Origin of the sequence: Alcaligenes sp. DN25 (genome assembly GCF_023674485.1) — a bacterium.
GTDB lineage: Bacteria > Pseudomonadota > Gammaproteobacteria > Burkholderiales > Burkholderiaceae_B > Alcaligenes > Alcaligenes phenolicus.
The window spans coordinates 2,443,741-2,500,826 of sequence record NZ_CP098408.1; the positions used below are offsets into that span (position 1 = coordinate 2,443,741).

The window sequence follows — 57,086 nt, forward strand, 5'->3', positions numbered from 1 at the left end:
ACCTCGGGCAACAACGATGCTGACGGTGTTTTCTTTCTGCACTGGGTGCGACGGCATTACCCCGAGCAAGCTCCCAAAATTCTGACTATGTTGTGCCAATGGGGAGGCAATTCCTCCGGCCAAGGAATTGCGAACATCGATAACCGTGGCAATGTTCATCCCGACACCATGTGGTGGCATTACAGCCTTGGAAACGTGTTGCAACGGCCTTTCTCGGAGATTTGGTCCAACGATCAAGATCCCTTGCTGACAGGCCTGCGGCAACGACCCAGGCCTGTACAGGGGCGCTGTGCTGGCTGTGCCTACCTGGATATCTGCAATGGCAATACGCGCACTCGGGCAGAAAAAAGCACAGGCAATGTGTGGGCAGAAGATCCGGGATGCTATCTCAACGATCAGGAAATCACTGTCTGAACGCCCTCCAGGCAATTAACAAGAACCATTTTTACTCAACCACAGTTCTGGAACCTCTGCCCTGCCCCCTGACTTCTGAAGCCTCAAATAGTACCCAGCACTCCCAATAAAATCAGGTGAGCTGCTGGGAAAAAGAGTGCGGAATCAAAACACAGCCAGCTTCAAGTGCCAGCCTGGACAGGCCTAAATTGAAGGGCCAAAAAAAGTGAGGCAAGCGATCTTGCCTCACTCAAACTCAACAACAACAACAACAACAACAACAACAACAACAACAACAACAACAACAACAACAACAACAACAACAACAACAACAACACTTCACTTAGTTCTTCATCACACAGTTCACCTAAGCAAGCTGATAGCGCACCTAGGCCAGCTCACAGATCAAGCCTTGCTGCTGCAACAGCTCAACCAAAGGCTGTACATCCCACGATGACTTCCAGGCAATCACGATGCGCTCGCCTGGCACCCAGGACTGGCACAGGGGTGCCCAGAAATCACGATTCAACAAGGTGTCTTGCAAGACCACCCCCGCCTGATCCAAGGCCATCAAACGGGCATCACGACGTGCCTTCTCCAAAATCGCAGGCAAAATCAGTGGCAGGTACAAGACCCAATCTGCCTGGTTCAATTTGCGCAAGGCGCGCAGCGTCAGCAAGTCCACTGCCTCCAAGTCGGCGATAGGCAAAATGGTGACCTGAATATGCTGCTGAGGGGTTTCTGTCCTCAAGGCAGCATCAAAGGCTGCCAGCGCTTCCGTAGCCTTGCCTTGCGCCAGGAGATCGGGGATAGGACTATCCAGTACGTAATCAAAGAAATGACGACGGGTATGTACCTCGGGGAAAGCCTGTTTGATATCGGCTCGGCGGCGAGCCAGCAAACCGGCCAAGTCCCCTACTGACTCAGGCAGCTCGCTTTCTATCCACTCCCGAACACGCCGCGCCAGTACAGGAGCTGAACCTGCAGAGGAGACCGCAATCATCAAGGGCGAACGGTCGACCATGGCAGGGACTTGTACGGTAGACAGATGCCCATCGTCGACCACATTACAGGGCAGACGCAAGGCGTCGGCTGCCTGAGCCACGATGCGATTTATCTCGCGCCGTCCAGTTGCTGCAACAACCAGCCAGGCCTCGTGGATATGCTCGGCAACAAAGGAGGTAAACAAGCTGCTTAAAGCACCCGCCTGAGCACTGGCCCTCAACCAGGAAGTTTGCTCCGGTGCGACGACGGTGACTCGCGCGCCAGCACGCAGCAAGAGCCGAACTTTACGCTCCGCAACCGTCCCGCCACCTACGACGACAACCGCCTTACCGGTCAGATTGAAGAACAAGGGAAACACATTCATTGCACGACATCCTTAAGGCGCCAGCAGACACTGGCGCCCGGTTCACACTTACTTCAGGCTGGAAAAGTAGGCAGCCAGTTCATTCACCATTTCCGGGCTAAGAGGCTCGGCCATCGGGCTCATGATGGGATCGTTACGCTCTCGCGATTTGAACTGCTGTAGCTGCTTGACCAGATACTCCACCTTCTGCCCTGCCAGGTTGGGATACATACCTTCCGTGCTGACACCTTCCAGCCCATGGCAGGACGCGCACAAAGGCAGCATGGACGATGCCTGGGCCGATAGTTGCGACTGCCCATGCGAGCCTTGTAAACCCACTGCTTTGTCCGCTGCCAAAGCGACACTGGAACCCAAGAGGCCCACAAGAGCCATACCCATAAAAAGCTTTTTCATGACGTTCCTTTGCTTAGAATTTTTGGGTTTCAGGCTGACCAATGGTGAGCCAACGGGTACGGGCACGCGAGAAAATGCCCGATGGGCTTTCCATCTTGTGTTCAGCTACCAGCTCCAGACTGCGGCTGTCGTAAATCTTCAAGCGATCCCCCCAGTAACCCGAACTGACGTAGAGGTAATCGCCCGTGCGGTTGTAGTTGGGGAAGAAGGCATGACCACCCACGTCCAAAGTCTTCACCACGGACAAGGTGTTTTTATCGATCAGCTGAATCCAGGAAGCGCGCTTGTCCTTGTCGATAATGTCCACCGCCACATACGGGGCATTAGGATGGGCGGCGGGGGATTCGGTGGCTCCGGCAACAGGAATCTGCTTCACCACAGAGAAGTCTTTGACATCCCAGGCAGTAACCACGGAGCCTAACTTGCAGGTGCCCATATTGGTGCCGAAGGCCAGCATGCGGCCGTTCACTTCCGTGACAGCACCCGAGCCTGCGTGGGGCTGACAGCCAGCCGGAATGTCACGTACCACCTTGTCGTCCTTCAGGTCGATAGCCACGTACTTGTTGTCGTCGTAAGAGGCCACCATGGAATAGCGACCATCCGGCGTCAGGAAGGTGTCGTGCAACATGCGGCCGACCTTGGCCAGTTTGGTGACCGGCATATCCGGCTTGTCTGGATCAATAATCCAGATCTGTCCGGCTTGGCGCAGTGTCAATGCAAACTTGTTATTGATACGACTACCAATAATCGGACCACCGGCGGATTTGATGAAATTGCCGTCCGGGTCCTCGCCCTCCAGAGCGATATATTTCACTGGTTCCAGGGTGTCGGCCTTCAGGATAACCATGCTGTTGGGTACGAAGGAACTCAGTGCCAGCCACTTGCCATCTTTGGATAAGGCAATACCCGTACCAGTCAGCCCCACCTTGGCCTGACGAACAATCTGCAAGGTGTACAAGTCGATTTTGTAGACGTGGCCATCATCACTTTTCAGGTATCCCCAGCGCTCGTGGCTGGGGCTGAATTCCATGATGTGTGGCGCGCCAACCGTGGCAATTTCACCCACCTTCTGGTTGTTCTTGCCATTGATGAAAACAGCACGAGCCTGATTGGAACCATCGCCCCGCCCATAACGCCCGCGGGCCATGATGACCATCAAGTCGTAGACGGAATCGATCTCGTAATTGGGTTTGCCGGGCAAGGTGGATTCGTCTACCAGCACTTTCACGCTGGCACGTATCTGATCCATATCCCAAGTGCGTTCCACCACGGGCTCGTTCTTGATCATCTTGGCCAATGCGCGAATGTCCTCGTCGGGCAAGCGTCCGACAAAAGGTGGCATCAAGGTATCCGGAATCCCGGCCATGATGGTGCCGCGCAAGGCAATCTCACTTTGAACCAGGCGATCACTGTGCAGGCCCGGAGCGATATACCCTCCCCGGTCGGCTGCGTGACACACCGCACAGTTTTGCTGAAACAAGTTGTCTACCCGAACTTGCTCTTCCGTCGGGGCCGCCAAAGCCGCGCTGACGGTGGTAGACAGGAAGGCCAGGGTCATCATTTTTCTATACATTCCATTACCTCCAACAATTGCCTTGCTAAAGGGCAAGACCAAACAAACTATAACGATTGTTATTTTTTGCTGAGAAGGTATGGATACGGATTAAATAATGGGGATGGTTTTTTTTATATCGTAATTACGAGATATTAAATACTCTTACCTAGATAAAAACATCCATGACAAGGAGCCAGTTGGCAGATCAAGAAGCCGGATAAATTTATCACGAACGAATATTCATTTTGACCTAACTCAAGTTAAAACTAGAGGCTGCTGCCTATAGTGGCCCGGCCTGGCTCGCCCTTGATGGTTTTGATTATTTTTCCGGTCCCGCCATGTTTTCTTTACCGATTACGCTTTCCCATACTCATAGCCCACCGTATAAACGACAAATTGCACGTCAAATCGAAACCCTGATCTGTTCGGGACGTTTGCAAGAAGGCAATCGCCTGCCTTCAATCAACCGAATGGCGTCTCTGCTGCAGGTTTCCAAAAATACGATCATGGGTGCCTATGATTTGCTGATCGACTCCAATCTGATTCATAGCGAACCTAGCCGGGGATTCTTTGTGGCTACACCTACCCGCAATGGTCGCAGTCGCCTGGCACCGGATTTTGTGCTGGAGACGGCCCACTGTTCACGCAGCCCACGTACCAGCACGGCACAGGCCAGCGGTGTGCATGTGCCTGCTGCCAGCGTGCCCGTTCGTTTTGATTTCAAGATTGGACGCCCCTCGGTCCATGCTTTTCCGCTGCGGCAGTTCATTTATTTGTCCAACCAGTTGCTGCGTTACGCAGGCTCTGCCATGGCAGACTATCCACCGCCTGAAGGTCTATGGGGCTTGCGGCTGCAAATTGCGGATTATCTGGCGGCCAGCAAGGGCATATTGGCTGACCCGGAGCACATCATCATCACTGCAGGAACACAGGAGTCCTTAAGTCTGATCGCAGCTCATTTCCTGGACGAAAAAAGCTGTGCGGTGCATGAGTCGCCCGGCTACAACGGCTTCAGACATTTGCTGGCGCGGCACCGCGCACAAAGTATTCCCGTGCCTGTGGACCAGCACGGCTTGCGCACAGACAAACTGCCCGACAAGGCTGTTCAGTTGGCTTTCGTCACGCCCTCCCATCAGTACCCTTTGGGGCACACCTTGACGGTAAGTCGCAGACAGGAGCTACTGGCTTGGGCCAGTACCAGTGGCGCTTTGATTATTGAGGACGATTATGACGGGGACTTCTGTTATGGCCCGGCCTTGCCCGCGCCACTCAAGGCCATGAGCCCCGGGCAGGTGATTTATCTGGGGTCGTTTTCCAAAACCTTGGGCCCTGGTTTGCGCTTGGGCTATATGGTCTGTCCTCCCCACCTGAGCCAGGATTTTATTGCTCGCAAGGCCTTGCTCAACAACGGGTCACCTTGGCTAACACAAGCCGTGTTGGCACGTTTTTTTGATGAGTATGACTATCCACGGCACCTGCAATACCTGCGCCGCCGTTATCTGGAGCAACGCAATACGCTGTTGCAGGGACTGAAAAAAGTGTGGGGAAATACGGGCGTGGTCAGCGGACACAATGCTGGCATGCATCTGGCTTTTCGCCTGCCACAACAAAGCCCAAATGCCCACCACGTTGCCGCTGCGGCACTGCGCCATGGCATACGGCTCTACCCTTTAGCACAGGCCGCCAGCCAGGAAACAGACAGCACGAATCCACGCCATCTGCTGTTTGGCTATGCGAATCTGGAATGCAGGGAATTGCAGCAAGCAATGCAGCATCTAGCCCTGATACAGCCCAGGCTGAACCATGGCTAGATGTGCGAAGAGCTTAGGACTGGGCCAGCGCCTGATCAAAGTCCGAGGTCAGATCGATAATCTCTTCAATACCTACGGAGATACGCAACTGATTGTCGGCAATGCCCATCAGAGCGCGCTGCTCAGCGCCCATCTCGTAGTAGATGGTGTGGGCCACGGGCAGCACCAGACTGCGGTTGTCACCCAAGTGCGTAGCCAGTACAAAGACTTTCAGGCGATTCAGGAAGTCAAAGATTTCAATGCCCTCTTCCAGCACTACGCTCATCAGGCCACCGAAGCGATTGCCGAACAATTGAGCCGTACGCTCGTGCTGCGGGTGATCTTCCAGGCCGGGATACTGCACGTGCTTGACCTTGGGATGCGCCTTCAAATGGCGCGCCAAGGCCAGGGCGTTGGAACAGATACGCTCCATACGCAAAGGCAAGGTTTCCGAACCGACGGCCAGCCGGTGAGCCACGTCAGACGACAAGGTGCCGCCCATATCGCGCAAGCCCTTTTTCCGAATCTGTACCAAACCCCAGTTCTGCGTATTGCCCGTGCGGTAGACCTCGGCAATATTGGGGTAGGTCGTCCAGTCAAACAGGCCGGTATCCGTCACCATGCCACCCAGGGCATTACCGTGACCACCAATGTGTTTGGACAGGGAGTTGACCACCAGAGAAGCCTGGAATTCACGGCCGGGCGACAGATACGGCGAAGACAAGGTGGCATCGACCACATACAGCAAACCCTCGTCCTGACACCACTGCCCCACCCCTTTCAGATCTGCTACCTGTGTACCGGGATTGGCAATGGTCTCAACAAAGACCATGCGGGTATTGGGCTGCCGTGCGGCTTGCACCTGGGCCAGATCAGTTGCATCCACCAGCGTGGTTTGTACACCCAGGTCGCGCAAAGTCCCCAGCAAGCTATTGGTATTACCGAACAGGAATTTGCTGGCAATCAGGTGATCGCCCTGGCGCAGCAAGGTAAACAAGGTTGCTGTCAGCGCCGCCATACCTGTGGCAAAACTGACGCTGCCTATGCCTTTTTCCATGCGTGTAATCTTGGCTTCCAACGCCGCCGTGGTGGGCGTGCCTTGACGAGAATAGGTAAAGCCGGACTTGCCCTGAAAGACCGCAGCCAGCTCACGCGCATCCTGAAAACCGAACTCGGTCGATGGGTGCAATGGCTGATGGATAGCGCCATGCTGCGTGCCCAAGCGACGGTCAGAGTGCAAGGTAGAGGTAATAAAGCCGTTTTCTTCCATGATCGTTTCCAAGCCCATAATGCGTGTACACACCGTCAGCGCCGATCGGGTTTTGCCCGGCTGACGGCCAATTACCTATTATCTGGTGAAGCGGCGGATGAAACCCGCCGTTTTTTATACAAATAAGTAATTAAGCAAGTAACAAGACTTAAAAGAAATTAAGACTGGCTACGTTGGCGCAAGGTTTCATACAAGCAAACCGCACTGGCGACGCTAACGTTCAGGCTTTCAACTGCGCCCATCATGGGGATGGAAACCAGCTCGTCGCAGGTTTCACGGGTCAGACGACGCATGCCCTCGCCCTCGGCCCCCATTACCCAGGCCATGGGACGGCGGGCATCGACCTGGTGGAAGGTATGCGTGGCCTGGTCGCTGGTGCCGACCAGCCAGACATCGCGCTCGCGCAGCATACGCATGGTACGGGCCAGGTTCGTCACCGTAATGTAAGGCGTAGACTCTGCACCGCCGCAAGCCACGCGTGATACGGTGGCATTCAGACCCACAGCGCGGTCACGAGGCGCAATTACGGCGTGGGCACCTGCCGCATTGGCGCTACGCAAGCAGGCTCCCAGATTGTGGGGGTCTGTCACTCCATCCAGAATCAACAGAAAAGGTACCTGACCGGCCTCTTCCAGATCGTCCAGCAATTCATTGACATCGACGGCCAGTTCTTGCTCCAGAGCCAATGCCACCACGCCCTGATGGCGCGTGCCTTTGGCCAGACCATCCAGACGCTCCACCGGCACAGCCATGACTTTCAAACCAGCCAGTTCTACCTGTTCGATAAAGGCCAGCATCCGCTTATCGCGCCGGGTCTGATCCACATAGACCTCGCGCACCGAAGCGGCGCTAAAACGAACTCGGGCAATAACGGCATGGAAACCGGCCAAAACCTGCTGAGGCATAACAATCCTTGGGGGAAATAAGAGCAAATAAAGAAAGCCGGGCAAAAAGCCCGGCCTGGCATTGTACGCCTATCGGCGCCGTCCTCTAGGGCTACGCGTGGATTTCGCAGACTTGGCTGCCTTCTCCGCACTGCGCTTTTCATCCCGCTCGGCCTGCTTTTGCGATGCACGCCGTTGGGATGCCGTGGTGCCCTTCAAGGCCAGCGGTTTGGTTGGGGCCGCTTTCTTGATGGGACGCTCGGATGGATCGACCCCTTCAGCTGCCGCCTTCACCGCCTTGTAGCCCACACCCTTGACCAGACGGAACTCGATACGGCGCGCTTCCAGATCAACACGAGCGACCTGGACTTGCACCGCGTCGGTCAGGCGATAACGCAGACCGGTGCGCTCACCACGCAGCTCGTTCGAGGTTTCGTTGTACTGGAAGTAATCCGCACCCAGCTCGGAGACATGGACCAGACCTTCCACATACAAGGTATCCAGCGTCACAAACAGACCGAAGCTGGTCACGCCGCTGATCTTGCCGGAGTATTCCTCCCCCACGTGCTCTTTAACAAACCAGCACTTGAGCCAGGCTTCCACATCTTTGGAAGCCTCATCAGCACGACGCTCGCGCGCCGACAACAAGGCACCCAATTTTTCCCAACGTGCAAAGTCGCGCTTGCTGGCTGGCAAGGCGGCATCGCCCGGATCTTCATCGATAGCCGGAATGTAGCGCTCGCCCTTCAAAATACCCTTGATGACACGGTGCACCAGCAAGTCCGGGTAACGCCTGATCGGCGAGGTGAAGTGCGCGTATTGCGAATAGGCCAGACCGAAGTGACCCGTTTTTTCCGGACTGTAAATAGCCTGCTGCATGGACCGCAAACACATGGTCTGAATGACGGCAAAGTCAGAACGGCCACGAGCCGCAGCCACGACTTTGGCGTAATCCGCAGAAGTAGGCTCATCGCCTCCTTCCAGCGTCAAACCTAAACTGCGCAGATACTCACGCAAGGCTTCCAGCTTGGGCGGCGTTGGGCCTTCGTGTACACGGTACAAACCGTTGCGACGGCTGCGGGCAATAAAGTCTGCAGCACAGGTATTGGCTGCCAACATGCACTCTTCAATCAGCTTGTGCGCATCGTTACGGACCAAGGGTTCGATACGTTCAATACGACCCAAGGGGTTGCACACAATCTTGGTTTCAACCGTATCGAAGTCAATCGCACCACGTGCAGTACGGCGCTCGGCCAGCAGGCGGTACAAGGAGTACAGGTTCTGCACAGGCTCCAGCACGTGCTGAATCTGGGTGGCCGCCGGGCCAGTGGGCTGCTGCAAGGCGCTCCAGATATCGGAATACGTGGTGCGTGCATGTGAATGAATGACCGCTTCATAAAACTGGTAGGCCGACACGGTGCCGGATTTGGCACCATCGGCCAACACGACCATATCGCATACCATGACCAGACGGTCTACCGACGGATTCAGAGAACAAATCCCGTTGGACAGGCTTTCTGGCAGCATGGGGATCACGCGGCGCGGGAAATACACACTGGTGCCACGCTCCAGAGCGTCTTCATCCAGGGCATCGCCAGAGCGCACGTAATGGCTGACGTCGGCAATCGCAACCAGCAAACGCCATGCCCAGCGCGAGCGCTTGCCCGTGCCGATATCAACGCGTTCGCAGTACACCGCGTCATCAAAGTCTCGTGCGTCTTCACCGTCAATAGTGATGAAAGGCACATCGCGCAAATCTACGCGGCCTTTGTATTCCGATGGCTTGACCTTGGCGGGAATGCGCGCAGCCTGCTTGAGCGCCTTCTCGGAAAAATCGACCGGCACTTCAAACTTGCGCACGGCAATTTCAATTTCCATGCCGGGATCGTCAATTTCCCCCAGCACTTCAATCACACGCCCCAAAGGCTGACGATGGCGCTCGGGCTGCTGAGTAATCTCTACCGTCACAACCTGACCAGGCTCGGCCTCGCCCTGGTCCCCGTTGGGAATCAGGATGTCGTGCTTGATGCGTTGATCTTCGGGCACCACGATAAACGTGCCACGCTCACGCAGGAAACGGCCCACCAGCTTGCTGGTGTGGCGCGCAGTAACTTCGACAATCGAGGCATCTGGCTTGCCGCGATATTCACCGACGATACGCACCATAACGTGGTCGCCGTGCAACACTTTGGCCATTTCTCGTGGCGACAAGAACAGATCGGGCTGCCCATCGTCGCGCTGCAAGAAACCAAAGCCGTCGCGATGGCCCAACACTTTGCCGGCGATAAAACCAGTTTGGTTATTTTTGCGAATTTTGCCTTCGGGGGAAATCAGCAACTGACCATCGCGCTCCATTGCGCGCACACGCCGCTCGAAACCCACCGTAATTTCTTTGCCCAGGCCCAGCTTTTTCGCCAGAGCCTGCATGGTCAGGCCGTCTGCATCTTCGCGCAGCCCCGCCAGGATCACTTCCCGAGTCGGGGTATCCGGGTCGAAGTCAGGCGGCAACTCATAACGGCCCGTTGATTGAATACGGTCCTCAGTACTGTCTTGATGTTTTTTATTCAAAAGGACACTTCCATTATTAATAAAGTATGCCTATAATCCTTTTTCTTTGCTGCTCACGCAGTAAAGTCGTTCAAGGCTTTTGGCACAGCCATAAGCATACAACGATATGCCCAGGTGGCGGAATTGGTAGACGCGCATGGTTCAGGTCCATGTGCCTTCGGGTGTGGAGGTTCGAGTCCTCTTCTGGGCACCAAATTCCAAAAAAGCCGATCATCGCAAGATGGTCGGCTTTTTGCTTTCCAGCCCAGAAAGTCAGGTGCTTGAGCACCTGACGTGGGGGCGAGAAAGGTCGGGCATGCAAGCCCGACCGGGGTCGCGCCCGTGTGACCGAGTCCTCTTCTGGGCACCAAAATTCCGAAAGGCCGCTCATTTCTCAATGGTCGGCCTTTCTTATTTGGTTGCTCCATGAATTTATTATCCTTCAGCATCAATCCGATTACGTCTGACTGTGGCAGAAAACAAGCAGCAATACGACCCCCTTCTTTTGTACACACAGCCATTTCCACACAAAGAATCACCACCGCATGATCGGCTGCTTTCTTTACAGGCCTGTGAATACCCCTTGAAGCAAGCACCTGGGGAGCCAAGGCAACACACTCAAAGCAAAACACCGCCTGCCCTGCTTTGTACAACCATAAAAAACCGACTGTGTTTCTACAGTCGGTTTTCAGTCTCAGGATGCAGTAGGTTTAACCGCCGCAGCCACCGCAACATGCACCATCTTCACCATGCGCAGGTTTGGCGATTTGATAGCCGGCCCGCTCGACCGCAGCATGCAGATCTTCCAGCGAGACCTGGGTTTCATCAAAACGAACCGACGCCTTTGCGTTTTCGAACGAGGCATCTGCCGCTTGTACGCCTTCAATAGCCGCCAAGGCAATAGCCACTTTATCGGCGCATTCAGGGTGTCGCAAACCCGCCAGTTTCAGCATTCCAACTTGCATTTTTTATCCCTTTAACATGAGGTGAGGCAGTTGATGAAATCGCCACCGCCCATAAAGATATATATTAAATACATCTTATAGATACGGCAAGGTGCCAGGACAAGAACGATGCGCCAGCCTGGAGGCAGACACAAAAAAACCGGCTTGCCCGCTGACCACAGGCAAACCGGTCTGAAAACGGTTTTCTGAACACGCTCCTTTGCTTGTTAGCAGTGCCCGCCCTCCCTTGAACGACCCTGACTTACCTCATACCCAGCTTGCGACTGGCTGCCAGCAAGGCCACGATACTCAACGCCGCGGCTAGAATCAGGTAGTAACTGGGCGCCACCGGAGAGCCGGTCAGTGAAATCAGACCCGTGGCAATCACAGGTGCAAAACCACCAAAGACAGTGACGCCGATGTTGTAGCTCAAGGACATGCCTGTAACACGGGTACGCACCGGAAAAACATCAGCCATCAATCCGGCCAAGGGGGCGAAGTACACGGCTTTGAGCAAAGCCATCAAACCTACAACCAGAATCAGCGCCGTTTGGGTCGCCTCGCGGTTCAACCACATGAAGGACGGGAAGATCGCAATCGCATACAGCACGGCAGCGGTGAGCATGATCTTGATCCGACCAACTTTACCCGCGACATAACCTACCAACGGCGTAGCAATAGTCAGAATCAAGCCTGCTGTTAAGGTTGCCAAGAATCCGGCGGATTGTGGAACATGCAATGTGGTCGCCGCATAGGACGGCATATAAGTAATCAGGTAGTTGGAGGCGGTAGACAAGATCAAGGTGCCTAAAGCAATCAACAGCAAAGCCTTTTGTGAACTCAGTACTTCTCGCACTGGCTGACCGCCCGGCTCACTTTCTTTGAAATCCGGAGACTCATCCACCGTTTTGCGGATCCAGTATCCTACCGGCCCCAGCAACAAGCCGAAGAAAAAAGGAACACGCCACCCCCAATCCAGCATCTGCTGTTCGCTTAAGGTAGAAGTCAACACATAACCGAACAAAGAAGCCAGCACGACACCAAAGCCCTGACTGGCAAACTGCAGACTGGCCACAAATGCGCGAGAGCGTTCTGGAGCATGCTCCATCATAAATGCGGTAGAACTGCCAAATTCGCCCCCCGCCGAAAAACCCTGAATAAAACGCGCAATCAAAATACCGATAGGCGCAATGAGCCCGAGCGTTTCATAACCAGGCATGACCGCAATCATGAACGTGCCCAATAACATCAAGAGGATGGACAGGGACAAGGCTTTCTTGCGTCCGTGTCTGTCCGCATAGGAGCCAATAACCGCGGCTCCAATGGGCCGAATCAGAAATGAAATCCCGAATGTGGCAAAAGCCAGAACCAAAGAGACAGTAGGGTCTGAGCTCGGAAAAAAAACACGACCAATGGTCAGTGCAAAGTAGGCATATACAGCAAGATCAAACCACTCCAAGGTATTCCCCACCACGGACGCGGCGACCGGCTTCCAGAACGAACGCGGTAAAGGCCCCACCGCTTTTTTGGTCTGCTCCATCTTTTATCTCCTCCTGCCCCCGGTGTTTCCGAAGGCAATGCGCCGTTACTTCTGAACGGCGTCTGTTTTTTTAAGTGTTCTTGTTCAATTCGCCCAGTTCCCAGAAAACGCTGGTCATGATGTCCAGTCCCTCTTGGATAATGGGAGTCAGCATGTGCTCATTGGGAGCGTGCTGAGAGCAGCCGGGGTAGGAGTGTGGCACCCAGATCGTGGGCAGACCCAGTACATCGGCAAAAATATCGTTGGGTACAGTTCCTGCCAAATTCGGGATCACGGCAATTTTCTGATCCGTCACTTTGCTGATCGCATCCTTGATCAAGGCGATCCACTTATTGCCCAGATCCAGCCTGGTGGCAGGCATGATCTGGCCCATATGAATACGCACCTGCTCGAAGCCACGCGCATCAAGGTGCTGGCGCAAGGTGCTTTCCAAGTCCTCTGTCTGCGTTCCCAGCACAAAACGCAAATTGCAAAAAGCCTGAGCACGAGGCGGGATAGCATTGATTGGTTTTTGCGGATTCCCGGCATCCAGTGCCAGCACTTCCAAGGTGTTCCAGCCGAACAGACGTTCGCCGTAGCTAAGGCCCGGTTCGCCCCAATGCGCATTTAAGGCCAGCCCCAAGGTATGCTGACCAATCTCCAAATCTGCAATGGCAGCCAGCACGTCCCCCGGTATGGGGCCTGGCGTCAGTTCGCGACACAACAGCTGTCCTTGAGGCCCCACCAGGCAGGCCAGAGCATTGGCCAGCACCACCGCGGGGTTTTCCATCACCCCGCCCCAATTGCCCGAGTGCAGCCCCCCTTCACGCGAAATCACCTCCAGCGAGAACAACGCAGTGCCACGCGAGCCCAAGAACAAGGTCGGCTGATTGGCGTTCAAGCGCGGGCCGTCCGAGGCCAGAAACAGATCAGCCGACAAGCTCTGTGCATGTTGTTCGCAAAACTCGCGCAAACCGATCGAGCCTCGCTCTTCACCCGTCTCAAAGATGGCTTTGAGGTTGAAACCCAAACGCCCATCGCGAGCTTGAATGACCTGTTCCAGCGCGGCCAGATTGATGCTGTGTTGGCCTTTATTGTCCGCCGTCCCCCGGCCGTACCAACGCTCCCCTTCGATCTTCAATTCCCAAGGCGCCAAGCCTTCACGCCATTGATGGTCATGTCCGGGCACCACGTCGCCATGCCCATAGGTCAGAATCGTGGGTAGCTCATCGGATTCATGTCGGTGAGCCAGAAGGATGGGGCCTGCCCCTTTGGGATTGGCCAGGATACGGACCTCAAACCCCAGTTTCACCAAGGAAGGGCCCAGCTCCTGATCCAGGTAGAGCTGCAATTGATCCACTTTCTCCGCAGTCTGGCTGTCACTTTGAATCGCCACTCGACGGCGCAAGTCCTGCTCGAAACCGCCCTCCTCAAAATAGGCGCGCACCCTGGACAAGGCTTTACTTTTTCCCATTTTTGTCTCGTTGTCTTATTGATAGGAAAGAGGACTATAGAATTCGTTTTGCCTTCTGTATATTTCTATCTTTAGAATAGAATGAACTAATTTTTAGAATTCTTAAGTTAAGTCCTAAACTATCGGTACAGACGGGATTAGCTGAGCAAAATCATGGACTACAAGTACTTTCTGGCGGTGATGGAAACAGGATCACTGGCAGCAGCCAGTGCACGACTGCACATTGCCTCCAGCGCAATCAGCCGGCAAATCACCCTGTTGGAGGAATCCATAGGCGTTACGCTGTTCGAACGCAGACGGCGGGGAATGGTACTGACGGCAGCAGGTCAGGCCCTAGCCGAACATGCCCTGCGTGTGCGATTGGAGGAAGAAGCAATCTTGCAAAGCCTGCGGCAGAACGACTATGCCCAGGCACACTTGATACGAGTGGCGGCCACAGAGGGCCTGTCCCGCTATTTTCTACCCATGGTCATGGCTGAGTTTTCCAACCGAACCCCTTTGGCGCGGTTCGTCTTGAAGGTCAGCTCGCCCGATGACTGTGTGGAAATGGTCAGAAGCGGAGAGGTCGATCTCGGGGTCATTTTCAGCACGGCCCCGGTACCCGACATTGAAGTGAACTACTCCTGCCTTTCACCTATTTTTGCCATCATGCAACCTGAGCACCCCCTGAATGCGGCACGCAGTTTATCCTTGACCCAACTGCAGCCATACCCCATTGTGATGCCCGGAGAGGAGCTAACTCAAAAGCAGTTGTTTAATCATGTCTGCCAGATGGAGAAGCTGGTCTTCAACGAGGTATTTACCTGCAATTATTCGGGAGTACTGCACGAGTTCGTCCGTCGTACCAACGCGATTGCCTTGGGGGCGTCGATCAGCCATCGCAGCAGCATGGACCACGGTCTGAAAATCGTTCCCATACTGGACCCCCGCCTGGACAGGGATCTACAGGTTTTAAGTATGGCAAAGCGGGCACTACCTCAAAGCGTCAACACTTTTCTGCAAGCCTTGATCCGGGAACTGAAGGAAGTTTGAATAACACGATGACTGAGCTTTCCTTTAGGTTGGCTGTAACAATGCTCTGCAGCTAGTTGCTCACGCCTCTTTTTGTGAACACACAAAACAAAAAGCCGACCATCTTGCGATGATCGGCTTTTTGAGGAATTTTGGTGCCCAGGAGAGGACTCGAACCTCCACACCCGAAGGCACATGGACCTGAACCATGCGCGTCTACCAATTCCGCCACCTGGGCTCTGACTGCTGGATTTGTTTTTCAACTCGTCTCTGCAAGACAGAAAAGAACTATAACATGGTTTTGAAAGAATGCAAACTATTTCTGCTTTTTTTCATGTCTGACAGAAATAAGCGCAGCCCTTGCACTTCATAAGAATCGCTTTTATGCTTATTGCTATATCAAGAGTTGGGACAACCCATGCCAACCTGTGTACCCGCACAAGGTGGATTCAAGATATGGCCATCTGGCAATCAATGGGATCATCAAGACACGAACCCGCTGCCAGCGGGTTTTTTTATGCTTGGTTGTTTCCAGGCAAAGGGTCCTTTAATCCAACTTGCTCACCCGGAAGCCCCTTCCAAGAGCTAAACAGGAGTGTTTCATGTCTGCACCGTTTTGCTACCACCTGACTTTAGAGCAGCACCACTACCGCATTGTCCTGCACCCCGGTTGTTCACGGCTGGCTGTAGTGTGCGAAGTACATGCTGACAAGGTCGGAGATTACGAGCCGCGCTGGCTGGGTTCCAGTTGTCGCGGTGGCTATTGGGCCCGCTTCCAGCACGATATTGACAGCACCTTGTTGCTGAACATGGATGCCATTGCCCGCCTGATTGACGAACACCGTCTGGCTCATCCCAATACGGTGCTGGATACAGATTTACAACCCGTGTTGAACGTGGGCGGACGCTTGCGCGCCCAGCCCTACCCTCAGCAAAAAGCCGCTTAGTCCAAGCGTGGGGCGTCGTCGCCCTGATCGCCTTGACGCCAGTAGCTGCTGGCCCGAATCGCGCCTTTATCCAGGCCGCGATCTTGCACCCAGTACTCACGCAAGCTTTGAGCGATGGAATATTCTGCTGCGACCCACACATAGCCGGTGCCGCTCAACTCGGGTGCGGCACGCAATGCGTCCAGAATGCCATTCAAACCGGCCAGCGAAGGAATCCAGTTCACCGTGACATGGTCCGGTGCCTCCATCGCACCGACTGTCAGCAGATTACGTGCCAATACGTAAACCTGCACCTTCACATTGGAAGACAGTTCTTTCACTCGTCGCGCCATGGCAGGCACAGCGGTTTCGTCGCCAATCAGGATTTGCCAATCCAGGTCCTTGCTGACCAGGAAGGAGCCACGCGGGCCGGCCACACCGAGCTTGTCGCCCTCTTTAGCTTGCATGGCCCATTGGCATGCAGGGCCTTCACCGTGGACCACAAAATCAATATCCATCTCCTTTTCCTGCTCGCGGAACTCGCGAGGAGTGTAGTCGCGGATAGGTGGCTTTTCCTGACCGGCGGCAAAGACCATGCCACGCTCGCCCATTTGAGGCAGTCGCAATTCTTTAGTGACAGGGTCCGGGAAAATCAGTTTGACATGGTCATCAAAGCCAGGGGTATAAAAACCTTCCAGATCCGAGCCTTCCAGGGTGATGCGCACCATATCAGGCCCCAGTTCGCGCCGCTTTTTTACGGTCAGCAAACGCAACTTCAAGGTATGAGCAACTTTCTGCGTTAATTGTTCAGACTGCATTCTTAAGACTCCTTGGGCAAGTTCCGTATGTCAGCGATGGCTTTTTCCAAAATGGCCACCACCTCTGCCTGTCGTTCCAGACTGGCTGTCGATTGTTCAAACATGGCCTGCTTCAGGCTGTGGCGTACCTGGACGAACTCCGGCAACCAACCTGTTTGTTCCTGCGCGGCCTTCAAATCCTCGTCGCTATTGTGTTCGGCCAGCATCTGCCGTATCCACACCAGCTTGCGCCCGCGATAGGTCAGGGACTGCATCAGGTAATCGCACTTTTCTTTTTGCTCTTCCAGATACGTGTGCCCTTCCTTGGTCAGGCTGTACATCTTGCGACGGCCTTCTTCTTCAATCAGCACCCAGCCTTGCGTGGCGCAATACGCCAGGGCGGGATAGACCGCACCAGCGCTGGGTACATAGCTGTTCTGGCTAAGCTGCGCGAAACGGCGTATCAACTGATACCCGTGAGTACTGCCCTCTTTGAGCAGGGCCATCAGCATGAGCTGCATGGCCCGAGCAGAGTATTTTCGGCCTTGGCCCATATCCAGCAGCATCCGCTCGACATCCATTGTGTTGAATTTCATGTCTATACTCTTATGCTATATCACATGACACACTATAATGATAATGAGAATGCCAATCAACTAGAAATTGAAATTAAATTTATTGAGTGAAAAATGCTTGCTTTCCCAAGGAAACTCACTCTATAATTGAATGCTTGAGACGGGCAGCAGCCTTGATCAAAAGCCCAGGTGGCGGAATTGGTAGACGCGCATGGTTCAGGTCCATGTGCCTTCGGGTGTGGAGGTTCGAGTCCTCTCCTGGGCACCACAAATTCCTCAAAAAGCCGATCATCGCAAGATGGTCGGCTTTTTGTTTTTTCCGTCTCTGAAAGCAAGCAGCTTGAACCCCTGTTTGAAGACGAGGAAGTCAGATACGTAGATCCAATCAGTGTTGATATGACCGGGGCTCTCTTCCAGCGGTACGACCTTCCGAAAAATCAAACTCCTTTTGGACTGAAGGCAGACGTATTCAAAACACCTCCCTGACTTACCGAAGAACAATCAGCCATAAAAAAAGCCGAAACAGCATGAGCACTGTCTCGGCTTTTTTGATTCTGGCGGTCTTACAGCAAGCTATTTCGTTGTCCCGCCCTCTTTACCATCACTCCAAGGCGCGATGACGACGCTGCCAGAAAGGCTGCGCCGCGTAGCGTTGCTCCATGCCATACAAAGCATGCTGCGAATTCAGGTGGCGCACCAAACCTAACAAATAGTCCTTTTCGTAAGCACGCGCCGGCTCGGGATTGCATTTTGTCAGAGCTACAGCAGCCTGTGCCGATTGTGATCCGCTCCACAAGGCCGTTGCCAGGCCATTGGCGGCCAGGGGGTCCATGGCCGCGCCTGCATCACCGGCACGCAAGATGCGGCCTTCCACGAAGTAAGACACGGTGCAGCTAGCGGCAGCGCTGACTTTAGGAGTGTGAGCAGCCATCTGACTATCCAAGCCCAGGCTTTCCATACGCACTCGTGCCGCATCGGCACAGCCCAGCAAACCGGCCCAGACCGAACCATCTCGACTCAAACCATCGGGCAAAAGATCCGAGTCCGAAAACAAGGCCACCATCAGGCGATGACCCGGCATGGGGGACAAGTACCACCACCCCAACTCGACGGCTTCTACCAGGGAAGCAGCCAAGGGTTCTGCCCCTTCAGGCAGGTCAAAGACGTGCCAGGCAGCGACCAGTCTATCCAGACGATGACGCTGGGCGGCCGCTCCGGCGGACAAGGCTGCACGACCAGTACAGTCGATCAAGGCAGCAGCTTCCAGGCTGGTACCGTCTGCCAGCCTGGCAACCACACCTTCAGGCTGGTGCTCCAGGCCCAGAACTCGTGTCTGGCGAATACTGACCTTCGCTTCTTTTTGCACGCGCTCAAACAACGCCTGCTCCAGACGGGCCTTGTCCAGCAGGTAGCCCTGCCCGTCTTCATCCTGCACGGTGCGCAGTCCTGCGCTAGCCCATACCGAAAAACGCCCTTGTGAACGCAAGGCTACCGTCTCATCCAGACAGCCTGCCCAGCCCAGGCTGGTCAAGACCACGGCCCCGCGTTCGGACAAGGTCTCACCAAACGAGGGCTGGGGCTCCTGAGGAGCCACCAGCGTTACTTCCTGACCTTGCATACTCAGGCGACGCGCCGCCGCTAAGCCCGCCACACCGGCGCCAACAACAATAATCATGCCTTCATCCTCAGGTTCCCGTCTGCTTTGTCAGCGGGACAATGTCCATGGAACCGCGTTGTACTTCCACATACAGCTCGGGCGGAACTCCCGCCAGCCCGACTGGCCCCGGACGTTTTACCACGACTCCCATACAGGTCCAAACTTTTGCTGTGGTAGCGCGGACAAGGCCTGCACAGCCTGTTTAATTGTGAAAAAAACGAATCATGTTTTACAAAATGCGCGGCAGGGAAAACAGCATGACCCAGCCTCCCAGGACCAGATACGGACCAAAATGAATGGCCTGCCCGGCTTGCAAACGCCCACCAAGGCGCAAGACCAGAGCCGCCAGCAAGCCCAATACGGATGCCGCCAGAAGAATTCCCGGCAAGGCGGTGGCTCCCAGCCACGCTCCCAACGCGGCCAGTAATTTGAAGTCGCCATAGCCCATGCCTGCACGCCCGGTCAGCAACAAGAACACATGGTTTAACAGCCACAACACGCTGTAGCCCAATGCCGCGCCAATCACCGCCAAGGGCAAGCTGCTAAAGGTGTGATCCAGATTGACCAGCAAGCCCAGCCACAGCAAGGGCAAGGTGAGACGATCAGGTAGATAGCCGGTTTCCGCGTCAATCCAGGCCAAGAGAGCAGTACCGGCGATAAACACACAGGCCGCCACTGCTGCAGGCGTCAACTGCCAGCGCCAACCGGCCCACAACATCAGGACCAGGGCCAGACCCTGGCATACCCATCCCCATTGACGATGAGCACGCGGCGAACGCCCGTCCAACTCAGGCTCCAGCTCTACAGGCAGGCTCCAGGACAGGTGTCGGGCTGGCCAGAAAAAACAGACCGCCAAGATCAGAGCAACTCCCATCCCCGCCCAGGCATTGCCCCACGACGTCCACATCATATTGATCCTTCACCAGATTGATAAACGCGCGCTGGCACAAGCTACGCTGCCCAAATCCTAGCAGAGCCTTGCGCGCTTTTGATGACGTAAGTATTTTTTGCTCCAGGTAGAGAAAGCCGGACGGTGGCATTTTTTTGTTACCCGAATGACAGACAGAGCCCCACAAGGCTAGGCATAATGCGCTTCAACCCTTTGTTTCGCTTACGGATGAATAAGGAAGCGCTATGAACCACTTTGTGCCCCACGCTGCGCGTACGCCTCGCCTGCGCTTTTTGACCGGCGCCTTGCTCCTGGTCTGGATGGGCTCGGCAGCCAGCACCGCCTGGGCCCAGCAGATCGAGTCCATTACCTTATCCAGTGCCGGTATGGCCGAGATCGAGCGACAAATCCCCGTCTCTGACACCGGTACCGCTCAGTTGCGTGTGCCCCTGACCCAGGTCGATGACATTCTGAAAACCCTGATGGCCGTCGATGGCAAGAACCGCATCGACTCCCTGACCTTGTCGGGTCTGGCCCCACTGAAAGAAAGCTTTGACAGCCTGCCCTTCTCGGCCAAAGACCTGCGCTCGCCCGCCACCCTGGCACAAGCGCTGCGCGGCCAGCAAGTCAGCGCCAGCTCGCAAGGCCGCCTGGTACGGGGTGCCGTCCTGGGGGTGCAAGCTACTGCGGCCACCAAGGAACATCCCGCCCAGGCCATTTTGAGCGTGCTGACAGAACAGGGCCAGATCCAGACCCTGGAATTGGGCCCGGACACCAGCCTGGAAGTACTGGACAAGACCTTGCAACAGCAATTGCAGCAGGCCACCGAAGTGCTGGCCGGTCAAAGCAATCAGCAGTCGCGTGATATTCAACTGGTCTTGAACAAGACCGACGCCAAGACAGCCCGCCTGTCCTACCTGATTCCTGCACCGGTATGGAAAAGCTCCTATCGCCTGATGATGCAGGACGGCAAAGCCCGCCTGCAGGCCTGGGCCATTTTTGAGAACACCAGCGGTGAGGACTGGAAAGATGTGAAGGTCACGCTAAGCTCGGGCTCGCCTGTGATGCTGCGCCAGCGTCTGCTGGAGCGTTACTGGAACGAGCGCCCTGAACTGCCGGTGGCGGTAGGCAGCTCCATCGCGCCACAAGCTGACACCCAGGCTACTGTCAGCGCAAATCACGCCCGCAAAGCAGCAGGTGAGGCCATGCGTGCTCGCATGGCTCCAGCCGCACCCGCTCCCATCATGATGGAAAGCGCCGCCTATGCGGCCGATGGCAACATGGCCAAACAGTGGGCTTCGGGCGGCGCTGGCGCCAGCACCCAGGCACAGGAAGGTCAGACTCAAGTGCGCTTTAGCCTGCCACAAACGCTAAGCGTACCCACCGGCCAGACGGTTTCGGTGCCCTTTATCGACACATCGCTGCAGGCCGAGTCCCTCTCGGTTTACCGCAGCGGCCAAGCTGGCGACTATCCCACAGCCGCCATTTGGGTGAAGAACGAACAGGCCAATAGCCTGCCGCCCGGCATTATTACCGTCTTTAATGAACAGGACGGTCACGTGGGTGATGCAGAGCTGGCCGGTCTGCCTGCTGGCGAGCAGCGTTTGATCTACTTTGCCCAAGACAGCAAAGTTCAAATCCGCGAAGAGCAAACGGATGAATACCGCCTGAGCAAAACCCGTGTGACTGATGGCGTTGCCCGTTCGGAATGGACGCGCTTGCAGAACTTCCGCTACGAGATCAAGGCTCCGGCCGATGAAGATCGCACGGTGCTGATCCAGTTGCCTCGTCAGGATGGCTGGTCCTTCAAGTCCGACGCCCATGATAGCGATACCGCCCAGGAGCACCGCCTGAAAGTGAAAGTTGCCAAGGGCAAGACGGTCACCGTCACGGCCCAGCTGAGCCTGCAAGACCATATGGAATTGCGCCTGGAAGAAATCGACGAGAACATGCTGCTGCAGTGGCGTGGAAACGGCCAGGACAGCGCGCAACAAGCCAGGATGGACAAGCTGATCGAGCTGCGTCGTCAGCTGAGTCAGGCCCAGCAAGCGCAGAATCAGGCCGTTGAGGCCCTGAACGAAACCGTGGCTGAACAGGAACGCATCCGCGCCAACCTGGCTGCCGTCAGTGCACAAAGCACCTTGGGTCAGCGTTTCAGCGAGCAACTGGCCCAGCAGGAAGACCAGATTGCCAGCCAGCGCAAAGCCGTTAAGGAACAGCGCGACGCTGTACAGAAGGCCCGTCAGGCTTTTGAGAAAGGTCTGGCCGAACTGGCTTGATCCTGGCCTTATGCAGGTGCAGGCAGCTCGGCCTGCACCTGCTCCAGAAACGCGCGTATGGCATGGCCCTGCGCGCGTTCTTTCAAGCAATACACAAACTCGCTCAAATGAGCCGAGACATCACTGAGTGGCACACTGATAATGTCCGGATGCGCAGGCACTTCACGCAAGGGCAGCAAACTGGCCCCCATGCCGCACACCACTCCCCACCCTATCGCCTCCCGGCTCCCTATCTCCAGCAACTGCGTCGGCTCCTGCCCCGCCTGCCGGAACACTTGATAGCATAGCTCCCGTGTCATGGACCCGGGCTCACGCATCAGAATGGGATGGCGGCACAGGTCCACAATACGCACACGCTGCCGGTTAGCCAAAGGATGATCCACTCGCAGCACGGCCACCAAGGGATCAGAAGCCAGCAGCAGACGCACCAGACGCGGATCATCAACCAGCGCCGAGGACGCGATCACATCAAGTTGATAGTCATGCAAGGCACTCAAGACCCGTTGCGAATTATCAATGCTCAAACGCATCTTCACGCCGGGATAAGCCTGATGGAAATTCCGTAATACAGCCATGATGTAATACGGCCCGGTCGCGCCCACTCGCAACATGCCACTTTTCAGATCGCGCAGATCGCGCAAACTGAAATCGATCTGGGCAGCTTGCTGCATCAGTTGCTCGACTTGGGGCAAGAGGCGTTCCCCCTGCTGGCTTAAGTACACCCCCTTGCCTTGCCTATAGAACAGCTCCACGCCATAGCGGGTTTCCAGCTGTCGCAGATGCGAGGTCACGGTGGGCTGGCTGATCCCCAATTGCTGGGCAGCCTTGGTAATGGAGCCACAATGGGCCGTGGCGTGAAAGGACTTCAGTTCCAGAGCCAGCATGCTGCCGCTCTCCTCGGGGAAGAATCAAAGCCCAAATTATCCGATGCTCGTATTACAGAAATTAGTTGTACTGTCATAGTGCCGCCATATCCGACTCCCATACTGACGTTCATGACATTCATGACAAGTCGGAACCCAGGATGAGCGCCAAGCCCGCATTTTTAACCATACAAGGACTGCACAAGCAGTTCGGCTCCTTTACTGCCCTGGACCAGGTCAGCCTGGATATACAAGCCGGTGAACTGGTGTGTTTGCTGGGCCCCTCGGGCTGTGGCAAAACCACTTTGCTGCGATGCATTGCCGGGCTGCAACAAGCCGATCAAGGCATCATCGTGATGGCGGGCCGTGACATTACTCACTTGCCCCCTCAACAGCGTGATTACGGCATCCTGTTTCAGTCCTACGCCCTGTTTCCCAACCTGACCGTAGCCCAGAATATTGCCTACGGCCTGTCGCCCCGCAAGAACCTGGCCACCCAAGTGCGTCAACGCGTCTCCGAGATGCTGGATCTGGTCGGCCTGTCCGGTTCGGAAAACAAGTACCCGGCACAACTGTCGGGCGGTCAGCAGCAGCGTGTAGCCCTAGCTCGTGCACTGGCCCCCTCACCCTCCTTGCTCTTGCTGGACGAACCCATGTCGGCGCTGGATGCCCAGGTGCGCGAGCGTCTGCGTATCGAGCTGCGTGCGCTGCAAAAGCAACTGTCCATCACCACCTTGATGGTGACGCACGATCAGGAAGAAGCCATGGTCATGGCCGACCGTATCGCCGTGATGGAAAAGGGCCGACTGGTGCAATTTGATCGTCCCCAGGCTTTGTACCGAGCCCCCTCTGATCCCTTTGTGGCGGGCTTTATCGGTGAAGCCAACTGGCTGCCCTTTACGCCCTTGCACGATTGCTCGGTGCTGGTCGAGCGCGTTCGTCTGGACTTGGGCCAGGAAGCGCCTACTGCAGCAGGACGTCTTTTCATCCGCCCTGAAAACATTCGGGTACTGGATAACAACAGCCCGGCCACCACGACCAATACCTTTTTGGCCGACATCGTGGACGGCGTGTTTTTAGGCCGTCACTACAAGCTGATTCTGCGCCCCGAAGGCATGGACGGGCTGACTGTCCAGGCCATCGTCAACCCCGAACAAGGGGATCGCTTGCTTGACCCCTTGGCCGCACGTCGCTGCCGCATTCAGCTTCCCAGCGAGGCGCTGCATGCCCACCATTGATTCCACACCACAGCCTGGCGCGGCGTCCCTGCGCTCCACCAGCCTGTATGGCCTGCCCGTTGCTGAAACTAGCGTGAAGAACCATCCCCTGACCCGTCCCGTTTTGCCTGTCTGGATAGGCTCGGCGGCACGACGCGCCTTATTGATTGCCCTGTTTGCCCTGCTGGTCCTGTTCCTGGCCCTGCCCATGCTGTTCATCTTGCTGCGCGCCATTCAGGACGGCGACGGGCAACTGGTGGGTTTGGGTCAGTTCTGGTCGGTGATCAGCGCCCCGGGCTTCATGCCCATGGTGGGCCGCAGCATTCTGGTGGGCGTGACCACCTTGCTGATCGTGATCCCCGTTGCCTACGCGTTCGCCTTTGCCCTGCAACGCTGCTGCATACGCGGTGCCGGACTATTTCGTGCGCTGGGCCTTTTGCCCTTGCTGGCCCCATCGCTGATGCCGGGCCTGTCCCTGATCTACCTGTTTGGCAATCAAGGTTTGCTGCGTCACTGGTTGGGCGGTGAAACGATTTATGGTTTCTGGGGCATTGTGCTGGGCGAAGCCTTCTACACCTTCCCCCACGCCCTGATGATTCTCAGTACCGGTCTGGCCCTGGCCGATGCTCGTCTGTATGACGCTGCCCGCGCCATGGGTGCCAACTCCTGGCGTCGCTTCCTGACGGTAACCCTGCCCGCCAGCCGCTATGCCGTTTTTTCCGCCGCATGCCTGGTCTTTACGCTGACCGTCACCGACTTTGGTGTGCCCAAAGTGGTGGGCGGTTCCTACAACGTGCTGGCCATGGAAGCCTATAAAGCCGTGGTCGGTCAGTTGCAGTTTTCCAAAGGCGCGGCCATTGGCGTGCTGTTGCTGATTCCCGCTGTGCTGACCTTCTTTCTGGACCGTCATCTGCGTGCTCGTGCCAGCGGTCAGGCTCAAGGCTCGCTCAGCGCCTACTCGCCTCTGCCACACCGTCAGCGCGACCGTTACTTCACTCTCGTTCTGGTACTGGTATCCCTGGCCATTCTGAGCATTGTGGGCATGGCGGTCTGGGCGTCCCTGATCAAGTTCTGGCCTTACAACCTGAGCCTGTCCCTGAAGTCCTACGATTTCAACAATATGGACGGTGGCGGCTGGCTGGCCTGGCGCAACAGCCTGACCATGGCCTTGTTTACCGCCATTCTGGGTTCGGCCCTGATCTTTCTGGGCGCCTGGGTGCTGGAGAAACTGCCTGCCCGTGGCCAGTCCGAAAAAGGCTTGTACGGCGTGCTGCAAATGCTGGCGCTGGCCCCCATGGCCATTCCCGGTCTGGTGCTGGGCCTGGGCTACATCTTCTTTTTCAACCACCCCAACAATCCCTTGTCCGGTCTGTACGGCTCCATGAGCTTGCTGGTCCTATGTACGGTGATTCACCTGTACACCAGTGCCCATCTGAACTTTGTGACGGCCCTGAAAGCCATTCCTGGCGAGCTGGAAGCCGCTGCCGCCTCCCTGAAGGCTCCGCGTCTGTCCACCTTGATGGGTGTCACCGTGCCGCTGTGCCTGCCTGCCTTGCTGTCGGTGGCGCGCTACCTGTTCGTCTCGGCCATGACCACCGTGTCTGCCGTCGTGTTTCTGTACAGCCCGCAAACCGTGCTGGCCTCGGTAGCGGTCATGAATATGGACGACGCCGGCTTTATCGGCCCGGCCGCCGCCATGTGCACGGTCATCATGCTCAGCTCCGGCTTTGTCTGCGTCCTGGTTCATGTTCTGAGCCGCGCTTCCTTGCGCCGCAGCCAGGCCTGGCGCTCTCCTACTTCTCTTTCCTCAACCTGATAGGACCGCAATGTCATCCCCAACTTGCGCGAATACATCGCTTGATATGCCAAGTCACCAGACTCCACGCCTTGAAGCCCTGATTTTTGACTGGGCCGGCACACTGGTGGATTTTGGATCCTTTGCTCCCACCCAGATTCTGGTTGAAGCCTTCAAGTGCTTTGATCTGAATTTGAACCTGGACCAGGCCCGCAGCGCGATGGGCATCGGTAAATGGGATCACATCAAGGCCATGCTGGAGTTGCCTGAAGTGCGCGCCCAGTTTGTGGCCCTGCATGAGCGCGAACCCGATGACAGCGATGTAGACCGTATCTACAACACCTTCCTGCCCATGCAGAACGAACGCGTGGGCGAGTTCTCCGCCGCCATTCCCGGTGCCCGCGAAACCTTGTCCTGGGCACGCCGCCAAGGTCTGAAAATCGGCTCCTGCTCCGGCTACCCGCGTCTGGTTCTGGACAACCTGCTGCAACACGCCCACCGCCAACAAGTACTGGTGGACTACCACGTCGCCTTTGACGAAGTCCCGCAAGCACGCCCCTGGCCTGCCATGGCCCTGGAAAACGTCATTCGTCTGGAAATCAAGAATGTCGGTGCCTGCGTGAAGATTGACGACACCCCAGTCGGCATTGAAGAAGGCCGCAATGCCGGTATGTGGACGGTAGGTTTGCTGCTGTCAGGCAATGCCGCCGGACTGACCGAACTGGAATTTCTGGCTCTGGACGAAGAAAGCCGCCAAACCCTGCGTGATCGCGCCGCGGCCACCTTCGCCAACGCCCAACCGCATTACCTGATCGACACCGTTGCCCAACTGCCTGCCGTGGTTGAACAAATCACCGAGCGGATGGCCCAGGGCGAATGCCCTGGCGACTCTCTCTAACCCCACCCCCCTTTTGCTGTCACAAGGACACTTCTCCATGAAAACCATTGTTCTGAGCTCCTTGGCTGCCGCTTTGATGGGCGCCGCTTCCCTGGCTCAAGCCGCTACGACCCTGACCGTCTACACCGCGCTGGAAGCCGATCAGCTCAAGGCTTACCAGGCTGCTTTCGAGAAAAAGAACCCCGATATCAAGATCCAGTGGGTGCGTGACTCCACTGGCATCATTACCGCCAAACTGCTGGCTGAAAAGAACAACCCCAAGGCTGACGCTGTCTGGGGTCTGGCCGGCTCCTCGCTGGGCTTGATGGCCAGCCAGAACATGCTGCAGCCTTACGCCCCGCAGGGTCTGGACAAGATCGACGCCAAAATGCGCGATCAAAACAACCCACCCAGCTGGGTTGGCATGGACGGTTTTGCCGCCGCCCTGTGCGTGAACACCGTTGAGCTGGAAAAGAACAAGCTGCCCATGCCCACGTCCTGGGAGGATCTGACCAAGCCCGAGTACGCTGGCAAGATCGTCATGCCAAATCCCGCTTCTTCGGGCACCGGCTTTCTGGACGTAAGCGCCTGGCTGCAACTGTTTGGTGAAGAAAAAGGCTGGACCTTCATGGACGGTCTGCACAAGAACATCGGTGCCTACACCCACTCCGGCTCCAAGCCTTGCAATATGGCTGCCGCTGGCGAATACACGATTGGCGTGTCCTTTGACTACCGTGGCGCTCGTCTGAAAGAAGAAGGCGCTCCGCTGGAACTGGTGTTCCCCAAAGAAGGCCTGGGCTGGGAAATTGAAGCCGCTGCCATCATGAAAGGCACCAAGAACCTGGAAGCCGCGCAGAAACTGGCTGACTTCTCCGCCAGCGAAGAAGCCAACCACTTGTACAAGACCAACTTTGCCGTGCTGGCCATCCCTTCTATCGCCACGGCCAACCCGCACCTGCCAGCAGACCTGAACCAGCGTCTGATTGACAACAACTTCGTCTGGGCCGCTGAAAACCGCGAGCGCATCATCGAAGAGTGGACCAAACGTTACGACGGTAAATCGGAAGCCAAGAAGTAATGAGCACACAACACTACGATGTCATCGTGGTGGGGGGCGGCATCCTGGGCATGGCACATGCCTGGGCGGCTGCCCGCCGCAAGCTTAGCGTGGCTGTGCTCGAGCGCAGCCACCAGGCCCAAGGCGCCACCATACGTAATTTTGGTCAGGTACTGGTGACCGGTCAGGCGCCGGGCATCATGATGGAACTGGCACGCCAAAGCCGAGGTCTGTGGCTGGATCTGGCGGCACAAGCGGGCTTTCATGTGCGCAGCAATGGCTCGCTGGTCCTGGCACGCAATCACCTGGAACTGGAACTGCTGGAAGACTTTGCCCAAGGCCGTGCCAAGGACGAAGGCGTGGCCTGCCAGATGCTCAGCGGCAAGGAACTGGCGACACTCTTTGAAGGCCGTCTGGGGCATCACCACGGCGCGCTGCAAGGTCTGGATGATTTGCAGATCTACTCGCGCGACGCCCTGCCCGCCATTACCAGCAGCCTGCAAGCCATGGGCGTGGATGTGTATACCCAAGCGCATGTGCACTATGCCCAAGAGGGGCAGGTACACAGCAGCGTGGGCAACTTCACCGCCAACAGCATTTTTGTGTGCCCCGGTCACGACTACAGCAGTCTGCATCGCGAACTGCTCGATACCGTCAAACCGTCGGTGACACGTCTGCAAATGCTGAAAGTGCGTGCACAGGACGCAGGCTGGGCATTGGACCGACCTTTGCTGACAGGTTTGTCCTGCCTGCACTATGGTGCCTTTAGCGATCTGCCTTTGGCAGACACACTGCGCGAGCAAGTACAGCAACGTCATGGCGTCCTGCTGGATCAAGGCATTCATTTGCTGATTAGCCCCACCCCGGACGGGGATCTGATTATTGGTGACTCGCACGACTACGGCCAGCAAGCCAGCCCCTTCAACCAGGAAGAAACAGACCAGTACTTGCTGGCTCTGGCAGAAACCGTGCTGGGTTGCCCGGTGCAGGTGCTGCAACGCTGGCAAGGGGTATACGGTGCAAAGGGCCCGGCTCCATTTTCTGTCTTGCAGGCCGATGGCAGTACGCAAGTGACGGTCATGCACACGGGCTTGGGGATGACCACGGGTCTGGCCATTGGTGAACGCAATATCGCCGCTCGCTACGATTGATTGCTGGACATGGGTGCGTAGGCAAGCAGATCAGCCTTGACCTAGGCAGCAAGAGTGCAAAAAACGCGCAGCCCAGGCTGCGCGTTTTTCTTTTCCTGAGGCGTAGGTCTGGATGCCAGAATCCAGGGCTTCAAACCAGGGGAAATCACGGCATTTTCTTAATGGGAATTTCCCATGAGAAACCCAATAGAGTGGAATAAAATACGCCACACGATAGGCCAGAGCGAGCGCTCTTGAGCTGTAGCCATCCATACACCCGGACCGCCAAGTACCTCGTCGCGATTGGCGACGAAGCCCTGGTCTTCCCCCTGACAGGAAAGGATCAATGAAAGACAGCGAAAGCGGCTTGCGTTTTATAGACTGCAATGAAGAGCAGCATGCAGCCGCTATTTTGGCGATCCTGAACGACGCCATCGTGAACTCCACCGCGCTATACGACTATGTGCCACGCCCGCCCGAAGCCATGGTGAGCTGGTTTGCCACCAAACGCGCCAACGGCTTTCCCGTGGTCGGCGTCATTGACGATGCAGGAACCTTGATGGGCTTTGCCAGTTGGGGCACCTTCCGCGCCTTTCCCGCCTACAAATACACCATGGAACACAGTGTCTATGTGCACCCGGAGCACCGCGGCAAAGGGCTGGGCAAGATTCTGATGCAAGAGCTGATCACGCGTGCCCGTCTGGCCAATGTGCATACCCTGGTAGGCTGTATTGATGCCAGCAATGCGGGCAGTATCCATCTGCATCAAAGCCTGGGCTTCACCCATGCGGGCACCTTCAAGGAAGTGGGGTTCAAATTTGGCCGCTGGCTGGATGTCGCCTTTTACTTGCTGACGCTGGATACGCCTGCCGAGCCAGTCGACGGCTGAAGCCCCCCTCCACGCTACGCCTTGGGGCGGCCCGGCGACAAAAAAAACCATCGCAGGCAGCACGCCGCGATGGTTTTTCATCAAACCGTTCGCCCCTGACTCAGGCGCTGGCTTTCGGCTTTTCGTAGCACACGGCAAAGGCGATCAGGCCCAGCACGATGCTGAAAATGCCCACACCGACTGCCACCCCAGCCACCAGACCCAAACCTACGGCAACAAACACGCCGGGAAAGGCGTAGTTTCGCAACCAGGAAGGTTTCTTGGGAACAAGAAATAGCCCTAAAAACAAGAACCAGGGCATCACAATCGTCCAGAACAGACTGTCCATTAGCACGTCACGCATCATTATTCCATTGAAGTAGGAGGGGCTTGGGCGAGAGCCAGACACCCCCGCCGTTCTGGGTGGATTGTAAACGTCCTGAGGCTGGCCTCCCAGTACGGGCGACTGTTATAAGAGAGAATTATTGTTTTACAGCTAAAGGACACGCCATGAGTACGCTTAGCTTGACCAGCGCAGACCAGCACCGTTTCGAAGCCTATGTCGCAGGCGATGAACAGGCCGAACGCGGCTTGATCGTGTTGCAGGAAATTTTTGGTGTCAATCAACACATACGCAACACCTGCGAACGCTTTGCCGAGCAAGGCTACCGTGTCCTGTCTCCCGCCCTGTTCGACCGGCAAGAGAAAAATGTAGAGCTGGGCTATACCGCCGAGGACGTGCAAGCAGGTCTGGCACTGCGCAACGGCATTGCGCTTGATAAGACCCTGCTGGATATTCAGGCCTGCGTGGACGCCTTGGGTTCGCGCAAGATTGGTATTGTCGGCTATTGCTGGGGTGGCTCCTTGAGCTGGCTGGCCGCCTGCCGCTTGCAAGGCCTGAAAGCCGCCAGTTGCTGGTATGGTTCGCAAATTGCCCAGAACGCCCAGGAACAGCCCAGGATTCCAGTTCAAATGCATTTTGGTGCCCAGGATCACTCCATCCCTGCCAGCGCCATTCAGACCATTAAAGACGCGCAAAAGGATGTGGCCATTTACGTGTACGAACCTGCCGGGCATGGTTTTGGCTGCGATCATCGCCCCGATTTTCACGAAGCGTCCTACAAACTGGCTCAGGAACGTACACTAGCTTTCTTTGCCGACCATCTGCGTTAAGCCCCCATGCTTGAATCCAGCGACGACCTGCTTGCCCTGTTAAATACCACCATGCCTTACGGCAAATACAAAGGTCGCTTGCTGGCCGACCTGCCGGGACATTATCTGAACTGGTTTGCCCGTGAAGGCTTTCCTTCCGGGCGGCTAGGGCAGCTACTGGCCCTGATGCACGAGCTGGATCACAATGGCCTGAAATCCTTGCTGGACCCCTTGCGCCCGCGCAGCCGCTAAGAGGAACAAATACCTTACTGGGGAGCGGGCTGCGACGGTACGTCACCGTACAGCTTGCTACTATCAAGAATTCCTCTACACCCCATTGTGAAGGACGTCATGACAATCGATCTCTCCGCATTCCCCATCACCGGCAAATGGCCGGCCCAGCACCCCGAACGCCTGCAACTGTATTCCTTGCCCACTCCAAATGGGGTCAAGGTATCCATCATGCTGGAAGAAATTGGCCTGCCTTACGAGCCACATCTGGTCAGCTTTGAGCGCAACGATCAGCTCAGCCCGGAATTTATTTCGCTCAGCAGCAACAACAAGATCCCGGCAATTCTGGACCCCAATGGCCCCGGCAATAAACCGCTGGCCTTGTTCGAGTCCGGTGCCATCCTGATCTACCTGGCAGAAAAAACCGGCCAGTTGCTCTCTGCAGACCCGGCCCAACGCTATGAAACCCTGCAATGGCTGATGTTCCAGATGGGTGGCGTAGGCCCCATGTTTGGTCAGCTGGGCTTCTTCCACAAATTTGCTGGCAAGGACTTTGAAGACAAGCGCCCCCGCGACCGCTATGTCAACGAATCCAAGCGCCTGCTGGGCGTGATCGACAAGCATCTGGATGGCAAGGACTGGATGGTGGGCAACAGCTACTCCATCGCCGATATTGCCCTGTTCCCCTGGATTGCCAACCTGATCGGTTTTTACGGCGCAGGCGAGCTTGTGGAGTACGAGCAGTTCAAGAATGTGGCCCGTGTTCTGGCCCAGTTTCAGGCCCGCCCGGCAGTACAACGCGGCTTGAACATTCCTGCCCGTGATTGATGGATAAGCAGCGCCAATCAATGCTTATAAGCCAATTTGAAATAGCCCTGCTATCAAACTGGTCTTTTTTGTTTCGCTTGACGCCAGTCCGTACAATTGGCCTCCTAAACATTCTGCGCAAGCGGTACTATTCCGTTTGCCCGGCTTGCTCATCAATCAAAAAACCAGTCTGCTCATAGAGCGGATACAGGCAAATCCACCAGCCTGATGAGCAAGCCTTCAAAGCCCTGGATTCTTTCCAGGGCTTTTTTTTGTATGTACGATTGCCCCCCGCTGCTACTCTTGTGGCTCCTTGCCACTTTGCCTGAGCAGAGCTATGAAAACGCACCACTATGAACTGTTGATCAGTTGGACCGGCAACACCGGAAGCGGCACCCGCACCCTTCGCTCCTACTCACGTAACCACGACGTGATGGCAGTTGGCCTGGAGACCATTGCTGCCTCCTCAGACCCTGCCTTTCGAGGCGACCCAGCCCGCTGGAACCCAGAGCAGCTTTTCCTGGCATCGATTGCTCAGTGTCATATGCTTTGGTACCTGGGAATAGCGGCAGAAGCCGGCATTGTGGTCACGGCCTATGAAGACCACCCTACCGGCATCATGATTGAAGAGGCCAACGGGGCTGGGCAATTCGAGAGTGTTACCTTGCGCCCCTTCGTCACGATCACACCGGACAGTGACCTTGCCTTGTCCAAATCGCTTCACGATCGCGTAAGTGAATACTGCTTTATTGCCCGCTCCATCAACACTCCGATTCACCATGAGGTCACGGTCCACGTGCAAGGTCAAACACCTCCACCATCGACGTAAAGAGCATTACACCGCAGGTAAAGGGATGAACTGCTCATCGTCCAGTGGTGGCAGACTGATGCGACCATTGAGCCAATCATCCTTGGCCTGCTCGATACGGTCCTTGCGCGAGGACACAAAGTTCCACCAGATATGGCGTGGTCCCAAAGGCTCGCCGCCCAGCAGCATCAAATGGCTGTTTTGCTCGGCAAGGATGCGAGGGCTGTCGCCTTTGGCAAAGACCAGCATCTGACCGGCGCGATAGCGTTGAGCGTCTACCTCCAGCGCGCCCGTACAGATATAAATGGCGCGCTCTTCATGGCCGGTTGGCAAGGGGACAGACTGGCCCGCTTGTACGCGTAGTTCCATATAGAACAAGGGTGAGGCCACACTGGCAGGGCTGCACAGGCCCAACGCCGATCCGGCTATCAGGCGACCTTCCAGGCCCGTGTCCTGAATCAAAGGCAGTTGTTCGGCCTCGTAATGCACAAAATCCGGGTTTTGCTCTTCTTTATGTTCCGGCAAAGCCACCCAGGCCTGAATGCCATCCATACGGCCACCTTGGGTACGCATGGGCTCAAAGCGCTCGGAATGGCTGATGCCTGAACCAGCGGTCATCCAGTTCAAGGCGCCGGGCGTAATCTCTTGTTCCACGCCCAGGCTGTCACGGTGTGTCATGGCACCTTCAAATAAATAGGTGACGGTAGACAGGCCAATATGCGGGTGTGGCAGCACATCGTTTTCTGTCCCTACAGGTGCCGTCAGCTCTTGTGGCCCCATACGATCAAAGAAGATAAAAGGCCCCACCATACGCCGTTGGCGAAAGGGCAGAACGCGCCCCACTTCAAATGCACCAATGCTGTGTTGACGTTGTGGAATCAGCAGCTCGACCATAGACACCTCTACTGGGAAGTCGCAAAAATACAATCCCGATTACTATACTCTGGTCACTGCTTTATTCGCCCTATCGCGCATGTCCACGCTCTCCCTGTTTGATCCCGTTCCCGGCAACGTCCTGACTCTGGATACCGGCCTGATCGCCCTTCCGGGGCTGGCCCTGCCCTATGCCGCCAGCTTGGCACAGGCGGTTCAAGAACTGGTGCACAGCGCTCCTTGGCGGCATATGCAGGTTCCCTCAGGGCATCGTATGTCGGCCGCACAAAGCAGTTGTGGCGACCTGGGATGGATATCGGACGAACACGGCTACCGTTACAGCCCCACGGACCCGCAAAGCGGTTTGGCCTGGCCCGCCATGCCTGCCATATTCAAGGAACTATTAACGCACATTGCCCAGGAGTCGGGCCAGGGCCCTTTTCAACCCGATACCTGTCTGATCAATTACTACGACGAGCAGGCGCATATGTCCTTGCATCAGGATAGAAACGAGCGCGACTTGCAGCACCCGATTGTCTCGGTCTCCCTGGGACGTGAGGCCTTGTTTTTATGGGGCGGCGCAAAACGCAGCGACCCGGTGCGTACCCTGCGACTGCGCGATGGTGATGTGCTGGTCTGGTGGGGGCCATCCAGATTGAATTTCCATGGGGTACGCAGACTGGAGGGCCCGGCCCATCCGGTATGGGGCACAGGCCGGGTCAATCTGACATTCAGAAAAGCAGGCTGAACCCCACTAGTTCAGCCCAGTTCGGGCGGAGCAAAGCGACGGTTTTCCAGTACGGGCAAAATGCGACGGGCATAAGCCAAACGCTCCCGATCCAGATCAACCAAAAGCAATGTGGGAGTTTCTGCCGCCTGGGCCACGATCACACCCAAGGGATCCACCACCAGACTTTGGCCAATATTGCGTTCACCACACTCACCGACGGCCACCATATAGGCCGTATTTTCCAAAGCGCGAGCCGTCGTCAGCACACGCCAGTGGTGTTCCTTCAAGGGACCTTTCAGCCAGGCCGACGGCGCCAGCAAGACTTGCGCCCCGTCCACGCACAAGCGTCGGGCCAGCTCAGGAAAGCGCAGGTCGTAGCAAGTCATCAAACCTACTTTGAAACCGGCCACATCAATCAAGGCGGGGATTTCTGTACCTGGCTGTACATAGCGTGATTCTTGTACCGAGAAGGCATCGTACAAATGAAGCTTGTTGTAATGCGCCAGAACCTGGCCATCGCGCAGCACCACCAAGGTGTTCCAAACCTTGCCTTCTCCGGCCGGGGTATGAATGCAGAACACCACAGTTAAATCAGTATCACGGGTGGCAGCGCTCAGTCGGCTGACAAACTCCCCATCCAGGGCTTGTGCGGATTTCAGGACCACTTCAGGGTCGGCCACATTTCTGGCCAGCACACCTTCAGGCAAAACCAGTAACTGCGCGCCGGAGCGCAAGGCTTGTTCGATCAAACCCAGGCAAGCGCTCAGGTTTTCCTGCGAATCTTTGGATACGGCCATCTGGCCCAATGCAACTTTCATGACCACCTCCTTTACGGTGCTGCCTAAGTGATTCTAACGCAGCCGCCCGCCCAAACCAGCCAGCGAACAAGGGAGAAAAACTGAACACCAGATGGTCAAATGTCAAACCATCCCCGTCGTTCAGCCCCAACAGATCAGCGTCATATTTTTCCACTTCCCATCATGTAAAAATTCGGACACAAACTGCAATTAAAAATAAATTTTTATCAGGTCAATACCCTGAATGCGTTTAACCACACTAAACATTCGGGTCATATCAAAGAATATTTCTACTCAGCTAGCAGGTCAATTAAGCGATCAGGCCCTGAAACAAAGTGTCGTGCGCATAGTGACAAACCCAAACATCAACACGATCAATTTGAACGCTCTATTTCGTCCGTACAGTTCAATTCCATTTATCTTCATAAGCGTGAAACTCAATTGAGCTCAGTTCTCAAGATCGGCTTTAATCAGCAGATATATGATAATGAGATATAAATAACTCTTATATTTGCAATACCATAAACATTATGTAAATCGGCAAAATTGATTCTTTTATTAAGCCGGACAAAATCTCATAGACGGCACAAAAAGACGTTCTTAACTCTGGCAAGCATCTCTGCACCCATCCAGAATTTTCGAGGGCAAATCTCCAATCCAAATATGACCGGACATAATTAGAATCGATAAAACGCGATTAAATAAAAATGAATCAAATCTGGATAAAATCGAGCTAAAAATAATGGGCCAAGTGCAAACCAGCACTGGCCCATTCATGAATTATCCTTGCGACGCCACTTCGTCCGACATGCCCGCCTGTCAAGCTGACAAGCCGCTTTGGCATTGGACTTTCAATGCACTAATGATTGAAATCCAAAATAATCAGAATAAAAAAAACCCCCGATTTCTTGCAAAATCAGGGGAAAGCTACCACAGGAAAATGATTGGATACAAAACACCCAATACCGTGATTCTATATAAAAAACTAAAAAAAATCTGCATACGTTGTTTAGGGCTGACGCTATAGCTTGATAAATTAATTTGTGCTAGGACGTAATAAGAATTAAAAACTTAAAAAGATCTTCAATTCCCTACAGTTACATGACCCTATTCCGTCCTTAGAAATCTTGAGCCTTGCCCCATGACTGCGCGACAATAAGGCCTCTTACGGGTTGGACACACTGCCCTTCTTGATTCTCAGGCGTTTATCTTGTCTTCTTCGCACTCTTCCTTATCCCCCCGCCAGGTTTTACTGGCCATTCTGGCCTTGGCTGTGGGCGGTTTTTCCATCGGCACCGGCGAATTTGTCATCATGGGTTTGCTACCCGATGTGGCCCAGGATCTGGGTATCGATATTCCCACCGCAGGCCACTTGATCAGCGCTTACGCTTTAGGCGTGGTGATCGGCGCTCCGGTACTGGCCGTACTGGGCGCACGCTGGCCCTGGCGTCGTCTGTTAATAGCCTTGATGGGCGCTTATGCCGTAGGCAATTTCCTGACCGTGATTGCCCCCAGCTATGAAACCGTATTGATCACCCGCTTTCTGGCCGGCTTTCCGCATGGCACCTACTTTGGTGTTGCCGCCTTGGTAGCCGCTCGTCTGGTGCCCCCGCATCGCCGTGCACAGGCCGTGGCCTACGTCATGCTGGGTCTGACAGTCGCTACCTTACTGGGCGTACCCATTGCTACCACCTTGGGACAATGGCTGAGCTGGCAGGCGGCCTTTACTTTCGTCAGCCTGATCGCCTTGCTGACCATGGGACTGGTACTGCGCTTTGTGCCCTTCATCCCCGCCAATACGCTGGCCAGCCCCTTGCGCGAACTGGGGGCCCTGAAGCGCAAGCAAGTCTGGTTGACGCTGGGCATAGGCGCAATTGGTTTTGGTGGCATGTTCTCGGTGTTCAGCTACGTAAAATCCACCTTGATGGAACTGGCGGGCCTGTCGGTCAGCGCCATCCCTGTCGTGCTGGCCTTGTTTGGCGTTGGCATGGTGCTGGGCAATTTACTGGGCGCCCGTTATGCGGACCGCTACCTGGATCGCAGCATTCGCCTGGTTCTGATCTGGGCTACCGGCGTGCTCTTGCTGTTCATGATCACGGCCCACCATCCAATCCTTGGCCCCTTGAACATCATGCTGATTGGCACCCTGGTGGCCTTGGGCCCCGCTTTGCAGATTCGCCTGATGGACGTGGCAGGTGATGCCCAAACACTGGCGGCTGCGCTGAATCACTCGGCTTTCAATATGGCCAATGCGCTAGGTGCATGGTTGGGTGGTTTGACGATTGCCGCTGGCTGGGGCTGGACTTCGACCGCCTGGGTAGGTGCCTTGCTGGCCTTGGGTGGCCTGGCCTTGCACACCATTTCGCTGCGCATTAAAGAATAGTCAGACCTCAGAACGGGTGACTCGGAGCAGGCAATTTTGTCGTAGGCGACAGAAACTGAACACAGGAATAGCCTTTGCAAAACTGAACTCTAGTAACCCAAAAAACAAAACGGCCTGTAATTGGATGCCCCTAAGGGTATTTCAATTACAGGCCGCTTTCGTTTGGCCCTCTCTCGAAGGTCCGACTACCTGGCTTTCAGCAATTCAGCTCAGGCTTTGCTTGCTGCTGCGGGGCGAGCCGCCAACCAACCGGCGTAGCCCATTCCAAAGCTGACCAGAATGCACAAGCCCAAGGCCCAGCCCCAGCTATTGAACAGGTCATGCAAACCGCCCATGGCGGGAGGCCCAAACGCGGCCAGCAAATAGCCCATGCACTGCGCCATACCCGACAGGGACGCCGCCTGCGAAGTAGACGTAGAACGTACCCCAATCAAGGCCAAGGCAATCAGGAAAACACTGCCACTACCAAAGCCAAACAGCACCGCCCACAGCAAGGACCAGGACGGCAAGACCAGAAAGCCCACAAAGGTCAGGGTCTGCAACAAGGCACCCGCCAAGGCCACCCCACGCTGGTCGTGCACACGGCTCAACACGGGCATCAGCAGCAAGGCCGGTACGGCGGTAGCCAACTGCATCAAACCATGAATCTGGCCCGCATGATCCGGCTCAAAGCCATAGTTCACCAGCATCACAGGCAACCAGCTGGCAATCATGTAGTAAGCCACCGAGTTCAAACCCATGTACAGGGTGATATGCCAGGCCAGGGGTAAACGCCACACCGAAGAACTGGTTGCCGCGCCAGTGGGCGTATTTTGTGCCGCACGTCGATCCGCTCCCAACTGGGTAGCCCATACAACTACGCTAGCCAATGCCATCACACCGACCACCATCAGGGACGACCAGCGCCAGCTTTGGCCTGTCCACTCCGCCATCGGGACCGCCATCGCGGAGTTGAACGCCGCGACCAGACCCATGAACAAAACGTACAGCGACGTCACAAAACTGATACGCATGGGGAAATGGCGTTTCACCAGAGAAGGCAACAGTACATTACCCAAGGCAATCCCGATAGCCAGCAAACCGATACCGGCAAACAGCTCTATCGTGCCGCCCAGGATACGTACCACCACACCTACCGCAATCAGTACGGAAGCAATAAACAAGGAACGGGACAAACCCACCACCCGCGCCATGGAGGCGGCCAGCAGGGAGATCACCGCAAAAATGAACAAGGGCATGGCGGTCAGCAAGCCAGCCTGCGTGGACGACAGAGACAGATCTGCCTGGATCAGCTCCAGCAAGGGGGCGATACCCGTGATCGGGGCTCGCAGATTGCCGGCAATCAGCAAGACGCCAATCAACACCAGTAAGGGGTGGGAGAGCCAGGAGAGTCGAGAGAGGGACATGAAGTGTAGCCAGTAGGTGAAAACCCTACTCTATCCTGTTTCGATGCCGACGCAAACAGGATATTATGACAACTTATACCTCAAACCAGACAAAGCATGAGTTTTAGCTCCAATCCGCAGGGCGGGCCTATTTTCAGCATCAAGATGGCGATGGGCAGCAATACTGAAAATCCATTGCATACCCATCCCAATGGACAGCTGATCATGACGCAATATGGCTCCGTCACCCTGCAAACCGACCAGGGCTACTGGATGGTGCCGCCGCTGTGCGCCGTCTGGGTGCCGGTGGGTATCCGTCACCGTGCCCGCGCCGACGATCAGGCCCTGATTCATTTCCTGTACATACAGCCCGGCCTGGATGAACTGCCCGATCACTGCAGCACCCTGGACCTGAGCCCCATGGTGCGCGAGATGATCATTCATTTAAGTGATCTGAATCCCCATTACGAGCCGGGCAGCCAGACGCACCGTCTGGCACTGGTGCTGCTGGAAACCTTGAATCAAATGCCCACCCGGCAGCTGCATGTACCGGTGCCCGAGGACAAAGTTTTGCAGACGATTGCGCAACATATGCTGCAACAGCCCGACTCGCGCCCTACGATGGCCGACTGGGCAAAAGAACTGGCCATGAGTGAGCGCACCCTGGCCCGACATATGCTAAAACACACAGGGATGAGCTTCGGGCGCTGGCGGCAACAATTCATGATTATGCTGGCCCTGCAAAAACTGGGTTCGGGAATGTCCGTAAAGAGCACGGCCAGGGAATTGGGTTACACCTCGATCAGTGCCTTTATTACCGTTTTCAAATCTATTTTGGGCGAAACCCCCAGCCGTTACTTGAGCCAAACGCATTCTTCTTAAGTCCCTACTACCCTCACCACACGCATCCATGTCTTCCACACACCTGTCCCGCCCCGGATATCTGCAGCGCTTGTTGAGTTGGTTCCAGATTTCTCACATGTCGGCGGGGCTGATTGCCGTGCTGGTGGGCTACACAAGTTCTGCTGCCATTGTTTTTCAGGCCGCTCAAGCGGCCGGTGCCAACACCGCCGAGCTGGGCTCCTGGATGTGGTCTTTGGGTATTGGTCTGGGCCTGCTGTCGGCAGGTCTGTCGCTGCGCTACAAGATTCCAATTCTGACTGCCTGGTCCACACCTGGCGCAGCGCTGCTGGCCACGGGTCTGGTGGGCCTGCCCATGTCCCAGGCCGTGGGCATTTTCCTGTTTTCGTCCCTGCTGACCACCATTTGCGGTCTTAGCGGCAGCTTTCAGAAGTTGATGCAGTACATGCCGCGCAGCATTGCCGGTGCCATGCTGGGCGGCATCTTGCTGCGCTTTGGCCTGGACCTGTTTGGTGCCATGCAAACCCAATGGCTGCTGTGCCTGAGCATGTTCATTGTGTTTCTGGTGGTGCGCCAATGGTCGCCTCGCTACGCCGTGCCGCTGGCACTGGTGGCCGGTGTCACGATTGCTGCCCTGCAAGGTTTGCTGAAAATGGAAATTCTGAGCTGGACTCCCGCCACGCCGGTGCTGGTCTGGCCCGAGTTTTCCTGGACGGCACTCATTGGTGTGGGCATTCCCTTTTTCATCGTCACCATGAGCTCGCAGAACATTCCGGGCGTGGCTGTATTGAAGGCGCATAACTACGATGCGCCCAACTCCACCGTCATTAGCTGGACCGGGATTGTGGGCCTGATCTTTGGCCCCTTCGGTGGCTACGCCTACAATCTGGCCGCCATTAGCGCCGCCCTGTGCATGACTCCCGAAGTGGATGCGGACCCGCGTCAGCGTTATCGCGCCAGTGTCTGGGCCGGGATTTTCTATTTTGCCGCCGGTATCTTTGGTGCCACCGTGGTCAGCCTGTTTGCCGCCTTCCCAACCGAACTGATTGCGGCCATTGCCGGTCTGGCCTTGCTGGGTACCATAGGCAATAGCATCCACATGGCGCTGGAAGCCCCAGACACCCGTGACGCCGCCCTGGTCACCTTTCTGACCACTGCGTCAGGCATGAGTCTGCTCAATATCGGCAGCGCCTTCTGGGGTCTGGTTTTTGGTATGGCTATGTATCTGATTCAGAAACGAAAAGTATCCTGATCCGGTCATCCCCCCGGCGTCTGTTCAAGACGGCAAACAAGCCTCACATTTGCTTGCTTTGCCGTCTTTTTCATTTGGCACACTAAAGGCGTGACCACTTTTCTTTAACGGAGGAGCTTCATGCCTGCTTTATCTCAAGCCCAACAAAAAGCTGCCGGTGCAGCCTTGTCCGCCAAACGCGGAGAAACTCCGGTAGCCAGTCTGAAAGGGGCATCGCTGGAAATGTACAACACCATGAGTACCAAGGAGCTGGAAGAACTGGCCAGCACCGATACCGCGCGCCGCAACCTGCCTGAACACAAGGAGTAATCAGACAGCCTGAACGCGCACGCCGCTTTGCTCGAAGGCTTGATGCAAACGCTGCGCAAATTCGGCCGCCCCCGCCTGATCCCCATGCAGGCACAAGGTATCAGCAGACAAAGGCACCGTTTTACCCGACAGACTGGTAACGGTGCCTTGCTCTATCATCTGCATCACTTGCTGTACGGACTGATCGGCATTGGTAATCATGGCGCCAGCTTGCTGACGAGGGGTCAGGCTGCCATCGTCCTGATAGCTGCGATCGGCAAACACCTCTTGAGCCACCGTCAAACCCGCATCACGACCGGCCTGCACTTGCACACTGCCTGCCAGCGCATACAGAATCAGGCTGCGATCAATATCGGCCACAGCTTGGGCAATGGCTTTTGCCAAGGCCCCATCACGGGCGGCCATATTGTAAAGAGCACCATGTGCCTTGACGTGATGCAAAGCAGCACCTTGGGTGCGTGCAACGGCAGCCAGGGCTCCCACCTGCACCACCACCATGTCATACACCTGCTCGGGGGTAACCGCCATCACCCGGCGACCAAAACCAGCCAGATCCGGCAGGCCGGGATGTGCGCCCAGCTTCACACCATGCTTTAGGGCCAGGGCCACCGTCTGACGCATGGTGCCCGGATCTCCGGCATGAAAGCCACAGGCGATATTTACCGACGTCACCCACGGAATCACCTGCTCGTCATGGCCCATGCCCCAGGGGCCAAAGCTCTCGCCCATGTCGCAATTCAAATCAATACTCAAGCTCATGGAGTTCCCTCTGATAATCCATCCAACCTGCCTGCGGCCTGGGCAATGCAACGCCGGAACCACAGCAGTTCTGCCGCATTATGCGTGCGCGGATGCCACAGCTGGTAAAAACGCATCAGTGGAAAATGAACCGGACAAGGCAACACGGTAATTGGCAGAATGCGGGCATAGTACTCGGCAAACTGGCGGTTCGTGGTGAACACCATATCTGTGCGACTCAAAATCCCCGGAACCAGGCCGAAATACGGCACGACCATCTGTACGTGACGGCTGATGCCCTGCTCGGCCAGGCAACCGTCAATAAAGCCGCGCTTGTCCGTCACGTGGGCCGAAGGGGCCAGATGCGGCATGTCCAGATAGTGCTGCAAGGACAGACCACGCTGCGCCAAGGGATGATGGCGGCCCAGCATACAGACCACCTCGTCATCAAACAGACGCGCCAGGTGCAGCTTTTCAGGGGGCTCGAGCCAGTTGCCGATCACCACGTCCAGCTCGCCCTCTTCCAGGGCCTGCACGTAATCCAGATCCGGGTTGATGGTATGGACCACCAGCCGGGCCTGCGGCGCCTGACGACGCACCCGCTCCGCAATATCCGGGATAAAAGCGCCGTCCAGATAATCCGGCGCGCCCAGATTGAAAACGCGGGTAGACTGACTGGGATCCATAGGCTCTGCCGCGGCAGAAATTCGCTCGATAGCTTGCAGAGCTTCCGTGGCATGTGCCAGCAAAAAGGGGCCGCGCTCGGTAGGCACCATTCCCTTTTTACCGCGCAACAAAATCGGATCGCCCGTGATTTCGCGCAAGCGCCGCAAGGCATTGCTAACGGCTGGCTGGGACATACCCAAGCGGATAGCCGTACGCGAGACGCTGTGCTCTTTGAGCAGCGACTGCAATACCCGCAGCAAATGCAGGTCTAGTTGTTCTCGTAATTTTGGCATGGTTTAAATAATACAAGCGCTGGCCCGCCTCGTTGATCGGTGTAGACACTCATACGCCTATATAGTGAACATCATTCCAAGCAAATGTTCGCATCCTAAGCAAATGCTATCTTCGATCCGTAAAAAACCAGTCGAGTGAGATCATGGAGACAAGACCAATTCGTTTTATTTATCGCGGCGAAGTACAGGAAGTGGCTCAGGCCCCGACCACGCGAACCGTTTTACAGTATATCCGTGAGGATCTGCACTGCACCGGCACCAAAGAAGGCTGTGCCGAGGGTGATTGCGGCGCCTGCACGGTCATGATTGGCGAACTGGACCAGAACAATCAACTGCAATTGCGTGCCGTAAACGCCTGTATCCAGCTGCTGCCTACGCTGGACGGCAAGGTGCTCTACACTATTGAGGATCTGCGCCAGGACGATGGCACCCTGCACCCCGTGCAGCAAGCCATGGTGGACTGGCACGGTGCCCAGTGCGGCTTTTGTACGCCCGGCTTCATCATGTCGCTGTGGGGCCTGTACATGACGCACTCGCCCGAAGACGGCCCGGTTTCCCGGGAACAGATCGACGATGTGCTCTCGGGCAATCTGTGCCGCTGTACCGGCTACCGCCCCATTATTGATGCAGCCAAAGCCATGCACAGCTATCCGGCTGTCAGCATGGATCGCCAATCCATTGAAGACAAGCTGCGTGCCATTCGTCAGGACGGCATGCTGGCCTATGAGTACCAGGGCCAGACCTTCCATGCCCCCCGCACGCTGGACCAGTTGGCCCAGCTGCGTGAGCAATATCCGCAAGCCCGCATTCTGGCTGGCAGCACCGATATCGGCCTATGGGTGACCAAGCAATTCCGCGATTTGCCGCATCTGATCTATATCGGTCAGGTGGCCGAGCTGCGCGAACTGAAAACCACCGAGGACGATCTGTATATCGGTGCAGGCGTTCTATTGAACGACGCTTTTGACGCCCTGATCAAAGACCACCCCGAATTGACAGAACTGCGCCAACGCTTTGCCTCCTTCCCTATCCGCAACGCCGGTACCCTGGGCGGCAACGTGGCCAACGGCTCGCCCATTGGCGACTCCATGCCCGCCCTGATTGCCATGCGTACCCGTGTGGTGCTGCGCAAAGGCGCAGTCGAGCGCGTGCTGCCTTTGGAAGATCTGTATCTGGCCTACCAGAAAACCGCCATGGAACCGGGCGAGTTCGTGCAAGGCCTGCTGGTCCCACGCAACAAGGGACAATGGCAATTCCGTACCTACAAGCTGTCCAAGCGTTTCGACCAGGACATTTCTGCCGTGTGCGCCGCCTTTGCGGTGGAACTGGATGGCAAGATCGTCAAACAGGCTCGCATCGCCTTTGGCGGTATGGCTGCCACCCCTAAACGCGCCAGCCACGGCGAGCAAGTGCTGCAAGGTCAGGAATGGAACGAGGAAAACGTACAAGCTGCCATGCAAGCGCTGCAACAGGACTACCAGGCCCTGAGCGATATGCGTGCCAGCAGCGAATACCGCAATCAAAGTGCGGCCAATTTGCTGTACCGCTTCTTCCTGGAAACCCACCCTGAACACGCTTTGAGTCCCGCCCAGCTGAATGTCTTTCACCGAGCTCAAGCCAGCCTGGAGACTTTGTGATGAAAATTGACAATATCGACCACCTGAACACCGCCACGGCTCAACGAGTCGGCGTGTCCTTTCTGCACGAGTCGGCAGACCTGCACGTGAGCGGCACGGCCACATATACCGATGATTTGCCTGAATTGCAGGGCACGGCCCATATTGCGCTGGGCCTGTCGGAAAAAGCCCATGCCCGTTTGCTGGACGTGGATCTGGAAGCTGTGCGTCAAGCGCCCGGTGTCATTGCCGTCCTGACGGTTGCCGACATTCCCGCCGCAAATAATTGTGGCCCTATTCTGCATGACGACCCCATTCTGGCCGATGGCGTGGTGCATTACTTTGGCCAGCCCATTTTTGCGGTTATTGCGAAATCCCACGACCAGGCACGCCGTGCCGCGCGCCTGGGCAAGATCACCTACGAAGAGCTGCCTGCCATCTTGACTCCACAAGAAGCCAAGGCCGCGAACGCCGGTGTTCTGCCCCTGATGAGCCTAAAACAAGGCGACGCCAAAAAAGCATTGGAATCGGCTCCACACCGCCTGCAAGGCACCTTCCAGTGCAATGGTCAGGAACAGTTTTACCTGGAAGGCCAGATTTCCTACGCCGTGCCCAAGGAATACGGCGCCGTGCATATCTGGTGCTCCACCCAGCATCCTTCGGAAATGCAGCAGCTGGTTGCCCACTGTCTGGGCGTTGGCGCGCACAAGGTACACGTGGAATGCCGTCGCATGGGCGGTGGTTTCGGTGGCAAGGAATCTCAATCGGCCCTGTACGCCTGCGTGGCCAGTGTGGCTGCCGTCAAGCTGCAGCGCCCGATCAAGCTGCGCCTGGACCGCGACGACGACTTCATGATTACCGGCAAGCGTCACGGTTTCTACTATGAATACGATATTGGTTACGACGACGAAGGCCGCCTGCTGGGTGCCCGTCTGGACATGACCGCCAACTCGGGCTTTTCCGCCGACTTGTCCGGCCCCGTGGCAACCCGCGCCATCTGCCACTTTGACAATGCCTACTACCTGTCTGATGTAGACATGAGCGCGCTGTGCGGTCGCACCAATACCCAATCCAACACAGCCTTCCGAGGCTTTGGTGGCCCGCAAGGGGCCTTGGTGATGGAAGTGGCCCTGGATACCATTGCCCGCCGCCTGGGCAAAGATCCGCTGGATGTACGCCGCATCAACTTCTACGGTAAAAAAGACCGTAATGTGACGCCTTACGACCAGACCGTGGTCGATAACGTCATTCACGAACTGGTGGCCGAGCTGGAGGAAACCAGCGAATACCGTCAGCGCCGTGAACAAATCCGTGAATTCAATGCCAGCAGCCCGGTACTGAAAAAGGGTCTGGCACTGACCCCGGTGAAATTCGGTATTTCCTTTAACGTACCCGCCTTCAACCAGGCTGGTGCTCTGGTCCACGTCTACCGTGACGGCACGGTTTTGGTGAACCACGGTGGCACGGAAATGGGTCAGGGCCTGAACACCAAGGTGGCCCAGGTGGTAGCCCATGAACTGGGCCTGAATCTGGAGCACATCCGGGTCACGGCCACCGATACCACCAAAGTGGCCAATACCTCGGCCACGGCGGCATCCACAGGTACGGACTTGAACGGTAAAGCCGCCCAGGATGCGGCCTACCAGATTCGCCAGCGTCTGACGACGGTAGCTGCCCAGCTCTTCTCGGTGGAAGAGTCCAGCGTGAAATTCGAGCGGGGTCAGGTCCAGATCGGCGGCCAGACCATGCCCTTCTTTCAACTGGTTGAGCACGCCTACCAGGCCCGCGTCCAGCTGTGGTCCGACGGCTTTTACGCCACCCCCGGCCTGCACTGGGACTCCAAAGTCATGAAGGGCAACCCCTTCTACTACTTCTCTTATGGGGCTGCCGTCGCTGAAGTGCTGATCGACACGCTGACCGGGGAATCTCGTCTTCTGCGTGCTGACGTGCTGCACGATGTGGGCAAATCCATCAATCCGGCCCTGGATATTGGCCAGGTTGAAGGCGCCTTTATTCAAGGTATGGGCTGGCTGACAACAGAAGAGCTGGTTTGGAACGCTCAAGGCAAGCTCACCACGCATGCACCGTCGACCTACAAGATCCCGGCCATCAGCGACTGCCCCATGGACTTCCGCGTCAATCTGTTCGATGGCCGCAACGCCATGGATTCGATTCACCGCTCCAAAGCCGTGGGCGAACCGCCTTTGCTGCTACCGTTCTGCGTCTTTAACGCGATCCGTGATGCGGTTGCCAGTGTAGGCAACTACCAGATTGAGCCCGTGCTGAACGCACCTGCGACTGCGGAAGCCGTCATGCGGGCTGTTGCGGCTATTCGCAAAGCGAAATGAGTAGCTGGCCCTCTCTTGCCCTCGCCCGTGTGAAAGCGGGCGAGCGGCTGGTTTTGTGCTCGGTGGCGCTTGCCAAAGGCTCCACCCCGCGCACCACGGGCACGGCCATGCTGTTCAGCCAAACTGAGCAGTGGTTAACCATTGGTGGCGGGCACCTGGAATGGGTAGCGGCAGAACAGGCACGTGTCATGCTCAGTCAGTCCTCCGGACCCGGCTGGAGCATGAGCCGCCTGCCGCTGGGCCCCAGTCTGGGCCAATGTTGCGGCGGGGTCGTTACCTTGCTGTACGAAACCCTGGGTGCCGAGGATCTGGGCTGGCTGGAAGAGCTGGATAGCGCCGTGCGGGCCGGTCAGGCGACCAGCCGCCGTTCACAATTGCTCTCAGACGGCAATAAGCAGGTTGATATCCAAAGCCCTTCAATTGTGGACGAGTCCCGACTGGAGTACGACGGCTCGCAAGGCGTCTGGATGGAGGAGCTGCCGCCCCCGCCCCTGACTATTTTGCTGTTTGGGGCCGGTCATGTGGGCGAGGCACTGGTGCAGATTCTGGGCACCCTGCCATGCCGGGTTCTGTGGATTGACGAACGCCCTGAACTGTTTCCCGCTCAGGTACCCAGCAATGTCAGCCTGGAAATTACCGACATCCCCGATGCGCTGATCGAACAAGCCCCGACCAATAGCTATTTTCTGGTGATGACGCATAATCACGGCCTCGATCTGGCTCTGTGCCAAAAGATCTTGCGCCGGCCCGATACGGCCTATGTGGGCCTGATCGGCTCCATGACCAAACGTCGTCAATTCGAGCGCCGCTTGCAGCAACGCGGCATGCCCGAATCCCGTATTCAGGAACTGGTCTGCCCCATTGGCGTGCCAGGTATCAAGGGCAAGGCCCCCTCGATTATTGCCGTGGCTGTCGCCGCCGAATTGCTGACCCACGCCTATGAAATGGGCCAGCTCAGTCGCTGATGCGACCTCGACTTCAAGGACACTATGACTACCTCTTTACACTCCGCCTGCGCCTACCGTGCCCAACTGCTGTACTTTGTCGCGGACCCTGCCACATTGGAAGATCCTTCCGAAGCCGTGCGCTATCACAGTGACGGCCTGCTGCTGGTCAACGAACAGGGCCAGATTCAGGCCTGTGGCGACTGGGCCGAACTGTCGCGCAGCCTGCCTGCCGATACAAAGACCGTGGATTTGAGCGGAAAAATCATCATGCCAGGCATGATCGACACCCACCTGCACTTTCCGCAAACCGACATTATTGCCTCTCCCTCCAGCGGCCTGCTGCCCTGGCTGGAAACCTATACCTTCCCAACTGAAGGCCGTTTTGGCGATAGTGAACATGCCCGCGAAGTGGCTGGCGTGTTTCTGGACGAACTGCTGCGCAACGGCACCACCACCGCCCTGGTCTATGGCAGTGTGCACCGCCAATCCGTGGATGCCTTCTTTGAAGAAAGCCACGAGCGCAATCTGCGCATGATTGCAGGCAAGGTGATGATGGATCGCAACTGCCCGGACTATCTGCAAGATACCGCCGAGTCAGGCGCACGCGATTCGGAAGACCTCATCAAGCGCTGGCACGGCAAGGGCCGCCAACTGTACGCTCTGACACCCCGTTTTGCGCCCACCTCCACCCCGGAGCAATTGGCCGCCTGTGGTGAACTGGCCCGCGCCTACCCCGATGTGTTTCTGCAAACCCATGTGGCAGAAAACAAGGACGAAATCAAATGGGTAAGCGAGCTGTTCCCCAAGAACCGCAGCTATCTGGACGTGTACGACAGCTTTGGTCTGCTGCGCCCCCGCGCCATCTACGGCCACAGTATCTGGCTGGACGAGCAGGATCGCGCCCGCATGCACGATACCGGCAGTATTGCGGCGCACTGCCCCACCTCCAACCTGTTCCTGGCCTCTGGTTTGTTCGATTTCCAGTCCATTCGCCAAAGCAAGGTGCTGCACACCCTGGCCACCGATGTGGGCGGCGGGACGTCGTTCTCCATGCTGCGCACCATGAACGAAGCCCACAAAGTGGCCCGTCTGAACAACTACCATCTGACCGCCGCATCCATGTTCTACATGGCCACCGAAGGGGCCGCGCGGGCACTGGACATGCAGGGTCAAATCGGCACGCTGGCTCCTGGTGCCGAGGCGGACTTTATTGTGATGGACCCCAAGGCCACTCCCTTGATGGCCCGCCGCAGCACCATGCTGAACTCGCTGGAAGAGCAATTGTTCATGCTGGCCCTGCTGGGTGACGATCGCTGCATTCAAGCCAGCTACAGCGCAGGCCGCTGCGTGCATCAGCGCGATCACTAAACACAACTGAAGCCGGGTCCTGGCGGGCAACTCCAATCATTACAACCGCCGCCAGGGACTCTTTTCCGTCTACCCAAAAAATATCTGCACGCGTTTTTCGATTTAACGCGGATTTTACGGTGCCGACGATACATTGATCCCGTCAGTAGGGAGCCAGCCCCGGCTCCCCCTCTTCTTGGCGAGATTTGATTATGTCCGGCACATCAACACTGGTGCAACGCAACTCCCTGTTCTACCTGCTGACGCAGGTTGTGGGAGTGACCTTTTTGTTTCTCTGGCTGGCCAGCCTGACCCAGGACTGGTCCCCGCTCAATCCCTTGCTGGCATCCAGCCAGCAACCTGGCCATATGGCCCATGAAATGAAAGAGGCTCAAGGTCTGCTGACCGGCCTGATTGCCGCCGCTGGTTTGTTCCTGGCTGCCTGGAAGCTGCGCCAGCTGCGCGGACAAGAGGCCTTGCCAGGCAAACGCATCCTGTTGCTGGGCACCAGCCTGTTCCTGGCCGTGCCTTTGCTGATGCTGCTTCTGCAGTACTCCGCCGCCTCCCCAAGCCTGGAATCGCTGTATCACCAGATACCCGAGATCAAACCCTTGCTGGAAGTGGGTGCCATCGTCGCCGTGGGCGCTGGCTTGCTACACCTGTACTTTGCCGGTTGGGCCTTGAACCAGGCCCGCCTGCGCTGGGGGGGCCTGCTGGCCGGTTTGATCTGCGCCTTTTTGTTGGGCTTGCTGGAAGCGGATCAAGAGCGTATCAATCTGACTCAAGTGTTTGCCTCACTGGCGCTTGTCTGGCTGCTGGGCAGCATCGCCTTCTACCCCTTGATCGTGAATCCCGAACGCTGGTCAGCCTCCCATGGCGAACGCGCCACGGTTGCAGAGGCCTGGGAACATCTGGCCAGCATTCAGGTACAACGTCGCCGCAGCCTGGGGATGTTTGGTGGCCTGATGGTCGTGATTCTGCCTTTCTTCGCCTCCACATGGGCGGTCGACTCGCTGGTCTTTCAATTCACCCGCATGGCCGGTCTGGGGCTGGTCCTGATTGCCGTCCTGGGCCGCTGCTGGTGCATGTTGTACCTGGGTGGTCATAAAGGCTCCAGCCTGATCAGCCAAGGCCCCTACTCCATCAGCCGCAACCCGCTGTATCTGTTTTCCCTGTGTGCCGTCACCGGCATGGGTGCACTGTCCGGCAGCCTGCTGCTTGGCCCCATACTCGCCTTGTTTGTCTACGCCGTCTTCAACAATGTGATCGACGAAGAACAGGTTCTGCTGCACAAAGTCTTTGGTCAGGATTATCAGGAATACTGCCAGCGCGTGCCCCGCCTGATCCCACGCCTGAGCCTCTGGAACAGCCCGAACGAACTGCAAGTGTCCCTGACAGGATTGGCCCGCACCTTGCGCGATGCCTTGCCCTACTTCCTGATCTGGCCCGTCTTTGCCCTGGCACAGTGGTTGCAAATCAATGGCTGGGTACCCGTACTTCTGCGTCTACCCTGATCGTCCCCAAGTGCAGTAAGCTGCACAAGAACTGTCCCAACCCTGTGGAACAAGCTGTCATGCGTGTCCTGATTGTTGAAAACGATACGACCATTGCCGAAAATCTTTATACCTATCTGGAACTGAAAGGCTTTGCTGTGGATGCCGCCTACGACGGCAATGGTGCACTGACACTGCTGCAAGAACAGGACTTTGATGCGCTGGTGCTGGATCTGGGCCTGCCCGGTCTGGATGGTTTTGGTGTACTCCAGGCCCTGCGCCAGTCCAGTCAAACACCCATCCCGACCTTGGTACTGACAGCCCGCAGCCAGTTGGAGAGCAAGCTCACGGCCTTTGATCTGGGGGCGGACGACTATCTGATCAAACCTTTTGCCCTGGCTGAAGTCGAGGCCCGGCTACGCGCTCTGATGCGTCGTGGCCCACCACAAGTACAGCACGGCTCACTGCATTGGGGCAGTCTGGAATACAACCTGGATACGGCGCTGGTCAGCGTAAACGGTCAGGAACTGCACCTGAGTTTCAAAGCCCGCCAGTTGCTGGAAGCTCTGTTACGCGACCCGCAAGCCATTCTGACACGTCGCTCCCTGGAGAAAACCCTGTGGCCACAGGGTGCACCGTCCCCAGAAGCCTTGCGCAGTCAAATCCATATCTTGCGCCGCGCCTTGTCCGAGGCTGGCGCAGGCACCATTGAAACCTTGCCCGGCATGGGCTGGCGTTTGCAACAGGAGAGCTAAGGGATGGCCATAGCCCCGCGCCGCGGCCGCTTCATGAGCACCCTTACCCAGCGTGTATCCTGGGCCCTGACCCTGATAGCCGCCTTGCTGGTCATCATTATGGGGGGACTGGCCTATGTAGCCTTTGCGCGCATGGAAGACGAGATGGTCAACGCCATGCTGGTCTCTTACGCTCGCAACCCCACTCTTTTACCCGACAGCGCCTACGACCGCAGTGAAGCCCTGGGCGCAGAGCTGGACAGCTATTGGTTTTTGCCGGGCCAAACTCTGGACAATTTGCCCGAATTTGCCCGTGTTTCCGAACCGGGCATTTACGAATTTCATCTGGGTAGTGACACCTGGCACGTGCTGCGCCAGGACAAAGAGCAAGGCCAGCTGTATCTGGTGTATCGCGCCACCCCTCACGAAGACCGAGTACGCGAGTTTGGCCTGATTCTGCTCCTGATCGGTTCGGCCACGATTTTGCTGGTGTTTTTACTCGGGCGTCGAGTAGCCCGCCACGCTGTGGCTCCCATGCTGACCCTGTCCCGCCATCTGGAAAACTGGGCACCCGGCCGCTCCGGCCTGCCCGAACACCAGGATGATGAAGCTGGCCGGCTGATCCGAGCCTTTAATCGCATGCAGGAGCAAGTTGAGGAACTACTGACGCATGAACGCGAGTTCGCCGCCAATCTGGGCCACGAGCTGCGTACAGGGCTGACTGCCATACGCAGCGATTGCGAGCTTTTGCTGCTGCAACTGCCCGAAGGCCCTCAACAACAGCGCCTGCAACGCATGATGGTCCACGCCGATGCCGTCACCGCCAGCCTGGATGCCGCAGAAAGCCTGGCTTACACCGCAGAGCGCCATGTGCGCGAAGTCGAGGTCCACGAGCTGGCTCAACAGACCTGGCAGGCCGTCGCCCTGCTGGATGCGGATAGCCAGCAAGTACGTTGGAGCAATTTGGTGCCTGACCACTTGCACTACACCTTGGACCCCTATGCCCTGTCCATGTTGCTGCGCATCCTGATGCGCAATGCCATCGACCACGCCGCCCCCTGCAAGCTGCAACTGAGCTGGATTGCCCCCTCAGTCCTGGCTTTGCAAGACGACGGCCCCGGCATTGCCAAACAAGATCAAATCCTGATCTTTGAGCGCCACTTCAGCCAGGGCAAACAACTGACGACAGGACTGCGCGAAGAAGGCCACAGAGGCATAGGCCTGGCACTGGCACGCCAACTGGCGTTGGCGCAAGGCTGGAGTTTAAGTGTACAAAGCGGGCCGAATGGCAAAGGCTGTGTATTCAAGCTGGATCTGGATCCGTCCTGATATCCTGAAACGGCAAACTTATCTGCACGAACGGTGTCGCCAAGAGCATCAAAAACTCATTGCGACAGGCAAGACCAAAGACCTAGTAAGCTTTTCTCAACTGCAGCGCCTAACCCTTGAAAAGAGATTTTAAAAGGCTGGGCAATGAGCACAAAAAAACCCGGTCTTATTCAGACCGGGTTTTTTATCTTGCTCAAGCAGACCTGCTAAAGACTTACTGGCTTTCCAGGAAGCTCTTCAGTTTGTCGGCACGGCTAGGATGACGCAGCTTGCGCAAAGCCTTGGCTTCTATTTGACGAATACGCTCACGCGTGACGTCAAACTGCTTGCCCACCTCTTCCAGAGTCTGGTCAGTGCTCATCTCGATACCAAAACGCATGCGCAGCACTTTGGCTTCGCGTGGCGTCAAGGAATCCAGGACATCTTTCACCACATCGCGCATGGAGCCGTGCAAAGCGGAATCCGATGGCGAAACGGTGTTGTTGTCCTCGATGAAATCGCCTAGGTGGGAATCGTCATCGTCACCGATAGGCGTTTCCATGGAGATAGGCTCTTTGGCGATCTTCAAGATCTTGCGAACCTTGTCTTCGGGCATATCCATCTTCTGGGCCAGGGTTGCGGGATCGGGCTCAACGCCGGTTTCCTGCAGGATCTGACGATTGATACGGTTCATCTTGTTGATCGTCTCGATCATGTGAACCGGAATACGAATCGTGCGGGCCTGGTCAGCGATCGAACGCGTAATGGCCTGACGAATCCACCACGTAGCGTACGTGGAGAATTTGTAGCCACGACGGTATTCGAACTTGTCCACTGCCTTCATCAAACCGATATTGCCTTCCTGAATCAGGTCCAGGAACTGCAAGCCACGGTTGGTGTACTTCTTGGCGATGGAGATCACCAGACGCAAGTTGGCCTCGGTCATTTCGCGCTTGGCTTTACGTGCCTTGGCTTCGCCCGTGGTCATGCGTTTGTTGACTTCTTTCAGGTCCTTCAAAGGCAGCACAACGCTGGTTTGCAGATCGATCAGCTTTTGCTGAACTTCCTGAATGGCAGGGATGTGGCGCTCCAGAATGGAGCTGTAAGGATGGCCTGCTGCCACCTCCTGCACCACCCAATCCAGATTGGTTTCGTTGCCGGGGAAAGCCTTGATGAAGTGTGCACGTGGCATATCAGCACGATCCACACAGATGTTCAGGATTTCGCGCTCGTGCTGACGCACGATGGCAACCTGCTCGCGCATGGTATCGGCCAGCTTTTCCACCATCTTGGCGGTAAAGCGGATGCCCATGAATTCGTTCAGGATGGTTTCCTGGGCTTGCACATAGCCTGCGCTCTTGTAACCTTCGGACTCGAAGGACACGCGCATCTTGTCAAACCATTCGCCAATGATGTCGAATTTCTTGAGCGACTTGTTGCGCAGATATTCAATCTGCTTGCTGCTCATGCCGCCGGCTGGACCTTCGTCCTCGTCGTCAGCGGTTACACCGGAACCGGCGTATTCTTCGCCATCATCGTCCACCAGACCGTCAACCACTTCGTCGATCTGCATGACGCCTTCGCGTACACGCTGAACGTAGGCCAGGATCTCGTTAACCGTGGTTGGGCAGGCGGCGATAGCCATCACCATGTGCTTCAAGCCATCTTCGATGCGCTTGGCGATTTCAATTTCGCCTTCGCGGGTCAGCAGTTCCACCGAACCCATTTCGCGCATGTACATACGCACAGGGTCAGTCGTGCGACCGAAGTCAGAGTCCACCGTGGTCAGAGCAGCTTCAGCTTCGTCCTCGACGTCGTCGTCGCTGGATGCCATGGGCGCGTTATCGCTCATGAGCAAGGTGTCAGCGTCGGGAGCCTGGTCGTAAACCGAGATACCCATGTCACTGAAGGTGCCGATAATGCCATCAATGGCTTCGACATCCACCAGATCATCGGGCAGGTGATCGTTGATTTCACTGTAGGTCAGGTAACCGCGGTCCTTACCCAGCTTGATCAGGGCTTTGAGGCGATTGCGACGGGCTTCCTGTTCTTCAGGGCTCAGTTGGCCACGGACACCGAATACATCTTTTTCGGCTTTAGCGCGCTTGGCACCACGCTTGGCCACCGGCTTGAGATCAGGAATGACCTCTTCTTCGCCCATTTCGTCGTCATCGACAAAGTCGATACCGTCGTTATTGGCATTCTTTGCAGGACGTCCACGGCGACCGCCGGTAGCGGCTTTAGCCGCTGTTTTCTTGGCAGCCGCTTTTTTGGCTACCGTTTTTTTTGCAGCCGCCTTTTTAGCTGCCTTTTTGGCAGGCGCTGCGCCTGGCTCTCCACTTTCGTGAAGCTCATCGAGCTCTACCGAGCTTGATGCCCCTGATTTTGCTGTCGCGGCCAAAGTTTTCTTAGCAGACCGAGAGACCGTCGTCGAGGTTTTACCAGTCGTTTGAGTCATATTTTCTTCCATAGACGCCATTTACCCCTGTGGCACTAAATATGTAGCCACCGAGTCGTACAGGCAAGAGCCTGATAATGAGCGTGTTCACAACCGGCTTGCTCCTGGGCGTGTTGCGCGAGCGAACCCTAAGTCATTTAATCCCTGGCTCATGGGCTCAAGGCATAAGGTGGTTCACAATCCGCTAACCCGCCGCATTTGCTCGCGTACCAGTTTTAACCCCCTGGCCGGCCACAAACACAACACATAACCCAATATTTTACTTCACTTGCCGAGTATAAGCAGCATTCAACAAAGCAATACGGCGTGTCAATTCTTGATAACGCTGACGCTGTTCGGGCTCTTGCAAACCCGTGGCCACCAATGCCGACTGCTCTGCTTTGATCGCATCCAGTTCGATGCGATGCAGCGCATCACGCCATTCACCCTGCGGGTCAGGCAATTCTTCTTCGCCCAAGAGCTCCGTGGCCAGCGCTTCGAGTACAGGGGCCAGGTCGGACTCGGGGTCCACGGCCTCCAGCAACGCACCTGCGTGACGCGCCGAGCTGATATTGCTTAAGGCAATCAGCTCTTGCACTAAACGTAAATGGGGACTTTGCGCCAAAATTTCAAGTTGTTGATCGCCCAGCTCGCCCACCAGAGTCGGATGCCCAATAAGCAAGCGCAGCAATCGCTTGGCCATGGGCGTCACCGCACGGCTGCCACCCACGACAGCGCGCTCGGTCCGTTGACGGTTGTTCTTGCCCTTGCCACGAGCAGTCACTGGCCGCTCCTGATACTGGGGCTGAGGCTGCCAATCAGAGTCGTCCTGCCAGCCATCCATAGGCAGACTGTCAGCAAACGAACCATCAAAACCGTCCTCAAACAGCTCCATGCCATCTGAAGATGGTGCTGGCTGCGCCGGAACCGGTGGTCTGGCTACCAGACCATCCTGAGCAGGCGGCGTATCCACAGCAGGCCGACGAACCGGCTCTACGGTACTCAGGCGCTGCGCCAGCTCGTCCGGCGTCAGCAGCACCATGCGGGCAAATTCGTGCTGAATCTGCACTTTCAAGGTACTGTCAGCCAGTTCCAGCAGCAAAGGCAAGGCCTCGTGCACGCAGGCCGCGCGGCCTTCGGCCTCGTCCATGCGATGGCGGGCCGCCAGCTCGTCCAGGAAGAAGCGCGACAAAGCTGCTGCTTCCTGGGCCTGCTCGCGAAACGCGGCAGCACCGTGCTCACGAACAAAAGAATCGGGGTCGTGGTTATCCGCCAGGAACATGAAGCGGATGGACACATCGTCACGTACCAGCGGCAAGCAGGTATTCAAAGCACGCCAGGCGGCCTTGCGCCCTGCCCCGTCACCATCAAAGCAAAACACCAGCCTGTCGCTGGCGCGCATCAATTTGGTGATGTGGTATTCGGTTGTCGCGGTGCCCAAGGTCGCTACGGCATTGTGCAAGCCATGTTGCGACAGCGCCACCACGTCCAT

The 57,086-nt window shown here is 56.5% G+C and carries 49 protein-coding genes, 3 tRNA genes and 1 riboswitch (2 of these 53 only partly in view); of the genes, 29 read left to right on the forward strand and 23 right to left on the reverse strand.

Annotated elements, in window-relative coordinates; all coding sequences use genetic code 11:
• A protein-coding gene (nirJ, locus tag NBV64_RS11430) for a heme d1 biosynthesis radical SAM protein NirJ (protein ID WP_250755830.1) crosses the window boundary here: on the forward strand, positions 1 to 414 show its final stretch. It extends 720 nt beyond the left edge of the window; 414 of the gene's 1,134 nt are visible here — the last part of the coding sequence; its start codon lies off the left edge, out of view; its stop codon occupies positions 412 to 414.
• 367 nt (positions 415 to 781) lie between these two features.
• On the opposite strand, the gene NBV64_RS11435 is transcribed toward nirJ, so the two are convergent.
• The 3 genes from NBV64_RS11435 to NBV64_RS11445 are packed head-to-tail and all read right to left on the reverse strand — an operon-like array spanning position 782 to position 3,728.
• Positions 782 to 1,762, reverse strand: a complete 981-nt coding sequence (locus tag NBV64_RS11435; RefSeq protein WP_009461227.1) for a precorrin-2 dehydrogenase/sirohydrochlorin ferrochelatase family protein — start codon at positions 1,760 to 1,762, stop codon at positions 782 to 784.
• Between the two features lie 48 nt (positions 1,763 to 1,810).
• The gene (locus tag NBV64_RS11440) at positions 1,811 to 2,155 is read right to left on the reverse strand and encodes a c-type cytochrome (protein WP_009461228.1); all 345 of its coding nucleotides are present in this window, start codon (positions 2,153 to 2,155) and stop codon (positions 1,811 to 1,813) included.
• Between the two features lie 13 nt (positions 2,156 to 2,168).
• Entirely contained in the window at positions 2,169 to 3,728 is a 1,560-nt protein-coding gene (locus NBV64_RS11445; RefSeq protein ID WP_250755831.1) for a nitrite reductase, read from the reverse strand.
• Positions 3,729 to 4,048: 320 nt separating this feature from the next.
• Here NBV64_RS11445 and pdxR point away from each other — a divergent pair, with 320 nt between their 5' ends.
• A complete protein-coding gene (pdxR, locus tag NBV64_RS11450; protein ID WP_250755832.1) occupies positions 4,049 to 5,521 on the forward strand; it encodes a MocR-like pyridoxine biosynthesis transcription factor PdxR in 1,473 nt (490 codons plus the stop codon).
• Between the two features lie 13 nt (positions 5,522 to 5,534).
• Here the strand turns inward: pdxR and NBV64_RS11455 are convergent, their stop codons facing one another.
• The 3 genes from NBV64_RS11455 to rnr form a co-directional block, all read right to left on the reverse strand.
• Positions 5,535 to 6,770: a cystathionine gamma-synthase family protein gene (locus NBV64_RS11455; RefSeq protein WP_021446494.1), complete on the reverse strand. Its 1,236-nt coding sequence runs from the start codon at positions 6,768 to 6,770 to the stop codon at positions 5,535 to 5,537.
• Between the two features lie 158 nt (positions 6,771 to 6,928).
• Positions 6,929 to 7,675 carry a 23S rRNA (guanosine(2251)-2'-O)-methyltransferase RlmB gene (gene rlmB / locus NBV64_RS11460; protein ID WP_009458936.1) on the reverse strand — a complete coding sequence of 249 codons (747 nt, stop codon included), beginning with the start codon at positions 7,673 to 7,675 and terminating at the stop codon, positions 6,929 to 6,931.
• Between the two features lie 69 nt (positions 7,676 to 7,744).
• A complete protein-coding gene (gene rnr / locus NBV64_RS11465) occupies positions 7,745 to 10,222 on the reverse strand; it encodes a ribonuclease R (protein ID WP_009458934.1) in 2,478 nt (825 codons plus the stop codon).
• A 108-nt stretch (positions 10,223 to 10,330) separates the two neighbouring features.
• On the opposite strand from rnr, the gene NBV64_RS11470 reads away from it, so the two are divergent.
• Positions 10,331 to 10,415: transfer RNA gene (locus NBV64_RS11470), tRNA-Leu, on the forward strand.
• 496 nt (positions 10,416 to 10,911) lie between these two features.
• Here the strand turns inward: NBV64_RS11470 and NBV64_RS11475 are convergent.
• The 3 genes from NBV64_RS11475 to NBV64_RS11485 form a co-directional block, all read right to left on the reverse strand.
• Entirely contained in the window at positions 10,912 to 11,166 is a 255-nt protein-coding gene (locus NBV64_RS11475; RefSeq protein ID WP_031231948.1) for a heavy-metal-associated domain-containing protein, read from the reverse strand.
• 241 nt (positions 11,167 to 11,407) lie between these two features.
• Positions 11,408 to 12,685: an MFS transporter gene (locus NBV64_RS11480; RefSeq protein ID WP_250755833.1), complete on the reverse strand. Its 1,278-nt coding sequence runs from the start codon at positions 12,683 to 12,685 to the stop codon at positions 11,408 to 11,410.
• 70 nt (positions 12,686 to 12,755) lie between these two features.
• Positions 12,756 to 14,138 carry a M20 family metallopeptidase gene (locus NBV64_RS11485; RefSeq protein WP_250755834.1) on the reverse strand — a complete coding sequence of 461 codons (1,383 nt, stop codon included), beginning with the start codon at positions 14,136 to 14,138 and terminating at the stop codon, positions 12,756 to 12,758.
• Positions 14,139 to 14,291: 153 nt separating this feature from the next.
• Here NBV64_RS11485 and NBV64_RS11490 point away from each other — a divergent pair, with 153 nt between their 5' ends.
• Positions 14,292 to 15,170 (forward strand): LysR family transcriptional regulator, encoded by an 879-nt coding sequence (locus tag NBV64_RS11490; protein ID WP_009458923.1) that lies wholly within the window; start codon positions 14,292 to 14,294, stop codon positions 15,168 to 15,170.
• A 132-nt stretch (positions 15,171 to 15,302) separates the two neighbouring features.
• Here NBV64_RS11490 and NBV64_RS11495 read toward each other — a convergent pair.
• Positions 15,303 to 15,387: transfer RNA gene (locus NBV64_RS11495), tRNA-Leu, on the reverse strand.
• Positions 15,388 to 15,540: 153 nt separating this feature from the next.
• Positions 15,541 to 15,634, forward strand: a riboswitch (SAM-I-IV-variant riboswitch).
• A gap of 117 nt (positions 15,635 to 15,751) precedes the next feature.
• Between NBV64_RS11495 and NBV64_RS11500 the strand changes: the two genes are divergently transcribed.
• The gene (locus tag NBV64_RS11500) at positions 15,752 to 16,096 is read left to right on the forward strand and encodes a hypothetical protein (RefSeq protein WP_035272353.1); all 345 of its coding nucleotides are present in this window, start codon (positions 15,752 to 15,754) and stop codon (positions 16,094 to 16,096) included.
• Here the strand turns inward: NBV64_RS11500 and NBV64_RS11505 are convergent.
• The gene (locus NBV64_RS11505) at positions 16,093 to 16,893 is read right to left on the reverse strand and encodes a siderophore-interacting protein (protein ID WP_250755835.1); all 801 of its coding nucleotides are present in this window, start codon (positions 16,891 to 16,893) and stop codon (positions 16,093 to 16,095) included. The genes NBV64_RS11500 and NBV64_RS11505 overlap by 4 nt on opposite strands.
• Before the next feature lie 2 nt (positions 16,894 to 16,895).
• Complete coding sequence (locus tag NBV64_RS11510; RefSeq protein WP_022983141.1) at positions 16,896 to 17,468, reverse strand: PadR family transcriptional regulator; 573 nt, start codon at positions 17,466 to 17,468, stop codon at positions 16,896 to 16,898.
• 162 nt (positions 17,469 to 17,630) lie between these two features.
• Between NBV64_RS11510 and NBV64_RS11515 the strand changes: the two genes are divergently transcribed.
• Positions 17,631 to 17,715, forward strand: a tRNA-Leu gene (locus NBV64_RS11515).
• 333 nt (positions 17,716 to 18,048) lie between these two features.
• Here NBV64_RS11515 and NBV64_RS11520 read toward each other — a convergent pair.
• Positions 18,049 to 19,122, reverse strand: coding sequence for an NAD(P)/FAD-dependent oxidoreductase (locus NBV64_RS11520; protein WP_250755836.1), 1,074 nt, complete (start codon positions 19,120 to 19,122; stop codon positions 18,049 to 18,051).
• A gap of 211 nt (positions 19,123 to 19,333) precedes the next feature.
• Positions 19,334 to 20,014: a prepilin peptidase gene (locus NBV64_RS11525; protein WP_425541737.1), complete on the reverse strand. Its 681-nt coding sequence runs from the start codon at positions 20,012 to 20,014 to the stop codon at positions 19,334 to 19,336.
• A 224-nt stretch (positions 20,015 to 20,238) separates the two neighbouring features.
• Between NBV64_RS11525 and NBV64_RS11530 the strand changes: the two genes are divergently transcribed.
• Positions 20,239 to 22,272, forward strand: a complete 2,034-nt coding sequence (locus NBV64_RS11530; protein ID WP_009458909.1) for a DUF4139 domain-containing protein — start codon at positions 20,239 to 20,241, stop codon at positions 22,270 to 22,272.
• A gap of 8 nt (positions 22,273 to 22,280) precedes the next feature.
• Here the strand turns inward: NBV64_RS11530 and NBV64_RS11535 are convergent, their stop codons facing one another.
• On the reverse strand, positions 22,281 to 23,156 hold the full coding sequence (locus NBV64_RS11535) for a LysR substrate-binding domain-containing protein (protein WP_083053390.1): 876 nt from the start codon (positions 23,154 to 23,156) through the stop codon (positions 22,281 to 22,283).
• 140 nt (positions 23,157 to 23,296) lie between these two features.
• Here NBV64_RS11535 and NBV64_RS11540 point away from each other — a divergent pair, with 140 nt between their 5' ends.
• The 6 genes from NBV64_RS11540 to NBV64_RS11565 all read left to right on the forward strand — a co-directional run bounded on the left by NBV64_RS11540 (position 23,297) and on the right by NBV64_RS11565 (position 30,100).
• Positions 23,297 to 24,373 (forward strand): putative 2-aminoethylphosphonate ABC transporter ATP-binding protein, encoded by a 1,077-nt coding sequence (locus tag NBV64_RS11540; RefSeq protein WP_009458905.1) that lies wholly within the window; start codon positions 23,297 to 23,299, stop codon positions 24,371 to 24,373.
• Positions 24,360 to 26,168: a putative 2-aminoethylphosphonate ABC transporter permease subunit gene (locus NBV64_RS11545; RefSeq protein ID WP_021446491.1), complete on the forward strand. Its 1,809-nt coding sequence runs from the start codon at positions 24,360 to 24,362 to the stop codon at positions 26,166 to 26,168. The genes NBV64_RS11540 and NBV64_RS11545 overlap by 14 nt, the downstream gene beginning before the upstream one ends.
• Positions 26,169 to 26,214: 46 nt before the next feature.
• Positions 26,215 to 27,045, forward strand: a complete 831-nt coding sequence (gene phnX / locus NBV64_RS11550) for a phosphonoacetaldehyde hydrolase (protein WP_009458900.1) — start codon at positions 26,215 to 26,217, stop codon at positions 27,043 to 27,045.
• A gap of 37 nt (positions 27,046 to 27,082) precedes the next feature.
• Complete coding sequence (locus tag NBV64_RS11555; RefSeq protein WP_035272329.1) at positions 27,083 to 28,102, forward strand: putative 2-aminoethylphosphonate ABC transporter substrate-binding protein; 1,020 nt, start codon at positions 27,083 to 27,085, stop codon at positions 28,100 to 28,102.
• Positions 28,102 to 29,232: a TIGR03364 family FAD-dependent oxidoreductase gene (locus NBV64_RS11560; protein WP_021446490.1), complete on the forward strand. Its 1,131-nt coding sequence runs from the start codon at positions 28,102 to 28,104 to the stop codon at positions 29,230 to 29,232. Before NBV64_RS11555 ends, NBV64_RS11560 begins: the two co-directional genes overlap by 1 nt.
• Before the next feature lie 325 nt (positions 29,233 to 29,557).
• On the forward strand, positions 29,558 to 30,100 hold the full coding sequence (locus NBV64_RS11565; RefSeq protein WP_060185230.1) for a GNAT family N-acetyltransferase: 543 nt from the start codon (positions 29,558 to 29,560) through the stop codon (positions 30,098 to 30,100).
• 100 nt (positions 30,101 to 30,200) lie between these two features.
• Here NBV64_RS11565 and NBV64_RS11570 read toward each other — a convergent pair whose 3' ends face one another.
• Positions 30,201 to 30,443 carry a hypothetical protein gene (locus tag NBV64_RS11570; protein ID WP_021446488.1) on the reverse strand — a complete coding sequence of 81 codons (243 nt, stop codon included), beginning with the start codon at positions 30,441 to 30,443 and terminating at the stop codon, positions 30,201 to 30,203.
• A gap of 146 nt (positions 30,444 to 30,589) precedes the next feature.
• Between NBV64_RS11570 and NBV64_RS11575 the strand changes: the two genes are divergently transcribed.
• The 4 genes from NBV64_RS11575 (at position 30,590) to NBV64_RS11590 (ending at position 33,098) form a co-directional block, all read left to right on the forward strand.
• Positions 30,590 to 31,252: a dienelactone hydrolase family protein gene (locus NBV64_RS11575; protein ID WP_083053385.1), complete on the forward strand. Its 663-nt coding sequence runs from the start codon at positions 30,590 to 30,592 to the stop codon at positions 31,250 to 31,252.
• 6 nt (positions 31,253 to 31,258) lie between these two features.
• Positions 31,259 to 31,483 (forward strand): DUF3820 family protein, encoded by a 225-nt coding sequence (locus NBV64_RS11580; RefSeq protein ID WP_003799391.1) that lies wholly within the window; start codon positions 31,259 to 31,261, stop codon positions 31,481 to 31,483.
• A 99-nt stretch (positions 31,484 to 31,582) separates the two neighbouring features.
• Positions 31,583 to 32,290 (forward strand): glutathione binding-like protein, encoded by a 708-nt coding sequence (locus NBV64_RS11585; protein WP_009458889.1) that lies wholly within the window; start codon positions 31,583 to 31,585, stop codon positions 32,288 to 32,290.
• A 316-nt stretch (positions 32,291 to 32,606) separates the two neighbouring features.
• Positions 32,607 to 33,098 (forward strand): OsmC family protein, encoded by a 492-nt coding sequence (locus tag NBV64_RS11590; protein WP_009458887.1) that lies wholly within the window; start codon positions 32,607 to 32,609, stop codon positions 33,096 to 33,098.
• A 6-nt stretch (positions 33,099 to 33,104) separates the two neighbouring features.
• Here NBV64_RS11590 and NBV64_RS11595 read toward each other — a convergent pair whose 3' ends face one another.
• On the reverse strand, positions 33,105 to 33,971 hold the full coding sequence (locus NBV64_RS11595) for a pirin family protein (protein ID WP_009458886.1): 867 nt from the start codon (positions 33,969 to 33,971) through the stop codon (positions 33,105 to 33,107).
• Between the two features lie 79 nt (positions 33,972 to 34,050).
• Between NBV64_RS11595 and alkB the strand changes: the two genes are divergently transcribed.
• Entirely contained in the window at positions 34,051 to 34,698 is a 648-nt protein-coding gene (gene alkB / locus NBV64_RS11600) for a DNA oxidative demethylase AlkB (protein WP_250755837.1), read from the forward strand.
• Between the two features lie 11 nt (positions 34,699 to 34,709).
• Here alkB and NBV64_RS11605 read toward each other — a convergent pair whose 3' ends face one another.
• On the reverse strand, positions 34,710 to 35,498 hold the full coding sequence (locus tag NBV64_RS11605) for a deaminated glutathione amidase (RefSeq protein WP_026483468.1): 789 nt from the start codon (positions 35,496 to 35,498) through the stop codon (positions 34,710 to 34,712).
• Positions 35,499 to 36,687: 1,189 nt separating this feature from the next.
• Between NBV64_RS11605 and NBV64_RS11610 the strand changes: the two genes are divergently transcribed.
• Positions 36,688 to 37,860: an MFS transporter gene (locus NBV64_RS11610; RefSeq protein ID WP_009458878.1), complete on the forward strand. Its 1,173-nt coding sequence runs from the start codon at positions 36,688 to 36,690 to the stop codon at positions 37,858 to 37,860.
• 209 nt (positions 37,861 to 38,069) lie between these two features.
• Here NBV64_RS11610 and NBV64_RS11615 read toward each other — a convergent pair whose 3' ends face one another.
• Positions 38,070 to 39,266, reverse strand: a complete 1,197-nt coding sequence (locus tag NBV64_RS11615; RefSeq protein ID WP_031231938.1) for an MFS transporter — start codon at positions 39,264 to 39,266, stop codon at positions 38,070 to 38,072.
• Between the two features lie 96 nt (positions 39,267 to 39,362).
• Here NBV64_RS11615 and NBV64_RS11620 point away from each other — a divergent pair, with 96 nt between their 5' ends.
• The 3 genes from NBV64_RS11620 (at position 39,363) to NBV64_RS11630 (ending at position 41,667) form a co-directional block, all read left to right on the forward strand.
• Positions 39,363 to 40,127: an AraC family transcriptional regulator gene (locus tag NBV64_RS11620; protein ID WP_009458871.1), complete on the forward strand. Its 765-nt coding sequence runs from the start codon at positions 39,363 to 39,365 to the stop codon at positions 40,125 to 40,127.
• A 28-nt stretch (positions 40,128 to 40,155) separates the two neighbouring features.
• Positions 40,156 to 41,358 (forward strand): benzoate/H(+) symporter BenE family transporter, encoded by a 1,203-nt coding sequence (locus NBV64_RS11625; protein ID WP_051359096.1) that lies wholly within the window; start codon positions 40,156 to 40,158, stop codon positions 41,356 to 41,358.
• Between the two features lie 120 nt (positions 41,359 to 41,478).
• Positions 41,479 to 41,667 (forward strand): DUF3008 family protein, encoded by a 189-nt coding sequence (locus NBV64_RS11630; RefSeq protein ID WP_009458869.1) that lies wholly within the window; start codon positions 41,479 to 41,481, stop codon positions 41,665 to 41,667.
• Here the strand turns inward: NBV64_RS11630 and NBV64_RS11635 are convergent, their stop codons facing one another.
• Both NBV64_RS11635 and NBV64_RS11640 read right to left on the reverse strand, forming a co-directional pair.
• Positions 41,668 to 42,426, reverse strand: coding sequence for a LamB/YcsF family protein (locus tag NBV64_RS11635; protein ID WP_250755838.1), 759 nt, complete (start codon positions 42,424 to 42,426; stop codon positions 41,668 to 41,670).
• Complete coding sequence (locus tag NBV64_RS11640; RefSeq protein WP_021446486.1) at positions 42,423 to 43,364, reverse strand: LysR family transcriptional regulator; 942 nt, start codon at positions 43,362 to 43,364, stop codon at positions 42,423 to 42,425. Before NBV64_RS11640 ends, NBV64_RS11635 begins: the two co-directional genes overlap by 4 nt.
• 143 nt (positions 43,365 to 43,507) lie before the next feature.
• Between NBV64_RS11640 and xdhA the strand changes: the two genes are divergently transcribed.
• The 7 genes from xdhA (at position 43,508) to NBV64_RS11675 (ending at position 53,178) form a co-directional block, all read left to right on the forward strand.
• A complete protein-coding gene (gene xdhA / locus NBV64_RS11645; RefSeq protein ID WP_250755839.1) occupies positions 43,508 to 45,001 on the forward strand; it encodes a xanthine dehydrogenase small subunit in 1,494 nt (497 codons plus the stop codon).
• A complete protein-coding gene (gene xdhB / locus NBV64_RS11650; protein WP_250755840.1) occupies positions 45,001 to 47,328 on the forward strand; it encodes a xanthine dehydrogenase molybdopterin binding subunit in 2,328 nt (775 codons plus the stop codon). The genes xdhA and xdhB overlap by 1 nt, the downstream gene beginning before the upstream one ends.
• Positions 47,325 to 48,293: a xanthine dehydrogenase accessory protein XdhC gene (gene xdhC / locus NBV64_RS11655; RefSeq protein WP_250755841.1), complete on the forward strand. Its 969-nt coding sequence runs from the start codon at positions 47,325 to 47,327 to the stop codon at positions 48,291 to 48,293. Before xdhB ends, xdhC begins: the two co-directional genes overlap by 4 nt.
• 24 nt (positions 48,294 to 48,317) lie before the next feature.
• Entirely contained in the window at positions 48,318 to 49,643 is a 1,326-nt protein-coding gene (gene guaD / locus NBV64_RS11660) for a guanine deaminase (protein ID WP_009455850.1), read from the forward strand.
• Between the two features lie 191 nt (positions 49,644 to 49,834).
• Positions 49,835 to 51,136, forward strand: a complete 1,302-nt coding sequence (locus NBV64_RS11665; RefSeq protein WP_250755842.1) for a methyltransferase family protein — start codon at positions 49,835 to 49,837, stop codon at positions 51,134 to 51,136.
• A gap of 59 nt (positions 51,137 to 51,195) precedes the next feature.
• Positions 51,196 to 51,870: a response regulator transcription factor gene (locus NBV64_RS11670; RefSeq protein ID WP_009455854.1), complete on the forward strand. Its 675-nt coding sequence runs from the start codon at positions 51,196 to 51,198 to the stop codon at positions 51,868 to 51,870.
• Positions 51,871 to 51,903: 33 nt separating this feature from the next.
• Positions 51,904 to 53,178, forward strand: a complete 1,275-nt coding sequence (locus NBV64_RS11675) for a sensor histidine kinase (protein WP_031231909.1) — start codon at positions 51,904 to 51,906, stop codon at positions 53,176 to 53,178.
• A gap of 214 nt (positions 53,179 to 53,392) precedes the next feature.
• On the opposite strand, the gene rpoD is transcribed toward NBV64_RS11675, so the two are convergent.
• Both rpoD and dnaG read right to left on the reverse strand, forming a co-directional pair.
• Positions 53,393 to 55,615, reverse strand: coding sequence for an RNA polymerase sigma factor RpoD (gene rpoD / locus NBV64_RS11680; protein WP_021446482.1), 2,223 nt, complete (start codon positions 55,613 to 55,615; stop codon positions 53,393 to 53,395).
• A gap of 259 nt (positions 55,616 to 55,874) precedes the next feature.
• A protein-coding gene (gene dnaG, locus NBV64_RS11685; protein ID WP_009455860.1) for a DNA primase crosses the window boundary here: on the reverse strand, positions 55,875 to 57,086 show its 3' portion. 792 nt of this gene lie beyond the right edge of the window; 1,212 of the gene's 2,004 nt are visible here — the last part of the coding sequence; its start codon lies beyond the right edge, outside the window; it ends in the stop codon at positions 55,875 to 55,877.

Excerpts from the sequence above, each read along its gene's own strand:
- NBV64_RS11435 (WP_009461227.1), bottom strand. The coding sequence starts at position 1,762 with ATGAATGTGTTTCCCTTGTTCTTCAATCTGACCGGTAAGGCGGTTGTC.
- NBV64_RS11440 (WP_009461228.1), bottom strand. The coding sequence starts at position 2,155 with ATGAAAAAGCTTTTTATGGGTATGGCTCTTGTGGGCCTCTTGGGTTCC.
- NBV64_RS11445 (WP_250755831.1), bottom strand. The coding sequence starts at position 3,728 with ATGTATAGAAAAATGATGACCCTGGCCTTCCTGTCTACCACCGTCAGC.
- pdxR (WP_250755832.1), top strand. The coding sequence starts at position 4,049 with ATGTTTTCTTTACCGATTACGCTTTCCCATACTCATAGCCCACCGTAT.
- NBV64_RS11455 (WP_021446494.1), bottom strand. The coding sequence starts at position 6,770 with ATGGAAGAAAACGGCTTTATTACCTCTACCTTGCACTCTGACCGTCGC.
- rlmB (WP_009458936.1), bottom strand. The coding sequence starts at position 7,675 with ATGCCTCAGCAGGTTTTGGCCGGTTTCCATGCCGTTATTGCCCGAGTT.
- NBV64_RS11475 (WP_031231948.1), bottom strand. The coding sequence starts at position 11,166 with ATGCAAGTTGGAATGCTGAAACTGGCGGGTTTGCGACACCCTGAATGC.
- NBV64_RS11480 (WP_250755833.1), bottom strand. The coding sequence starts at position 12,685 with ATGGAGCAGACCAAAAAAGCGGTGGGGCCTTTACCGCGTTCGTTCTGG.
- NBV64_RS11485 (WP_250755834.1), bottom strand. The coding sequence starts at position 14,138 with ATGGGAAAAAGTAAAGCCTTGTCCAGGGTGCGCGCCTATTTTGAGGAG.
- NBV64_RS11490 (WP_009458923.1), top strand. The coding sequence starts at position 14,292 with ATGGACTACAAGTACTTTCTGGCGGTGATGGAAACAGGATCACTGGCA.
- NBV64_RS11500 (WP_035272353.1), top strand. The coding sequence starts at position 15,752 with ATGTCTGCACCGTTTTGCTACCACCTGACTTTAGAGCAGCACCACTAC.
- NBV64_RS11505 (WP_250755835.1), bottom strand. The coding sequence starts at position 16,893 with ATGCAGTCTGAACAATTAACGCAGAAAGTTGCTCATACCTTGAAGTTG.
- NBV64_RS11510 (WP_022983141.1), bottom strand. The coding sequence starts at position 17,468 with ATGAAATTCAACACAATGGATGTCGAGCGGATGCTGCTGGATATGGGC.
- NBV64_RS11520 (WP_250755836.1), bottom strand. The coding sequence starts at position 19,122 with ATGATTATTGTTGTTGGCGCCGGTGTGGCGGGCTTAGCGGCGGCGCGT.
- NBV64_RS11525 (WP_425541737.1), bottom strand. The coding sequence starts at position 20,014 with ATGATGTGGACGTCGTGGGGCAATGCCTGGGCGGGGATGGGAGTTGCT.
- NBV64_RS11530 (WP_009458909.1), top strand. The coding sequence starts at position 20,239 with ATGAACCACTTTGTGCCCCACGCTGCGCGTACGCCTCGCCTGCGCTTT.
- NBV64_RS11535 (WP_083053390.1), bottom strand. The coding sequence starts at position 23,156 with ATGCTGGCTCTGGAACTGAAGTCCTTTCACGCCACGGCCCATTGTGGC.
- NBV64_RS11540 (WP_009458905.1), top strand. The coding sequence starts at position 23,297 with ATGAGCGCCAAGCCCGCATTTTTAACCATACAAGGACTGCACAAGCAG.
- NBV64_RS11545 (WP_021446491.1), top strand. The coding sequence starts at position 24,360 with ATGCCCACCATTGATTCCACACCACAGCCTGGCGCGGCGTCCCTGCGC.
- phnX (WP_009458900.1), top strand. The coding sequence starts at position 26,215 with ATGCCAAGTCACCAGACTCCACGCCTTGAAGCCCTGATTTTTGACTGG.
- NBV64_RS11555 (WP_035272329.1), top strand. The coding sequence starts at position 27,083 with ATGAAAACCATTGTTCTGAGCTCCTTGGCTGCCGCTTTGATGGGCGCC.
- NBV64_RS11560 (WP_021446490.1), top strand. The coding sequence starts at position 28,102 with ATGAGCACACAACACTACGATGTCATCGTGGTGGGGGGCGGCATCCTG.
- NBV64_RS11565 (WP_060185230.1), top strand. The coding sequence starts at position 29,558 with ATGAAAGACAGCGAAAGCGGCTTGCGTTTTATAGACTGCAATGAAGAG.
- NBV64_RS11570 (WP_021446488.1), bottom strand. The coding sequence starts at position 30,443 with ATGCGTGACGTGCTAATGGACAGTCTGTTCTGGACGATTGTGATGCCC.
- NBV64_RS11575 (WP_083053385.1), top strand. The coding sequence starts at position 30,590 with ATGAGTACGCTTAGCTTGACCAGCGCAGACCAGCACCGTTTCGAAGCC.
- NBV64_RS11580 (WP_003799391.1), top strand. The coding sequence starts at position 31,259 with ATGCTTGAATCCAGCGACGACCTGCTTGCCCTGTTAAATACCACCATG.
- NBV64_RS11585 (WP_009458889.1), top strand. The coding sequence starts at position 31,583 with ATGACAATCGATCTCTCCGCATTCCCCATCACCGGCAAATGGCCGGCC.
- NBV64_RS11590 (WP_009458887.1), top strand. The coding sequence starts at position 32,607 with ATGAAAACGCACCACTATGAACTGTTGATCAGTTGGACCGGCAACACC.
- NBV64_RS11595 (WP_009458886.1), bottom strand. The coding sequence starts at position 33,971 with ATGGTCGAGCTGCTGATTCCACAACGTCAACACAGCATTGGTGCATTT.
- alkB (WP_250755837.1), top strand. The coding sequence starts at position 34,051 with ATGTCCACGCTCTCCCTGTTTGATCCCGTTCCCGGCAACGTCCTGACT.
- NBV64_RS11605 (WP_026483468.1), bottom strand. The coding sequence starts at position 35,498 with ATGAAAGTTGCATTGGGCCAGATGGCCGTATCCAAAGATTCGCAGGAA.
- NBV64_RS11615 (WP_031231938.1), bottom strand. The coding sequence starts at position 39,266 with ATGTCCCTCTCTCGACTCTCCTGGCTCTCCCACCCCTTACTGGTGTTG.
- NBV64_RS11620 (WP_009458871.1), top strand. The coding sequence starts at position 39,363 with ATGAGTTTTAGCTCCAATCCGCAGGGCGGGCCTATTTTCAGCATCAAG.
- NBV64_RS11625 (WP_051359096.1), top strand. The coding sequence starts at position 40,156 with ATGTCTTCCACACACCTGTCCCGCCCCGGATATCTGCAGCGCTTGTTG.
- NBV64_RS11630 (WP_009458869.1), top strand. The coding sequence starts at position 41,479 with ATGCCTGCTTTATCTCAAGCCCAACAAAAAGCTGCCGGTGCAGCCTTG.
- NBV64_RS11635 (WP_250755838.1), bottom strand. The coding sequence starts at position 42,426 with ATGAGCTTGAGTATTGATTTGAATTGCGACATGGGCGAGAGCTTTGGC.
- NBV64_RS11640 (WP_021446486.1), bottom strand. The coding sequence starts at position 43,364 with ATGCCAAAATTACGAGAACAACTAGACCTGCATTTGCTGCGGGTATTG.
- xdhA (WP_250755839.1), top strand. The coding sequence starts at position 43,508 with ATGGAGACAAGACCAATTCGTTTTATTTATCGCGGCGAAGTACAGGAA.
- xdhB (WP_250755840.1), top strand. The coding sequence starts at position 45,001 with ATGAAAATTGACAATATCGACCACCTGAACACCGCCACGGCTCAACGA.
- xdhC (WP_250755841.1), top strand. The coding sequence starts at position 47,325 with ATGAGTAGCTGGCCCTCTCTTGCCCTCGCCCGTGTGAAAGCGGGCGAG.
- guaD (WP_009455850.1), top strand. The coding sequence starts at position 48,318 with ATGACTACCTCTTTACACTCCGCCTGCGCCTACCGTGCCCAACTGCTG.
- NBV64_RS11665 (WP_250755842.1), top strand. The coding sequence starts at position 49,835 with ATGTCCGGCACATCAACACTGGTGCAACGCAACTCCCTGTTCTACCTG.
- NBV64_RS11670 (WP_009455854.1), top strand. The coding sequence starts at position 51,196 with ATGCGTGTCCTGATTGTTGAAAACGATACGACCATTGCCGAAAATCTT.
- NBV64_RS11675 (WP_031231909.1), top strand. The coding sequence starts at position 51,904 with ATGAGCACCCTTACCCAGCGTGTATCCTGGGCCCTGACCCTGATAGCC.
- rpoD (WP_021446482.1), bottom strand. The coding sequence starts at position 55,615 with ATGACTCAAACGACTGGTAAAACCTCGACGACGGTCTCTCGGTCTGCT.